Below are 57,671 nucleotides of genomic sequence, written 5' to 3'. Positions count from 1 at the left end.
GGAAAAAGTTGTTTTGATGCCATCACCGCTGCCCGACGAACCGATCGGTAAGGGGAGCCTAATGCAGAGAAGAGATCCCCTTTGATCTCCTCTCTTTTGCCCTCTGATTCAAGACCGATCATCATCATCGCATTGATCGCCTGTGTCTTGACGATAAGGTACTCCCCTCCCGGCGGCGGGCCTTCCTGTTCCGGACCTTTCATCAGCTCGTCCGGAATCGGCTCTTCAATCACCTCTTTCAAGGCAGGGAGGGCCAAGTCGGAACCGATCTCACCCAACAGAAATGTGAGCTGGTACCTCGGATAACTCCTTTCGATCGGGATTGCACGAAGTGCCTCGGCAATCTTAGGAACGAGTTGATTTGCCTTCATGCGAAGGACTTGAAGTCGATGTTGCCACTCCGTCTGTCTGGTCTCATCCCAATCCTCTGAATCGATCAGCCTTAAGCCGTCCCGTAGCTCCTTTGGGAGTTCCGAAATAATCGAGGTGACGGGATCCTCTTTTCCCTGCCCCCATTGCCCAGTTGTCCCCTCTTCTATTATTGAGGTAGCCCCTTCTGGATGATCACCTTTCTTTCCACCGAGAGGCAGCCTGTTGTGCCCCTCCTGTAACGCCTTCCGGAGGGTCAAAACTCCTGTCCCCTTCTCCATTCTCCACAGGAGCAGGACGCCACCTCCCAGAAGGAGGAGGATCAACAAAAAGATAAGCCTCTTTTGCGTCATAATCGGAACCCCGGGTCGATATAGAATTGCCAATCCAGGCTTACGTTTCCCTGATCTTGGGCCATCTCCCGGATTAAAGGGGAGCAGTTTGCACATTCCCCGTAGATCCATGAGTCGAAGATAACCCCGGCCCGATAGGCCCCATTGGAATCCCACGAATAGTCACAATTATCGTCTCCTCCGTTGCAGTCATAATGAGAGGCCCCGTCACGATAGGCATGCCACCCTTCATGAACAATAACCTCGGCCCTTACAAACGGATGTGACTCAAAAATAAGTCTTTTTGAAAGGGTTACATCCTCATCCCCCCAACCGGTCGAAGTCCAGCCGGCCCATATTGATTCACACGATGACATCGGTCTCAAGGAATCAATCGGTCGCCCGGCCAGCTCATAAAACGAATCATCCCGAATCCTCTCTCCTTCAAACAACTCCTGATTGTAGTTCTCCCAACGCCTGTTCTTTAGAAAGTGGATCGCGGTCAAGAGCCTCTTGAACGGGTTTCTGTTCTGATAAAAGAGGTAATCGGGGGTGAGATTCCTCCAACGGTCCAGGCCGATCCCAAATTTACTGATGTAGTTGTTCATCGTGACGGTCGAAAGAGAGGTCCCGTACTGTTCATCGTAGCCATGCAGCGTATAGGGACAGCCGGCACTATCTACAATCTCCACAGGACCACGATATTCAATGGGGGCCTCACATCGGTAGGTGTAATCGGTATTTCTGTAGAAAACACCCACACGCCGTGAATTGGCAGCAATATCAGGGCAACTCCAACGCGTATCAATCCAGAACGGAAAACCGCTAACCACGGGACATTCTGCCTCTCCCTGCATCGGGAGATCAACATCGAGATTAAGAGGATTATTAACGCCTGTGAAACAGTTTGCGTATCTTATTGTGTCATTAACGGAGGTCGGTCTTCCCGAGATCCTCCAGGAGAGTTGGATCTCACCTCCTTGGTAGACCCTCTCCGGCTCCGCCTCGATCGTACAGTGAGAGACATTAGAACAAGGGAGCTGGTACCCGGCGTTGTACGAAAGCGTAAACCTCTCCCCATTCTCCTTCTCAAATTGCATCTCGACCTCATCAATATAAACCGGATCGATCTCTTCATTATTATTCCAGCCGTACCAACCGGAATAATCGATGCTGACTTGAATTTTAAGGTCCTCCACCTCAATGCTATCGGACCGGGGAGGGGGATAATATCGACAGGTCGAATCGTAAGAGTTCTCACAATAGATCTCAAACCAAAGGCTTGGAAGCCCCTCACGGTTTGGTCGGAAACGAGGGATATCTTCGGCACACCGTTCTACGCCCCTTGAGGACCACTGATAATTGGCCCGACAACCGAGCTCTGCCCTTACCCAAAAGGAAGAGTCCGGCCTGGCAGCCAACCAATCCCGGTAGGCCTGATAACTCTCGAGGAACTCATACGTGAGACTTCCGAGGAGGGTCCCCGATGATGTCTGGGTCGCCAGCGGGATAAAGACCCCATTTCCAAGCTCTATCTTCCCCTTAATCCTTTGTCCAAGAGAGCTCCTCTCGGTACTCCCATTATTAAGAATCACCTTGAGCTTTTTGATCCTTTCGCCCCCTGATGCCGAGGAAGGAAACTCAACACAGGGGATCCAAAGGTTGTTCAGAGTTGTCCTCCGGATACTCCCATTGTTCAAGACGTAGGATATCGTGGCCTCTTCAACCCCGATCGCATCCGTCGCCCCACAGCCAGGTCTCTCCGTATGGATCTCTACCGGTTCCATATCCTCAATAGGGATCGAAGGGAGGTCGCATCGGGTCAAGACACATGAATCACTCCCCGGAGGCCCTTGAAGCCGCCAATCAAATGTCTGACGGCTCTGCCCTCCCACCGAGTGAAACCGGAGTCTTAGGCCTTGATCCTGCCCTCTGGTCAGATACCGATACTGGTGCCTTCTATCTAAAGTAGGAAATCCAAGATAAAAATCCCCCTCTGAAGCCGCCTCACTCGCATTCATCGTCCGAAGATCGAGAAAGACCTGTCTTACATACCTCCCTTCCTCCTGAGAGATCTGGGCAACAGTAGACCAGTCGACACCACCCAATCCGTTGAAGTTGTTACTATTGATCTGGTTTGGACCAGAAGAAGGTCCACCGGACTGGTTGAGGGGGCCTGAATTCATCTGCGCACTGAGCGGAGACGTGAGAAGCAGAAGGAGCAAAAGGGAGATACGGGAGAGCGATCTCACAGGAGTCCATCCTATCATAGTTGATTGAGGGGGAGAATAGACAAAAGCTTACTCTTGAAATTTCATCTTGATGACGTTTGGGCACGTCATATATCCTTCAAGGCACCTCATGAATGATCAGAAAAAACTCATCAACACCAATATTGAAAGTTCGTACCTCCTTCCAACCCCGGTGGAGATTCAGCGTCAACTGCCGTTGACAAAAACCGCGCAAAAAACGGTTTCGGAAGGAAGAGGAATCATTCGGAATATCCTCGATGGGAAGGAACGCCGTCTTTTTGTTGTTGTGGGCCCCTGCTCTATTCACGATCCGAAGGCAGCCCTGGAGTATGCCGGCAAATTGAAAAAATTGTCGGACGAAGTTTCAAAAAATATTTTTTTGGTTATGCGGGTCTACTTTGAAAAACCCCGGACGACGGTCGGCTGGAAGGGGCTTATTAACGATCCGTTCATGAATGACTCCTTTCATATTGAAGAGGGACTCAAGAGGGGGAGAAAACTTCTTTTACAGTTGAACGAGATCGGTCTTCCCGTTGCATCAGAGGCGTTGGACCCCGTGGTCCCTCAGTACTTATCGGATCTGATCGCCTGGTCAGCGATCGGCGCACGAACGATTGAATCACAGACCCATCGCGAGATGGCCTCCGGTCTCTCGATGCCGATCGGATTCAAGAATGGAACCGATGGCAATATTGAAGTTGCCGTGAACGCGATGAAATCGTCCCTTGCACCACATCACTTTTTGGGCGTCGATTCGGAGGGCCGACCGGCGGTCTTCAAGACGAGGGGGAATTCCTACAGTCATATCGTTCTGCGGGGCGGCAAGAGACCCAATTTTGATCCGGAGAGTATCGCCGCTTGCGAAAAAATACTCGAAAAAGAACGGCTTCGTAAAAAGATCATGGTCGACTGCAGTCACGGCAACTCTAACAAAGACCACCGCAATCAACCGGCTGTCTTTGAAAACTGTCTTGGACAATTCAAAAAGGACGGTTCGTCCATTATCGGCATGATGCTGGAGAGCAATCTCTTTGAGGGAAACCAGCCGATTCCACCCGACCTCAAAGATATTTCAGGGCTTCGTTACGGCGTCTCCGTCACAGATAAATGTATCGACTGGGAGATGACGGAAAAATTGATTCAAAATGCTTATGCGGAGCTTTAATCTTAAGAGATCATAAGGCTGGCGTACCCCACGACTGAATTGTAGTCCCCCGTTACATCTCCACTCGTCGCATGTTTGATGAGCTCTGCTTTTTTAGCCCCTAGCTCCTTGGCCGCAATGAGCATCACTGTGGTCGGGATAATCCCGCACATCGAGACCGAGCTTTGATGGACCTTGTCAAAGAGGCGTTTGGGATCAAGCTTCAAGATTTGTTGAATGGCGATCTGGTCCTTTTTCTCGGCAATCCCCTGGCTTTCATAGTGATTCATATCCGAGCTCGCAATAATAAGGATCTCCTCACCCGATTTTCGGATCGTCGCTGCGAGCCCCTGTCCAACCGTCTCGCAATCCTCGAAGGGGATGTGTCCCAGTGTCACCGGGACAAAAGAGAACGCTTTTTTGAGATGCTGTAGAAACGGGATCTGAACCTCCAGCGAATGCTCTCGCCGATGCGCCTCCTGATCAATCTCCAAGAGGGGACAGTTTTTCATGAAAAGGGAGGCAAGTGGCTGATCAATCTTGGCACGGCCGAGTGGCGTCTCCCACTCACCCTCAGGCATGATCGAGAAGGGGGAACCGAGGCCGGTGTGATTGGGAGAGAGGATGATCAATTTGTCCGGGATCTCTATTTTGCTAAAAACGGCCCCCGCTACTACACCGCTATAAATGTAGCCGGCATGGGGAGAGACAACACCGATGACTTTTTCTTTTGACGTCGGATGAGTTGAGAGACAGCGCTTCAGTTCGGACTCAAGTTCTTGGACTTGAGCCGGATAGAAGGTTCCTGCAACTGCCGGTTTTCTGAGAGGCATAGCTCGTTTCTAATATCCCCATGACAGGACCCGCACCAATGGTCATTCTCTTACTTCTGCTCTTTCTTTTGAACCGATCCCTGCAGCCACGGCATCATACCACGGAGCTCCTCACCCACTTTTTCCACGAGAGATTTGGCACACTCCTCACGCCTCTTCTTAAGGGTGGGGTTTCCTTTCTCACATTCTTCAATATATTCTTTGGCAAATTTCCCGCTCTGGATCTCTTTCAAGATCTCCTGCATCGCCTTGCGGGTACCCTCACCGATGATGCGGGGCCCTCGTGAGTAGTCGCCATACTCGGCGGTATTCGAGATGGAATAACGCATATTGGCGAGTCCACCGTTATAGACCAGATCGACAATGAGCTTCATCTCATGAAGACATTCAAAGTAGGCAACCTCCGGCTGATAACCGGCCTTCACGAGCGTATCAAAGCCGGCCTGCATAAGCTCCGTCACCCCTCCACAAAGAACCGATTGTTCACCAAACAGGTCGGTCTCTGTCTCTTCCTTAAAGGTCGTTTCAATAACGCCGGCACGAGCCCCGCCGATCCCGGCGGCATACGCAAGACCGATCTGTTTCGCCTTGCCCGTCGCATCCTGACCAATCGCAATAAGGCAAGGGACACCAACCCCTTCCTGAAACTGGGAGCGAACCAGATGCCCCGGTCCCTTTGGGGCAATGAGGATACAATCGAGGTCCGGCCGAGGGACAATCCGCTTAAAATGGATGTTAAAACCATGCGCAAAGAAGAGCGCAGCCCCCTTTTTTAAATTCTTTTGGAGATGATCATCCCAAAGCTTTTTCTGGTCTTCATCCGGGATGACGATCATCGCAACGTCGGCCATCTTTGCTGCCTCGTCAGCATTGGTCATCACCTTGAGCCCAGCCTGTTCCGCACGGCGGATGCCCTTGCTCTCTGGCCGGAGGGAGACGGTGACATCCATGCCACTCTCTTTGAGGTTCAACGCATGGGCATGCCCCTGAGAGCCGTAACCGAAGATGATGATCTTCTTGCCTTTGAGCAATTTTGAATCGGTATCGTTTGCGTAGTAGATTTTTGCCATGAGGCCTCCTTGATCACCCTCACCCAAAGCGATTTCTTTTAGTCTTATGTCCCCTCTCCCGTCAACGGGAGAGGGACAGGGTGAGGGCAGAAAGCCCTACAATAGGAGTTCTCTGCAGTCTAGGGCTTTGCGGGGACTGTTTGTGGGGTTTCAGAAAAGACAAAGGTCCAACTGTTGAGCAGGCGCCGAACGAAGGGAGCTTGCTTATCGGGGAGTGTTTCCAAAAGAAGCCGGGTGTACTCTGTCTGTGAATTTTCAGGAACAAAGAGCTCAAGTTCTGCCACCGTCATCACCTCTGAAAAATCATCTCCCAGACTCCAGGGGGCCCTTTCACGCACGGAGACCGTGTCACTGTGAAGGGCACCTGAATAAATAACGACCTTGGTCCCTTTGCGGGTCTCCCGCTGAACCGCCGACTGAAGATAGGCATTGACGCTTGTAATAACTCCATTGTTGAGGTTTGTCTCGAGACTCTCCTGATAGGGAGGATCCATGATCTTCCCCTGAGCGATCGCCCCCAAGACGACATGGCTGGCCAACATCTCCTTCAGCGGAATACCTCCCCCAACGATCTTAATACCAAGACGTCTCGCCGCCTGCATCATAATCTCAAAACTGGCACGGGCGCGGTCGCTCGTCTGACTGAAGCAGGCATCAAGGTAGGGTGTATTTTCAGAATCGATTTTGCCCGTCTTGATAAAAAGATCCCGCTCCTCATCCGGCCAATCATAGGAAACCATCTCGGTAACAAATGTCTTATAACCCTCACTCGCCATCCTGGGTAGGACCTCCTCAGCGAATCGCTGGGCGGTTGGGTTGATCTCCGGGGGCAGGGTATCGGACAAATGCTCTTCTCCGACAGCAATCACCTGGGGATTCAGAGAGAAGATCTCTGATAGAACATCGGTCAGCTTTCTCCGTAGAAATGGAGCACTCACAAAAAGATCCGGCCTTTGTTCAAAGAGGGCATTGAGAACCCGACGTGATGTCACCGAATCATAGGTAACAAGTTTTTTGTACTCATCAAAATCGATCTGGGTTGGAGATCTATCGTCAAAAAAAGAGCGGGCCAATGATCGGGCAAAGGCAGGGGGAAGACCCTCCCTGAGTCCCTTTTGCCTGAGACCTTCTTGAATTTCTGCAGATTTTCTGGAGTCGCGATCGGCTACCCCGCTCCCAATCGCCCTTACGAAAGAGTCAATCGACATTGCCTTTTCCCTCCCGTGACCGCTTTGGATGTCACAAGCGGTCTATCGGGAGGGAGGGCAAATAGGTTGCCGATTTCTTTTACTGTACGATACCTCCGATTACCGCAGGGGCATCCGTCACAGTAGGCATAGTGCCAACCTCGGGATCGGTGAACTGATTCTCGGGCGCACCCACCCCACTAATGCTTAAGGCGCTGCAGGCACTCGCATCAACCTCGGCCATGCTCTGCTCAATCGCCATCGCCTTGGTGTAATACGGAGTCCCATCGCAATCGAGCTCTGTCCCATCATCGATAATAAACTGGGCAACCCACATCTCAAACTCGCTGTCATCACTCTCCACCTTCTCGTAGGGAATCCCAAAGAGGCGTCCCTCACCATGGTAATCAAGATAGTAGGTGCCATTAACGGCATCCTGATACAGACATTTAAGCGGTGCCTCAAACGAAACCGCCTCTCCGTTAGAATCGAGAAGGGCGGTGTAGAAGTTCCAGTTGTTCGGCCCGGCCTCGTAGGTGTACTGGGTCTCCTTCGACCAGACATCCCACGGGTTATCAACGGTCGTGCTCGTTGTTACCATCGCACCACTCCTAAAGCCCCAAAAATTAGGGCTTGAAGGGTCAATCGGCGTTCCCAGTGCAATGGTGACCGATTCCCCATTTCGCTTCAGGGTCATGTCAGTCGCACTAATGGTATAGATGTAGGGGTCAGTTTCGCTATCCGTAATATCTGTCTCAAAGAGATCGCCTGAGTTAAAGTCTGCAGCAGTAAGAGGGGCCTTTGGACACATGCTATAGCATTTAATTGTCAAATCCCCGGAGGCGAAGATAGAATCACTCGGCGTGACAAACTCCTCCTTATAGAGAGGGACCGCGAGGCTGTTCGAAAGCTGTCCACTCTCCGGTACCACGATATCGAGATTGCCCAACCCCTGCTTCCAGAGTCCAATGAACCCGTTCGGCTCTAAGGTCACATTCTCCTCGGGAATCGTCGTCTGTGAACAACCGTTCTGGTTGCACTGATCGATACCGAATTTCACAATATTCGTCCCATCCCAACGGACGAGGAACGTCTGGGAAGCGTTCTGATCCCACATGTAGAAGGTGTCACCCAGAAAATCCCCCAGGGTCAAATCCTGCCGGGTCCTGCGAATCAAATGGCCCCCACCCTGAAAGACGGTGTAGGTCGCAGTTCCGTCCTCATTGGTGACCTGATCACCCGCCGCAATGGTTCCCAGGTGCTCCGGGATCCAAACACCATAGTAGTCGGCCCATCCATAGTTGTGATCGTTGTCTCCCACCTTGATGCTCATACCGGAGTTCCTCTCGAGCCGGTCACCGGCTGCATTATAGAGGTTATACTCCCAGACATTTTTGCGGAAGTTCTGGCGGTCGAGGCACTTCGTGCGCTCCTCGAAATCGGCCAGATAGTGGCCCTCATCAAACGCAACGTTGGCGGTCTCGTTGTAACTATCCATTCCAAAATTTCCACTCCGGCTCACATAGGCCTGACCGGATAACCCGTCAGCCGTGATGATCGCATGGGTCTGCTCCTGCAGCGCCGATCCGGCCTCAAGAATCATCTGAAACTCAACAAGGCCACTGCTCGTTGTAGAGGAGGAGAGACTGCCCGTCATCGTCTGTGTCCCTTCAGTATAGCCGATAAAATTCATCGAAAACTCTCCGTACGGGTTGCTGTCACTCTTGGCCGCTGTAATTGTGAGTTTGGCCCGAATCTCATCGAACGGATCCTGGGCACCCGGCGCGACCTGGAGCCAGAAGGTAACGACCTGAGGACTTGAATCATCTACGCGAGATGAGTTGACAACCCAGGTCTCAAACTCCCTCGACTCAGAGGAAGACTGGTTGGAACCCTCCGAGGAGCGATCCTGCCGACGTCCCTCACAGGCCGTAACATCGATCAACGCAATGTAGTCCCCGGCATTCAATTTACTGGCGTAGGCGGTCTGCTCTACCGAGCAAAGAATCTCGTTAATGAGATCGAGGGCCTGCATCGATTCATCATAGACCCAAATCTCAGGTTGATCGGTCAGGTAGTCACCGGAGGCCGGGACAGCCAGTTTTACGAGGGCGGAGAGGCTTGAACTCGTCCCACTCTCCGAGGCGGTAACAAGCGCCATCTGATCGGCAATCTCCAAGGCGGTCACACCACTTCCCCCGGTTCCGCCGGTTTCACCACTAGCCGCACGAGTACTCCCGGCGGTGCCACACCCCCCAAATCCCGTTATACCGTTCAAGGCCCATACAAAAGCGATCGCCATGAGCCCCGTAGCGATCTTTTTGAGATAAAACATATTGTCCCCCTTCTTGATTTTCTTCTGTTTCACTCCAACTGACGAGGATTGCAACTGAAATGCCAAACCCGGTTTTTTTTAAGTGGACAATATAAGAAGAGTTTTTCCGATCTGCCAATCGACAAATGGGTTAGAAAGAACCCAATGGCTTTTGGGGACTGTTCAAAAATGCCCAGCTGCAAGGCACCCCGAGGAGCCGGCGACGAGGGGAACGCAGCAGATGGCATTTTTCAACAGTCCCATCTCCTAAATTCTGATTGCCCTGGCCACGGTGCCCCGATAGACTTCCCCCTAATGTTGGAGAGTTCGCTCCTTTTGACACCGGAACATGACTCGTGTGGCACCGGCTTTGTTGCGAACATCCTCGGCTACAAGAGCCACTCCATCCTGGAGAAAGGGATTGAGGCGGTCATCAATCTGACCCATCGTGGTGCCGTTTCAGCCGACGGAAAAACTGGGGACGGGGCCGGCCTTCTGACACAGGTCCCCCACAAAATCTTTCATGCGGAAATCCTCTCCTCCGGTCGAAGGATTCCCGAATCAGGAGACCTGGCCGTAGCAATGGTCTTCTTCCCACAAAATGACTTTTCCCGTCAGAAGTGCCGGCACTTTTTTGAAGAGACGGCGTCAAGGTACGGCCTGGAACTGCTCGGATGGAGAAAGGTGCCGGTTCGAGACGAGGCGTTGGGAGAAAAGGCGTTTGAAACAAGGCCGGTCATTGAGCAGTTTCTCGTTGCCCGTAAGGGGAAGACCCCAAAAAAAGAGTTTGAACGTCTCCTGTTCATCGTACGGAAAGAAGTTGAAGCGATGGCGATGGAACATTCCTTCTTCGATCTCCATATCGCCTCATTCTCCTCACGAACGATTGTCTACAAAGGGTTCATGCTCGCTTCGCAACTCCCGGAATACTACCTGGACCTTAAAAATCCTGATTATGAAACATCACTCGTCATCTATCACCAGCGATTTTCAACCAACACCCAACCAAGCTGGCGTCTGGCCCAGCCGTTCCGCACGATCGCCCACAACGGCGAAATTAACACAATTGCCGGGAACCGAAACTGGATGAGGGCCCGTGAACCGGATCTCCTCGAACTACCGTGGGCCAAGAGGAACTCTTTTTTAAAACCGGTTATCATGCCGGAGGGGAGTGACTCCTTTTCGTTCGACAACGCTATTGAGGTCTCACTCGCCTCAGGGCGCGAAATTCTCCATACACTGGCAATGCTGATGCCGGAGGCTTGGGAAAAAGATCCACAGGTCTCCCCTGATCTTAAGGGATTTTACGAATTTCATAACTTGATTACCGAACCGTGGGATGGCCCAGCAGCCATTGCCTTTTCAGATGGCAAGATCGTTGGAGCGATTTTGGATCGGAATGGCCTCCGGCCGGCACGTTATATTGTAACCGATGATGACCTCATGATCATGGGCTCGGAAGTAGGGATCGTTGAAGTGGATGAATCCCACATCTTGAGAAAGGGACGTCTTGGCCCCGGGATGATGATTGCCGTCGATACCGAATCAGGACGCCTCCTGGAAAATGACGAGATCAAATCAATGTTGGCCGCCCGGCGACCCTATCGTCAATGGGTGGAACAAAATCGAAAGATACTCGCCTCCTACCCCAAAAAACTGGATGTCCCTTATTACCGGGAAACTCTGCCGGCCCGCCAAAGGGCGTTTGGACTCACGGAAGAGGAGATCCAGCTGGTCATCCGAACCATGGCGGTCGAGGGAAAAGATCCGGTCTTCTCGATGGGGGATGATACCCCTCTGGCCGTCCTCTCCAGAAAACCACGACGACTCTATCAATACTTCAAACAGCTCTTTGCCCAGGTTACAAACCCGCCGATCGACCCGATCCGTGAAGAGATGGTGATGTCACTCAAGGCTTGTGTGGGACCCCGACTCAACTATTTTCAGGAATCACCGGAGCATGCCCGACGCTTGATGTTGGCCTCTCCCATTCTCCTCCCGGAGGAATTCGAGGAGATTCGTAATTTTCACTATCCCGAACTGAAAACGATCACCCTCCCGGCAACCTTTGATGCCGCCGATGGAGCCGATGGGATTGAGGACACCCTTCTGATCCTTGGTGAAGCGGCTTGTAAAGCAGTCATGGACGGTTGTGGCATCATCATCCTTTCCGATGAGGAGATTGACTCGAAGCGGGCACCGATCCCGATGCTCGTCGCGGTTGCGGCTGTTCATCACCACTTGATGCGTGAGGGACTCCGAATGAAATGTTCGATTATTGCGGAGACGGGGGATGCCTTTGACATCCACCACTTTGCCTGTCTGGCCGGTTACGGGGCCGCCGCCTTTTATCCCTACCTCGTTTACGAAACGATTCAGGATCAGATTGAAAAAAAATATATCCAGAGCGACCCCCAGACCGCTTTTATTCGTTATCGGAATGCAGCAAACCACGGGCTTCTGAAGATCATGTCCAAGATGGGGATCTCAACCTATTCTTCGTACCAATCGGCCCAGATTTTTGAGGCGATCGGACTTAGGCGTTCCACGATCAACCGCTATTTTACGGGAACCCCTTGTCGCGTTGGAGGCATTGGTCTCTATGAAGTTGTTCATGATGTCTTGCAGTGGCACCGAGAGGCATTTCTTGAAGGAGAAAACCGTCTCCCGTTGGGAGGGTATTATCGGTTTCGGCGCGGGGAGGAGTTCCATGCCTTCAATCCTGATGTGGTGAAGGCGGTCCATGCCTACACAAAAAGCGGGGAGTACGACGATTACAAAAAATATGAGTCTTTGGTCAATCAGAGGCCGCCCACCTGTCTACGGGATCTTCTGGAATTCAAAAAAACAAAACCAATCCCCTTCGAAGAGGTGGAACCGGTTGAATCAATCCTGAAACGTCTCAATACCGCCTCAATCTCTTTCGGCGCCCTCTCCCAGGAGGCGCATGAGACGCTCGCGATCGCAATGAACCGAATGGGGGCCAAGAGTGGGAGTGGTGAGGGAGGGGAAGATCCAGTCCGTTACAGACCATTACCAAATGGAGATTCCAAAAATAGCCGGATCAAGCAGGTCGCCTCGGGCCGTTTTGGGGTCACGACGGAATATCTCGTCAGGGCCGATGAGCTGGAAATAAAGATGGCGCAGGGTTCGAAGCCGGGTGAGGGGGGACAGCTTCCCGGACATAAGGTAACATCGGAGATCGCCCGTGTCCGCCATGCCCAACCGGGTGTCACATTGATCTCTCCCCCACCGCATCATGACATCTATTCGATCGAGGATTTAAAACAGCTCATTTACGACCTGAAACAGGTGAATCCGGCCGCCAGGGTCTCGGTCAAGCTGGTTTCCGAATTTGGCGTCGGAACCATTGCCTCAGGGGTCGTCAAGGCACATGCCGATACGATCCTGATTTCAGGCCATGAGGGAGGAACGGGGGCCTCTCCGATGTCATCAATCAAAAATGCCGGGAGCGCCTGGGAACTAGGTCTTGCCGAGACGCAACAGACACTTGTCATGAATGGTCTTCGGAGTCGTGTTCTCATTCGGGTCGATGGGGGGATGAAGAGCGGCCGGGATGTTGTCATCGCCGCCCTCCTCGGGGCGGAAGAATACGGCTTTGGCACCGCCCCACTGATTGCCGAGGGATGCGTTATGGCGAGACAGTGCCATCTGAATACCTGTCCTGTCGGCATCACGACACACGATCCCACTTTGAGGGCAAAGTATTCTGGAACCCCGGAGCGGATCATCCGGTTTTTCTATGGCGTGGCGGGAGAAGTCCGTGAGATCCTGGGACAACTCGGGTTCCGATCGCTTGAAGAGATCGTTGGACGGGTTGATCTGCTTAAACCGAAGAACCTTTCTGATCACCCCAAGGCGCTCTACCTCGACCTGGCCCCGATCCTCCGAGAGATGGAGGCAGGACAAAAATTTCCCCAACACAGGCTTCTGCAAAGAAACGATCCACCGGTCGATTCACTCAGTTTGAGGGTTCTGGGCGATGCCGATGATGCTATTCAAGGGAAACACTCAATGAAACTTTCCTATCCGATCCGTAATATCCACCGCTCCATTGGGGCATGCGTAGCCGGTGAGATCGCACGACGTTATGGAGACAAAGGTCTTCCCTCTGGGATTGAGCTGGAATGCCTCTTTCAGGGGCATGCGGGACAGAGCTTTGGCGCCTTTTTGGTGCCGGGAATGCGCTGGATTCTGCAGGGCGACGCCAACGATTATGTTGGAAAGGGAATGACCGGCGGCGAAATTGCGATACGTTCCGATGAGAAGACAAAGTTCACTCCTCATGCGAATGTCATTGCGGGAAACACGCTCCTTTATGGGGCAACCGGCGGCTCCTTGTTTGCGGCAGGAAGAGTTGGCGAACGATTCTGTGTCCGTAATAGCGGGGCGAAGGCGGTAGTGGAGGGAATTGGGGACCATGGATGTGAATACATGACGGGAGGAGTGGTTATCGTCCTGGGACCTGTTGGAAGAAATTTTGGTGCCGGGATGAGTGGTGGCATCGCCTTCATTTTTGATGAAGAGAGACAGCTGGAGCTCCATCTTAATCAGGAACTGGTAACGATCGGGCCGTTCTCGCAGGAGTGGGAGACTATAGCGAGGGCGCTGATTCAAAGACATTTCCAGCTGACAGGCTCCCCCCTTGCCGATCGAATCCTCAAAAAGTGGTCTCGGACCGCGCAAGACTTCCGAGTCGTCCATCCCAAGGATCTAAAGGTTGTCCAACATTTGACCGCAGCGATCGGTTTGACCGATGAGCCGACGGAAGAGGTCCTCTCCGCCAGGGCTTGACATCCACTCTTCCCTTACCAATATACTAAGGAGTTCATATCCCGCTATACATTGGAAAAGAAAAATGAAGCATATTCTCCTTAGTACTGTCAGGTCTTATGAATAGAGATTAATGAACTGACTTGTAAAGGTGACCGTTGTCACCCCTCAAAAAAGATCACCAAGAGGCCAGAAGATTTCTTGAAAAAATATATGCCCAATATGATGGTCGTCTCCTGACGGAAGATCCCATCTCCTTTGTTCACCGATACTCGGATTCAGAAGATCAAGAGATCGTTGCCTTTCTCTCCTCCCTGCTCGCCTTTGGCAATGTAGGGGCGATTCAAAACAGTCTCGAAAAAATTCTCTCTCCCCTCGGACCTCAACCGGCCCGTTTTATTCGTACCGCTCAGGATTCCGAAATCCTGGCGATGAAACTTCCCCAACACCGTTGGGTTCGTGAATCGGACCTCCATTCTTTGCTCATTCTTCTAAGAGTCATTTTTCACAAGGAGGGTTCACTCAAAAGGCTCTTTCTCAAAGGGTATCGTCCCAAAGACCCGAATCTTTTGTCCACCCTGGAGACATTTTGTCAGACGCTCTCTTCCTTGAGTCCTCAGAAAAAGAATTCAAAGGGGTTTCAGTATTTTTTTCCGCTGCCAAGTCGCGGCTCTGCCTGCAAGAGGCTCCATATGTTTCTCCGATGGATGGTGCGACCCGATGATGGAATTGACCTGGGTCTCTGGAGGGAGATTCCTCCCTCAAAACTGATCGTTCCACTCGATACCCATCTCTATCAATTTGCCAGAAAATACCATTTAAGCCGACTCAAAACAGCCAATGGAAAAATGGCCCAAGAGGTGACATCCTTTTTAAGGGAACTTGACCCTCAAGACCCGGTCAAATACGACTTTGCAATTTGTCACTATGGAATGGAAAAGGGATATCGCTAACAACTAACCCAGTTTAATTGACTTCAGAAAGTTCTGAAAGGGACGATAGTAAATATCAAACTGTTCCGCAGGAAAACTCCCTGTCAGATTCACCGCTGTGGTGTCCTTCAGAATAGTCACCTGAACCTGCTTCACCATCTGACCCGGCTTGATTTCAGGAACCGGTCCACCACCTGTGCCGAGCATCTGGCGCATCGCCGAGACATCCCACGTACAGACCATCTGCATCGCCCGAGCCCCTCCGACGATGATTTCTCGTTCGTCGGAGATCTTAAAATCCCGAATGCCCCGCTTGACGATCGATTCCTTGATCTTCTGGAAATACTCCTTTAACCCGATCGCCTGGGGTAGGGTCTCTTTGGTCATGATGATGTTCGGTTTGACATTCTTATCAGGGGACGGGATGGTGAAGGTGATCATCCCTTGGTCTTGCCAGGTTGGGGGTGTTTCGGCCTCGAGGCCACCGAGATAAATTTTAGCCATAGGGGACGGCCTGTAGCATCGTTAAAGGAGCTTGTAAATGAATTGTTTCAAGGTGGGGCGGAGAGAAGAAGGTTCACGACTCGATCGCTTTCTTCAGGAAAAAACCAGTCTCTCCAGAAAAAAGGTCAAGGGGTTGCTTGATCAAGGCCAAATCTACCTCAACAACCGGAAGGTGGTTATCGCCTCGTGGCAGGTCAAGCAGGGAGCCCTCATTGAAATACGCAAAGAGACCGGCTTGCGACATCCAACGGCGGATAAATATTTCCTCAAGGTCGTTTATGAAGATTCGGATCTGCTGGTGGTGGAGAAAGATGCCGGGGTCCCTTGCGAGGAATCACCCCAAGCGACAGAACCAACGATACTCGAAATTATCAACGCCTACTTGAAGCGCAAATACCCGCACCTGAAGAGACATTATGTCGGCCCTGTTCACCGTCTGGATCGCGATACCTCCGGTCTCATGGTCTTCACGAAAAAAAGGGAGGCCAACAAGCTCACCGACCAATTCAAGAGACATGTCATTAAAAGAAGATACCTGGCGATTGTTGAGGGGGCTGTCGAAGGTGAACGGGGCAAGATTGAAGGCTTCTTGCAAAAAAATCAGATCCTTCCCGGAGGGAGAAAGGTCAAGCCATCGACTATCGCTTCAGGTAAGAGGGCCGTGACTTATTGGAGATTAAAGGAACGATACGCCGTTGCCTCCTTGTTGGAGATCACTCTCAACACCGGTCGTACCCATCAGATCCGGGTTCACATGGCATCGATCGGACATCCGGTGATGGGAGACAAGATATACGGCCATGGCGGGGGCCTCCAAAGACAGGCGCTTCATGCCTCTTTTCTGGGATTCTGGCATCCGCTGACGGGGCAGGAGATGGAATTTGAATCGGATCTGCCGCGTGATATGAGGAGACTGGTGGATCGGCTACGGTTTAAATCCTAATTTTGTTTCGGATTTAATCCGGTCTGTTTTGGACATGACAACCAGATCCCCCCTCTGTACCTCATCAAAAACCCGGTTAACCTTCGAGCAGTCCCGATCCAATCGCGTCGTTCTTAGAAGATCCGGCAGGCCACCGGGACCACACAAGAGAATCTCTGATTTTCCATTTGAGTTGAGATGTCCGGAGACAACACGCCACGTCTCCTTTGAATAGGTGGAAGCATATAGCAAGGAGCCCTTTCCTCCACCCAACAGAAGATACGAGCATTTCAAATAATCCTTCCGGATTCCGACCAAACGATCGAACCTCTCAATATAAAAAGGTCTCTTCCATTCCAGGTAGGTATGGCACCAATCACGCCTGTTTGCCTTGAGCATCGGGCAATCAGTCTGATGGAGGCAGGGGGCCAGGACGGTGCCAATTTTTGCCTTCAGAATAACGTCATGGAGTTCCATAAGCTCCCGGGTTGTCCGCTGGAGTGCCGGTTCCATGAGAAAGAGGACGGCACCTGGATTCTTGTAAAGGAGGCGATCGACGAGAGTCACCCTCTTTCCTCGTGGAAGTTCGCTAAAAACATTAAGGGCTAACATCAGGTCGGCAGCCGGGATCCTGGGCAAATAGCCTGACTCAAGGTCAGCCACGATTGTTTGGAGTTCTGATTGAATCGACAACCCCTGTTTCCGCAGATGGGCCACGATCTCATCGTGAAGAGACCGGGCATCCTGAAGTGCATGCCGGTTTTGATCGATGAGCATCCAGCGAAGAGGTGGAATTTTCCCCCTCTCTTTGAGGAGATTTTCTAACCATAGAAAGGTTCCGAGCATCCCGGTGCCGGGACCGGAACCGATGTCAAGAATGGTGTAGGGGGATGAGGGGTCATGTTCGGAGGTAATGAATTCGACCCCTCCATTTATACTTTGCAACAAGAGTGTCGCCACCTTCAGCGCATTGACCGGCAAGAAGTAGAGAAGGTATCCGGAACGATACTCCTTCTGATTAAAATAATTTTTGGGGAGTGATGAGCGCTCCCGCGTAAACGAGAGATTCAGCGCCTCAATCCCCTTGGCAAAAAAGCGATAATCTTTCTCTGTGAACTGGTCCCCCTCGGCATGTCCTTCATGGCGGGTTCCGGGATAGAAGGTTTGCTTGACGTATCTTTTCAGGAGTGATTCCCAAAATGGAGGAAATTCGAGTGCACGCATCTTGATTGGCCTACCACAATAATGTCTCTCATCCAAAAAATTGTTGAAAAATTACTTCGCGCTGTCAATAAAGATAAGAAAAGGGGGTGTCAATGACACGAGAGAGATTATTCTTATCAGGCGTTATCCTCATTTTTCTTATGGCCTCTCCTGTTTTTGGTGATAACTCGGCAACCCTTGAAGTGGAGGTGACAGGAATCAAAAATAAGAAAGGAGAGGTTGGCGTTGCCCTGTTTGAGAGCGTGAAAGGTTATCCGACCCACCTCGAATATGCCTATGAAACAGAGTGGATCCCCTATGAAAAAGGAGAAGGTAGTTTAACCTTCAACTTCGAAGGTCTCCCTCCGGACGACTATGCGGTCTCCGTCCTCCACGACGTCAATGCCAACAGAAAGGTTGACCGTACCGGCCTCGGATTTCCAAAAGAGGGAGTTGGTTTTTCAAATGATCAGAAGGTAACGTTGAAGGCTCCGAGTTTCAAGAAGTCAAAATTCGACCTCGTCGCTGGTGAGACTAAAAAAATCATTATTCGACTCGAGTATCGGAAGGATTAGCGGTTTGGGGGGTTTTGAAGGCCAACGTTGACAAGAAAACCCCTCTAACAGATAAAGTGAATCTAATTCTGGCCGGGGTGGTGGAATTGGCAGACACGTACGTTTGAGGGGCGTATGGAGCAATCCGTGCGGGTTCGAGTCCCGCCCCCGGCACAAAATCACCAACCGTAATTATTTCTTTTCATTGGAATCCGTCGGTTGAGGAACATTCGCCGAAGGAGCTTCCTGAGGGGCAGTCTGTGGAGTCTGAACCTCGGTCTTGGCCGGATACTTTTCCAGCACACTTCCACCCGGTCCCTGTCTTGCCATGCGAGCCAGTGTGATAGAGGTCAACAGAAAGAGGATGGCAACGGCCGCTGTCATCTTGCTTAGGAAAGTGGTCGCCCCGCGCGGACCAAAGACGGTTTGTGAACCACCAGCACCAAAGGCAGCCCCGATATCGGCCCCTTTGCCAGCCTGGAGAAGGATAACGCCGATCAAGATAAAACAGAGAATGAAGTGTAAAATCGTCAAGACAAGATGCATCAGTGAACCTCCCTCGATTCCGCGAGCCGGATCATTTTGACAAATTTTTCAAGTGAAAGACTCGCCCCTCCCACCAGAACACCGTCAACGTTCCGCGTCTCAACAATCTTCTTGATGTTGTCACTGTTCACACTTCCCCCGTAAAGAAGTGGGATCCTGTTCGCCGTCGGGGCATCGTAGGCCCGAGCAATAAGATTGCGGATGTAACTATGCTCTTTCTCAATCTGCTCCTGGGCTGCCGTCTCTCCGGTGCCAATCGCCCAAACCGGCTCATAAGCAATAATCAAATCTTTGATATCCCCCATCGGAAGACCCTGAAGCCCCTTTTTGATCTGTTGCTCCAGAACAGCCTCGGTCCTTCCACTGGATCGTTCCTCTTTTGTCTCACCAATACAAAAGATCGGGGTCAGTTCAGAGGCAAGCGCGGTCTGGATCTTTCGTCCCACCATCTCATCGGTCTCGCCAAAATAGCGTCTTCTCTCCGAATGTCCCACAATGACGTGACTGCACCCGATCTCTCTCAAGAAATCGGGTGAAACCTCTCCGGTGTAAGCCCCTTCATGCTCCCAGTGGCAATTTTGGGCCGCCAGCTTGAAGCTCGTCTCCTGCAGGACAATTTGCGCCGAATAAAGCGATGTGAACGGCGGGGCGATCACCACTTCGGCAATCGTTTGCTTCTCAAGACGGTGACTCAACTCGGTAATCATCTTGAGAGTCTCCGACACCGTCCCATTCATTTTCCAATTAGCAACAATAATCAAACGGTTCATGCCTAACTCTCCAATGCCTTGAGGCCGGGTAACAGCTTCCCCTCAACAAACTCCAGCATCGCTCCACCACCCGTTGAGAGATGGGTTATCTGCTCTCCGACGCCCGCTTGGCGACAGGCAGTGACACTCTCCCCCCCCCCCACGACAGACGTGATACCGGGCTTGGCGATCGACGCGGCGATTTGGCGTGTCCCTTCCGCAAAAAGAGGCTCCTCAAAGATCCCCATGGGGCCGTTCCAAAATATTGTACGCCCCTTTGCGAGTCTCTCCTGATATTTTTGGATCGTGGCTGGCCCAATATCGACTCCTATCTTGTCGGGAGGGATCAAACGGACAACCTGAAACTCTGATTGCCCTCCAACCTGGATTTCGGTCACCACCTTATGATCGATCGGCAGATAAACGGCAATCCCTTTTTCTTCGGCCAACTTGAGAACCTTCTTGGCAAAATAAAGCTTCTCCTCTTCAAATCGGGAGCGGCCAATCGATTCTCCCCGTGCCTTTAGAAAGGTGTAGGCAAGGGCCCCTCCCAAAAAGAGGCCATCAATGCGTCCCAGAAGATTTTCAATGACACCGATCTTGTCAGAAACCTTGGCCCCACCAAGGACCGCATAAAACGGACGCTCGGGTGACTTCAGTATTTTCTGAAGAATCTCCAACTCTTTTTGGACCAGAAGGCCGATTCCCTTCTCCTTGAAATAGGAGGTCATCCCGACCGTCGAGGCATGGGCCCGATGGAGGGAGCCAAAGGCATCGGTAATGTAAACCTCTGCGAGGGAGGCGAGTTTTTTGGAAAATTCAGGGTCATTTTGTTCCTCTTCGGGATGAAACCGGAGATTCTCCAGGAGAAGAATTTGACCCTCTCTTATGTCATGAATGAGCTTCTTGACGGCATCCCCAATACAATCCTCCGGAAAAATGACCTCCTGCTTTAAAATTTCAGAGAGGTGTTCGCCAACCGGAAGCAGGCTCTGCTGGGGATCATGCCTCCCCTTCGGGCGTCCTAGATGCGAAGCGAGAACCAGACGGGCCTGCTGCCCCAAAAGATAGCGGATCGTTGGCAACGCCTCCTGGATCCGCGTGTCATCCAGGATTTTGCCCTCTTGGGTGAGCGGGACATTGAAATCAACACGAAGAAAAACAGACCGTCCCCTAACATTCAAATCCTGTAAAATCTTGAGCCCCATCTAGGAAAGACGCTCTCCGATCATGATCGCCAAATCGAGCATCCGGTGGCTAAACCCGGTCTCGTTGTCATACCAAACCATTACCTTGACCATCCGTCCGCCGTTCACGTTGGTCAGCGGCAGGTCGACAATCGCCGAATCCCAAGAACCATTAAAATCGATCGAAACGAGCGGCGCCCTGGAGGTGGAGAGAATACCGCGGTAACGACCTATTTCCATCTCACGGAAGAGCCCGTTCACCTCCTCAACGGTTGTCTCTTTTTTGACATTGACCACGAGATCAACAATGGAAACATTGGCCGTCGGGACCCGAACCGCCAGACCATCAAATTTTCCGGAGAGCTCCGGAATCACCGCGCCGATCGCTTTGGCGGCCCCCGTCGTTGTTGGAATCATCGAAAGGTTACCAGCCCGAGCCCGACGCAGATCCTTGTGATATTTGTCTAAAATGTTCTGATCATTCGTATACGAATGGATCGTCGTCATGAAACCACGTTCAATCCCCAGAAAATCGTTGAGTATTTTGGCGACAGGGGCAAGACAGTTCGTCGTACAAGAGGCGTTGGAAACGACATGGTGCCTGGAAGGATCATACTCCTTTTCATTAACACCGATAACAAAGGTGGCATCAGGATTCTTGGCAGGCGCCGAAATAATCACCTTTTTAACGCCATTGTGCAGGTGTTTTTCTGCCTCACTCTTGTCGGTGAATTTTCCCGTACACTCCAGGACGACATCAACCCCCTGTTCTCCCCACGGGATTTCAGCCGGAGACTTGTGGGAACAGAGGAGAATCCTCTTCGAGCCACCAATCACAAGGACATTTCCATCCGCACGAAGGTCGGCGTGAAGGTGGCCGTGAACGGAATCGTACTTCAGAAGATGGGCAAAATGGGCCGCCTCCGTCTTGTCATTGATCATGACAATCTCGGCCCCCTCAAAATTTCTCTCCACCCAGGCGCTGACAATCCCCTTACCGATCCGTCCAAGTCCGTTGATACCGACCCTGACTGTCATACTGAATCTCCTTGAGGAGACGCTTTATACAGCCTCCTCCTGCACCGTCAATCCCAATGCTCCCTCATCCCCGCCCCCTCTTGGCCAATTCCTCCTCGAAATACTTCCGGTAGAGAACCTCCCACTCGCGGCTCCCGGGTAAAACCTCCCTCTTCAGCGAGGCGATCTTTTCCTGTGCCGCCTGATCCGCCTCTTCATCGACCTGAAAAAAATGAATAAGGGTCTTTTTGATCTCCCGAAGGGCCTTATCTTCATCGGGGTAATCAACAAAATCCTCGTGGTAGAGCCGGTCGTGGATCAAATGGGCAACGTGGTTGATGCGATCATCAGACGGCTTCATAAAATGAATTTTCTGTCCTTTGCGACCTGCTTCTTGATCATCATATAAACCTTTTGAGGGTCAACCGAACCCGTGGCAATCTGGGCACGATACTGCTCCATGAGCTTTTTGACCTCGTCTTCAATCCGGTGTTCGTCATCAACATTCTTTTGAATCACCGTCTCGACCTTTTCAACGATCCGTCTCTCCTCCACCTTGAAGACAACCCCGCTTTTTTTGAGATTTTCGCCAATCTGATGCGCCAGCCGGGCGATCTCTTCTTTTTTGAGGTGCATGAGGGGGTGCTTACTCCAAGCAAATCCTGGTGGCAACTTTAGAAATGAAGCCATTTTTCAACACACCCTTAATAGGACGGTGATCACTAGCACCTTTTATGACAAATAAACGATCTAGCCGGTAACACAGTTGGGGGATTCGTTGCGCGTCAGCTACAAAAGCCACATCTTAAAGCCGCTTTCCTTCTCCCCATGGGGGAAGGTCGTGGCGGTCGGTTATTTGGGGACAGTCCTTGCCGTTTCCAAATATAAACTGCTTAGTTCTCCGGACGAATTGGTGAATGGCGGCCATAAACTGGCCAACTACTTCAAAACCGGCGACACAAATCAGTTTAAAAACGAGGTTTACCACGCCCGCTGTGTCGCGGAGCCCGGCTTTGGAACGATCGGCGGGTATCGTGACTTTCTTAATAAGGGGGCGGCCTTGGCGATGATCGTTCCGGGGTTTGCGATCACTGCATATTATGGAAGAAGAATGCTTGAGGATGTCCCGGGTTTTGCAAAAATTCTTTCCAAAAAGGCAACGCTCGGTTGGATGGCGCTCTACTCTTTATCTTACTGCCTCGGAAGATTTTTGCCGGATTGGCTTGGACATTCCCGACTGAGGGGAAGCTACCAGGTGGAGCCTGAGGATTTCTCTTTTAATCTATTCTCTTCCGAGTGGGGGATGCGGGCCTTGCTAACGCCGATGGCCTTCTCCGGAATGGCCGTCATGGGTCAGTTGGCGGAAGTACTCTTTGATAAAATCGGAAGGAGCGCACGCTCCAATTGGATAAAATCGTTTTTCCCCGTTATTGACGATCTGGATCGTATTCGAACCGCGGTCATGTATGTCAACCGCGGCGGGCAGAAGATAACCGTCGGGAAAATTGTTCGAACGATCTTCGAAAAACCGCGCATCGGTTATATGTCTTCTCTCTTCGTCGCCGGCGCGTCGGTCGCCTTTTTAACGTCGGTACTCTGCCGATGGGCGCAAGCATTTACCAGCCCGGCCTATATTATCAGTTCAGCGTCCGTTGATACAGTGAAGCCGATTCCCAAACTGCTCGGTTACGGCGCCTGGTCGATGATCACAACAAAACCGATGCCGATTTTTTTCTACAGTATCGTCACGCATCCGATAACGATTATCAGCGAAACATTGCTTCAGAATAATCAGGTCGTTTATCAAAAATACAAGGAGCTGGCTCAGGGCTATCGTTACAGCCCGGATGAGTGGAAGAGGGAACAAGCGAAGAGACGAATGCAGAAGATAGAAAATTTATTGAATGAGGCGATCTTAAGGGATGAAAAAAAGGCATGGTGGAAATCGGATTTTTCCTGGCAGCTCCAGGAGGTCCGCAAGATCAAGGCCGAGTTCCTCCTTGATTTTTAGGTAGACACTTTTCACTAAACGCTACAAACTGCCGCCCATGATTGTGGTCATGAAGGTCGGCGCGGCCAAGAGACAAGTCGACGCCGTCACGCAAGGGGTCACAAAGCTCGGGTTCAAACCTCACGTTATTCATGGCGAGGATCGGATCGTCATCGCCTGTATCGGGCATGAGAAGAAAAAATCGGACCTTTACGACCTTCAGAGTCTGGATGGGGTCGATTCCGTTGTCCCGATTTCAAAGCCGTACAAGCTCGCCAGCCGGGAGACCCGCAAAGAGCCATCCGTCATTAAGGTGACTGACACCATTTCAGTCGGTGGAAAGCAGATTTGTGTCATGGCGGGTCCCTGCTCTGTGGAGAGTGAGACGCAACTCATGGAGACAGCCCGGGCCGTCAAAAAGGCGGGGGCCCAGCTCCTTCGAGGCGGCGCCTTTAAGCCGCGGACCTCTCCGTACGAGTTTCAGGGATTAGAGGAGGAGGGTCTGAAGATACTGGCCAAGGCGAGAAAAGAGACCGGGCTTCCGATCATCACCGAGGTGATGGGACCGGAAGATGTTGAGTTGGTCGATCGCTATGCCGATGTCCTTCAAGTAGGGGCACGAAACGTCCAAAACTTTTCGCTCCTCAAGGAACTCGGAAAGCTGAAAAAACCGGTTTTTCTGAAGCGGGGGATGTCAACGACGATCCGCGAGTGGCTTCTCTCGGCCGAGTATATCCTGACCGGTGGCAACTCCAGGGTGATCCTTTGCGAGCGTGGCATACGGACCTTCGAAACCTCGACCCGCAATACACTCGATCTCAACGCGATCCCGGTTGTGAAGGGACAAACCCACCTGCCGATTGTTGTTGATCCCTCCCATGGCACAGGGAACTGGTCTTATGTCATCCCGATGGCGTTGGCCGGAATTGCGGCGGGGGCCGATGGCATCATGGTGGAGGTCCACCCCAATCCGGAGGTTGCCCTCTCCGACGGCGGTCAGTCCCTCACCTTCAAACGATTTGAGGAGTTGATGGAAAAACTGAGCAAAATCGCCCAAGCAGTTGGGAGGACACTTTGAGGAACTTCTTCCGTTTGTAGAGACAATCGAAACCGGATCTCCAAAAAATATTTCACCTCTGAAAGATTTAAGCGATCAAAAGTTTCAGCTCGTAACTGCCTTGAGCACCCTTAGAACGTTTTCCCCAAGAACCCCTCGAATATCCTGCTCGGACCATTTCGCATCGAGGAGCATTTGGGTAACCGCCGGCAGGTGTGAGGCATCTTCCAGTCCACGAACGGGAACGATCGCCCCATCAAAATCGCTTCCCAAGGCGAGATGGCGAGCCCCACCGAGTAATCTTCGTACATGTTCAAAATGGGGGAGAAGATCGGCAAGATCTCCCTTCCTCCCCATGCAGATGTAGCGCCAGGCAAAGATGATCCCGATCACCCCATCAGTCTCCGCAACCGCCCTGATCTGTTCATCATCGAGGTTGCGCCAGAGGGGGCGCGCCCCAGAGATACCGGTGTGACTCACAATAACCGGTTTAGTCGAGAAACGAGCCGCCTGTAAAAAGGCCTGCCGTCCGACATGGGCAAGGTCCACCATCATCCCCAATCGGTTCATTTCTGTGATCAGATCACGACCAAAGTCGGTGAGTGGGGCCTCCCGACTTGCCCCATATCCACCCGAAGGGGGGCCTACCCGATTTTTAGAGAAGTGGGTGAGGCCGATGTAACGGACCCCCGCCTCGTGGAATCGTCTCACGTTGTGAGCATCCGCCTCAAGGTTGTGTCCCCCCTCCACCCCCATGAGGATCGCTACCCTTCCATCCCGGGCAGCCATTCGCAGCTCTTCGGCGGAAGTCACGTGAACAAGATCCTCCGGGTGCCTGAGACACGCCTCCCGGATCATCTCCGCCTGTCTGAGACAGGAGTTGGTACACCCCTTTTCCGGATAGGGAAAAGTCCCAAGCCCCAAAAACTGCCCCTTGTATCCCCCCTCCCTCCAGCGAGGGATATCACAGTGAAAGAAACCAAACTTGCCCGGGAGGCCCGGTCGATGCCGTTTGCCGACTTGATACCGCACCCATTTCATCGGGATCGTGGTATCGGCATGGAGATCGATTACAACAGAGGCACGATGAAGTTGTCTCGCAATGGCCGAAATATTCATGGAACTATGATCTCCTCAATCACCTTGTCGGGGTGAGACGGTTGATACCCCTTGACCATCGTAACAAGTCGGGCAAATTTTTCCTTGATGTTCCAGCGTTCGGAAGAGGTTGTTGCCTTGTCAAAAAAATCTCTCATCTGACTCACGATTTTGTGATCGGACAACAGCTTCGGAAGTTGTGCCACAAACTCCTCCACGGTATGCATGCGTGCAAACAGGATGAGGCGATTCGCCTGTTCGTGGGAGAGTTTCAGGGAATGGTTGTCAGAGTTAGAGAGAATTAATTCCCCTGAGCCGTAATTTTTGATCGTTAGCTTGTCCATGGTTGGTTCACTCCGCACCGAATTCATCCGGCTTTTCAAGTTGACGCCAGTAAAAGCCGGTTGGTATCTCTCCCTCGTGCCAAAAATCACGGTCGATGGCAAGGAGATCAATGCCCCCGATGGCGTGAACGTCATTGAGGCGGCAAAGCTTGCCGGCTCATCGGTCCCCCATTACTGTTACCATCGGAAGCTGTCCGTTGCCGGCAATTGCCGGATCTGCATGGTTGAGATCGAAAAGATGCCAAAGCTCCAGATCGCTTGCAACACCAAGGTGCAGGAGGGGATGGTTGTCAAGACCAAGAGTCCCAAGGTCCTCGAGGCGAGGCAGGCAGTGCTTGAATTTATCCTCGTCAATCACCCGATCGATTGCCCCGTCTGTGATCAGGCGGGGGAATGCAAGCTCCAGAAATACTACATGAGTCATGACCTCAAACCTTCCCGTATGACAGAGGAGAAGGTCCATAAGGAGAAGGCAGTCCCGCTCGGGCCGTATGTCAAACTCGATATGGAACGATGCATCCTCTGTTCACGTTGCATTCGTTTCTGCGATGAGATCAGCAAAACCAACGAGCTTTGCTTTACAGAACGCGGAAATCACACCGAATTGACCACTTATCCCGGCCGCGAACTGGACAATCCTTATTCTGTGAATACCGTTGATCTCTGTCCCGTGGGGGCACTCACGAGTACCGATTTTCGTTTCAAGCAACGGGTCTGGTTCCTCAAGTCAACCGATTCGATCTGCCCCGGCTGTTCCACCGGTTGTAACATCAAGATCGATCACAACAAGGGGGTCATTTACCGTCTCAAGCCACGTGAGAAGGAGGCGGTCAATCAGCTCTGGATGTGTGATGAGGGGAGACTGACCTACAAGCCTATTAACGAGGAAAGCCGGTTGCGGAGTCCCTATTTCCGATCAGAAAAGGGTCTTCAGATCATCCGCATGAAGGAGGCGGTAAGGCGATTCAAGGAATTACTGAGCGGCTTGTCGCCGGCATCGGTTGTCGGTATCGGTTCGGCGGAATTCACGAATGAAGAGAACAAGGCGTTAATCGATTGTCTTATGGCGATCGGTGTAAAAGATTTTTATTTTCACGCGAAAGAGGTTTCAAATCCCAGCCAGGATGACTTCCTCATCTCGGCCGATAAAAATCCGAACCGTGCCGGTGTCACCGCCTTGGGGATGAAACCGATCACCGCCGATCGTAAATACCAGGGATTTGTTATTCTGGGTGGATTGCCGGAATCGTCCATCCGGGCGCTCTCGTTAGAACGTAACAGGAAGGTAATCCTGCTCACGAGCCATCAGCGGCCGGAGTACGAATATGCCGACTTGATCCTGCCGGTCGCAACCTGGGCGGAGTCCGAGGGGACTTTTACAAATCGGCAAGGAATGGTTCAAAAAATTAACCCCGCCTTTCCGCCTCCGGGAGAGGCGAAGCAGGCGAGTGAGATTTTTGCCGAGGTACAGAAGCTGTGGAAATCGTAGCCAACATCGCCAAGGTTGTTTTCATCCCCGTCATCGTTCTTAATTTCATCCCCCTGTTGATCTGGTTTGAGAGAAAGGGGGCTGCTTATATCCAGGATCGCCGTGGACCCAATCGAGCACAGATCTTTGGGATCCGTCTTGGTGGGATTATCCACAACCTTGCGGATGTGATCAAGCTGCTGTGTAAGGAGGAGTTCATCCCGGCCGGTGCCAACCGGTTTTACTTTGTCTTATCCCCCCTGATCATCATGTTTGTCTACATTGTCACAACGGCGGTCATTCCTTTTGGGGACCTTGTCCGGATCGGTGAAACCGCCTTTTCTCTCCAGATTGCCGATTTGAACGTCGGGATCCTCTACCTCTTTGCGTTCTCGTCACTCGCGGTCTACGGCATCATGCTCGCCGGCTGGTCCTCCAACAACAAGTATTCCTTTTTGGGGGGACTCCGGGCCTCTTCCCAGATGGTTAGTTATGAGATCTCGATGGGGCTCTCCATTATGAGTCTCTTCATGGTGGCGGAGTCGCTCAGCCTTCAGCAGATTGTTCAGGAACAGGGAAATTTGCCTTGGCACTGGTTTGTTGTTCGGCAACCGCTCGCCTTCCTCCTCTTCACAGTAGCAATCTTTGCCGAGACAAACCGGACCCCGTTTGATCTCCCCGAGGGAGAATCGGAACTCGTAGCCGGTTTTCATGTCGAATATTCAAGCATGAAGTTCGCCCTCTTCTTTATGGCCGAGTATGCGGCGATGGTGGTCGGGTCGGCCGTGATTGTCTCCCTCTTCTTTGGAGGGTGGCAGGTCCCATTTCTTTCAACGGCCGATTTAATCGAGGGGGCCCCTTTCCTGACCCGAGTTCTTCTTTTGGGCCTTGGTGTTTTATCTGTTTTAGGAGGTTTGCTGCTCGTGATTCAGTTTCGTCCTCATAAATACGGCGATCTTCGAGATTTTGAGGTGCTGACCTTTGGGGTCCCTGCCTTATTGGTGGGGGCAGCGGTGATCGCCTTTCTCTTTCTCGTGGGGTTACCGGTTCTGCCCAACTGGTATCCCCCGGTCTTTGCAGCAATCTGCCAGGTGATCACCTTTTTGATCAAAGTCGCCCTCTTCTGTTTCTTTTTCGTCTGGGTCCGCTGGACCGTCCCAAGATTCCGCTATGACCAACTCATGGGATTTGGGTGGAAGGGGATGTTGCCGCTCTCGCTCGTCAACCTGTTCGTGACAGGACTTTATCTTCTCTTCAGAGGTACCGGGTTTTAAACGCAACAATGCCAGGCGATTGGCGATCCACGCTGTGTGATCCGTTCCCGCTATCCCCTTTTGATCGTTTTGGCAGGTTCCATGAGTCTTCTCTCCTGCAGAGAGAAGGGGGAGATTCCAGAGAATCCAAAAAAAGAGGGGGCCCCCGAAACTGATCCACCCGAAAAGAAGACCGAGATTCCCCCTTTCATCAGGGATTTTAAGGAAGAATCCGAGCGTCTCGTAGAGCAGGCACGGAAACGGTTTGGCTCCATCATTTCACTTGAGGCAGAGGCGGTTGTTGACGACACCCTTTATACCAACCACCTCGATATCCAACTTGAAGGGATCCTCCCCAACCCATTGTCCCAAGAGGTATTTCTCACCGGCCTGGGTCCGTTTCGAGGTTGGGAACAGGGCGGAATCTATTTATTCTTCGGTTTTTATTCCATCCCTTATGAGAGGATGACCTTTCTCATTGCCGATGTTTCTGATGCCTCTCGTCTCATATTTCCCTTGAGTGAAGAAGGGGGTGAAATGCTGCTCCTTGAGGAACAGGGCCGGTTTTTGCGCCTTTCTCTTACAGACGAGATGCCAACAGCACTCCATTGCGACCCGGCAACCAATCCCCCCTGCGAGCCCCCGATTGATTCGTTAGTTTGGAGATTGTCGCCACCAACCGATGGAAGATAATTGCCTCGGTATGCGCCGTACCCGTAAAAGGTACATTAATTGAATTTTGGTCGGAAATTAGGACAACAGTTTCCGGATCGTAGCGAACAGGTGGCCGAGAGACGATACCATGATGGAAATATCAGCCTCAAGCCTTGTCACCGCACTTCTCCAGGAGCTCCATTTACCAACCCCCGACTCTCTGACGAACGAAGGGGGAAAGGTGATCTGTGTAGCCCCTTTAAGACTGGCTGACGGTAGGTTAGAGGCGGTTCGCGTCACTGCCGAAGTGAAACCGGGTGTGGCCGCTCGCCTCATGATGGAGCATCTGCCGCAACTCCCTTCAGACCGACGGTATCTCTATCCCGAGATGCACGTTGCAAGAACTGTCTACCATCAAACCGCCGGAACGATGATCGCCAAAAAGGAGCTGCGGCATTTTGCGTCCTGCGTCGCCTTTAGCCGGTCTCCGCTGGAGCTTCCTGTCGGTGAGATTGATGATCTGGTTGAACGAATGGTTCGCGGTGTCTTTTATGCGGCGGATCATCTGGGGCAGGACGACCCGCGTCTTCAATGGACAAGCTCTGTTTTTACCTCCTTGAGAGGTCGCCCGGGTAGTGCCACCGTTCTGGCCTCTTTTGTCGGGGTTCTTTTTACGAGTGGCCTTTTAATCGGGGTCCACTCCAAATAGGACTTAAGGGCTTTATTTTCCGATGCAAAATTTTGAGAAGATCTCGTTCAACAGATCGTCATTTGTGATTTCGCCTGTGATCTCGGCCAACTGATTTGTTGCAATCAGAAGATCGGCGGCAAGAAACTCCAGAGACATCTTATTGGCCGCTGATTTCTTAACATGATTCATCGCCTCCAAGGCCAATTCTAAGGCGATCTTATGCCGTGTGTTTGTCAGAATCAGCCCTTCATTTTCAAGAGATGATCCCTCTTTGTTTTTGACAAAGTGGGAAAAAATCTGTCTCTTCAGCGCCGGAACTCCCTCTCCCGTTTTGGCGGAAATTTTGATGCCCGGTCGATCGACCTCCGGGGATAAATCGAGCTTGTTAAAAATAGTTAGATATTCTCGCCCTGATACGGCCTCCAGCACCTCGTCATCCTCTTTTGTCCATGGTTCACTCACGTCAAACAACGCCAAGACCAGATCCACCTTAAAGATTTTCTCTCGCGTCCTTCTGATCCCTTCCTCTTCAACCGACTCACAACCTTTTCGAATCCCTGCCGTGTCAACAAATCGAACAGGAAGTCCTGCAATATAACAAATCTCCTCAATGGTATCTCGTGTTGTCCCAGGAAGATTATGAACAATAGAGCGATCTTCTCCCAGCAGGCGATTTAACAAGGAAGACTTGCCAACATTTGGTCTGCCAACAATAGCAACAGAAAACCCCTTCGTGTACGCCTGCCCTTCATTATAGGTTTCCAGGAGTTGTATAATCTCCCGGGACAATAATTCTATTCTCTCTCCAATCTCATCGTGCTGAAGCACCTGAACATCCTCATCCTCCGGAAAATCGATCATCGCCTCCATCTGGGCCCTCAAAACCGTCAAATTGTTTTTTAGAAGTTGGATTTTTTCTGAAAGCGCCCCGGATAATTGCCGTTCGGCAATCTTTATCGCCTTATGACTCAGGCCGTGGATCAGATCACTAACCGCCTCCGCCTGTACAAGGTCCATCTTGCCGTTTTGAAAGGCGCGACGGGTAAATTCCCCCGGCATCGCAAGCCTTGCCCCAGATTGAACCACAATTCTCAGTATCTCTTCTAAAATCAAATAATTACCGTGGGCATGGATCTCCACAAGCTCTTCTCCCGTAAATGAATTAGGGGCCTTCATCCATACCATCATTACTTGATCAAGGGGGGCTTGCTTTGTGGGGTCAACAATCTTTCCAAGGTAGAATTTTGCCGGTTCAATCGATTGATAGTCCATCTGAGTAATCGATATTTTCTCAAGTATTTCCAGGGCCTTATCCCCTGATATTCTAACAACGCCAATCGCCCCATTTCCCGGTGGGGTCGATATGGCGGCGATCGTTTCATCACTGATGATCTCCATGGGCGAGCCGATATAGTTTGAAACTTCTATTTTCTCCAGCCCCATTTTGCCTGTGACCCGTACATTTTCGGTCTTCCACTTGACAACCATTCACCAATGACTATATTCCCGACGCCCTTGAGAGATAAGTTATTTAACCGTTTGGAATAAAAGGAAAAAATAAAAAGAAGGAGGATAGAAAAACATGTCAGCAAAAACTGTCAAAAACATTCGCCCTCTCCAGGACCGGATCTTGGTGAAGAGGATCAATGAAGAAGAGATGACCAAAGGGGGGATTATCATTCCCGATACAGCCAAGGAGAAGCCGCAGGAGGGGAAGGTTGTTGCCGTTGGTAAAGGAAAAGTCCTTGATAACGGAAAGCTTGCGACCCCGGACGTGAAGGTTGGAGAGAAGATTCTCTTCAGCAAGTATTCAGGAACCGAAGTTAAGATCGATGGTGAAGAACATCTGATTATGCGTGAGGAAGATATTTTAGGCGTGGTGGAGTAACCATTCAACAAACACTTAAGGAGGAATGAATTATGTCAGCAAAAGATATTATCTATGATCAGAAGGCCCGTGAGGCGATCCTCAAGGGCGTCAATGCCTTGGCGAATGCCGTCAAGGTAACGTTAGGCCCAAAGGGCCGGAATGTCATTTTGGAGAAATCGTTCGGATCTCCAACCATCACAAAAGATGGTGTGACAGTCGCCAAAGAGATTGAGCTCGCCGATAAGTTTGAAAACATGGGAGCCCAGATGGTAAAAGAGGTTGCTTCCAAGACCTCTGATGTCGCTGGTGATGGAACGACGACTGCTACCGTTCTTTCTCAGGTTATCTATCGTGAAGGAGCCAAGATGGTGGCCGCAGGTCATAACCCGATGGCGATCAAGCGTGGTGTCGATAAAGCCGTTGCCTCGGCGGTTGAAGAGCTAAAAAAGCTTTCCAAGCCGACGAAGGACCACAAAGAGATTGCCCAGGTTGGTACCATTTCTGCCAACAACGACCAGACGATCGGCAAGATTATTGCCGAGGCGATGGAGAAAGTGGGCAAAGAGGGTGTCATCACGGTGGAAGAGGCGAAGTCGATGGATACAACGCTCGACGTCGTTGAAGGAATGCAGTTTGATCGTGGTTACCTCTCCCCTTATTTTGTCACTGATCCAGAGAGAATGGAATGTGTCTTGGAGAATCCCTACATCCTGATCAATGAGAAGAAGATCAGCAACATGAAGGAGCTTCTCCCGCTACTCGAGAACATTGCCCGAGCGGGACGTCCCCTCCTGATTATTGCGGAAGATGTGGAAGGGGAGGCGTTAGCAACGTTGGTTGTCAACAAACTCCGTGGAACTTTGCAGTGCTGTGCCGTCAAGGCCCCCGGCTTTGGTGATCGTCGTAAGGCGATGTTGGAGGATATCGGCATCCTGACCGGCGGAACCTGCATTGCCGAGGAGCTTGGACGCAAACTGGAAGATGTCAAACTCGAAGACCTCGGTCGCGCCAAAAGAGTGACGATCGATAAAGACAATACAACGATCGTCGATGGTTCCGGCAAAAAGACCGCCATCGAGGGTCGTGTCAAACAGATCAGGGCGCAAGTTGAAGAGACGACTTCCGACTATGACCGCGAGAAGCTTCAGGAAAGATTGGCCAAGCTGGTTGGTGGTGTTGCCGTCATTAATGTCGGCGCCGCCACAGAAACCGAGATGAAAGAGAAGAAGGCCCGCGTAGAAGATGCCCTCCATGCCACACGTGCCGCGGTGGAGGAAGGGATTGTCCCCGGTGGTGGTGTTGCCCTTATCCGCTGCCTGCCAGCGTTGGAGAAGTTGAAGGGGAATTCGGACGATGAGAAATCCGGAATCGATATCGTTCGACGTGCCCTTGAAGAGCCAGCCCGTTGGATCGCCAACAATGGTGGTTATGAGGGAGCGGTGATTGTTGAAGAGGTCAAGAAGAACACCGGTTCATTCGGGTTCAATGCCGAAGAGGGGCGGTTTGAAGACCTCCTGAAGGCAGGAATCATCGACCCAACGAAGGTCGCCCGTTGCGCCCTTCAAAATGCCGCAAGTGTTGCCTCTCTGCTTCTTACGACAGAGGCGATGGTTGCTGAGCGCCCGGAGGAGAAGGAAAAAACCCCTTCGATGCCTCCCCCAGGCGGCATGATGTAAGTCTACTTAAGACTTAAGGTTAGTTACAAAGGCGCCTGGTTACCCAACCAGGCGCCTTTTTCTTTCGTTTGACTCCCTCTTCAAAATCAATAAGATGCCGCAAACTTGGGGGGACTGGAGTTGTCTTGTTGCGTCAAATTATCATACTCTTTCTTCTAGTATCGCTGTTGCCGTGCCACCTTTTTGCCTTTGATCTTTCCATCCCGGGCTATTACCGCAACCGAGTCGTTTCCTACGTCGACCTCGACACTCAAAAGCCCTCCCAAGTCGACCAAGGAGGTCTAGGAGACAATGACCGTTTCGGCACGATGCTCTTTACACAACAGCGATTTCGTCTCGAACCAACGCTTAAGGTTAATGACAACATCTCCATCCACACCCAGTTCGATATCCTTGACAACGTCATCGCCGGTACAGAGAGCGTAAAGCAGGTCGAATTCTTGTCACCTATTGTTGGAACGATCCAGCTTCCAGGGGCCGGTGGGGCCCTTGGTGTAACAGGAGGGGAGGCGGGTGAAAACAAGGCGCTGAATGTACGCCGGGTCTACATGGATATCATGACACCCGGTGGCAAATTTCGGATTGGACGACAGGCGTCCCACTGGGGTCTTGGTGTCTTTCAAAACAGTGGAAATTCACTCGACTCCGATTTTGGAGACTCCTTTGACCGGTTCATGTGGCTTGGCCGAATCGAGAAGGATGGCCCCGGCGCGGTCAATATTGGGGCCGCCGCTGATTTCGTCTTTACCCGCCAAACCGATCCAAGGATCAGCGGGTTAGGAGGGGCTATTACCACACCACCTGAAGATATGCGTCAGTTTGCGGGTCTCCTCCTTTATGAGGGAGACAGCTTCCAGATCGGAACTTTCTCGGGGCTACGCTATCGGAATGGTGTGGAGGGAAATACTACGACAACCGCCCGTTCCGTCCTTCTGGACGGAAATGGCAACCCGGTCCTCGACTCAAAAGGTAATTACCAGCTTGGAGAATTGCAGGCAGCAGGTCGTGATGGCGACACGCTCGTAAGCTTTGCCGATCTCTATCTCATGTTTGAAAGAGGGACCTGGAAATGGCAGGGGGAGTATATCTTCATGACCGGCAAGATTGCGAGTGGGTTGGCCCTGGATGCGATCCCGTTCAACAATCTACCGACAGGGGCCCGAGGCCCCGTTGTTCTCCCGGCTAGCGGGACTCAAAACACACTTCAGGTCCACATGGGAGCTACTGAACTTGAGGGAAATTTCGATTTTGGTGAGATCAAGTTCCAGGGAGGGTATGCCTCGGGCGATTCACAACCGCTCTCTTCAAAAATCACCCAATTTGGTTTCCGACCTGACTATCAGATAGCCCTCCTTCTGTTCCATGCCCCGCTTGGTTCTTCCCCAAGAGTCACACAAGCCAATGCGGATGGGACGCCCGGACGCGTTCTGGTTGGTGCGGTCCCGGTAACGGGTAATTTTATCAATAATGCCATCTATTCAACGGCGGGCTATTGGCACCACCTGAACCTGGCACCCTTTGTCCCAAAGGCAGGCCCTGCAAAGATTGGATTTAAGGTGATCAGCGCCTGGGCTCCTGCTAACAACTTTGACCTCAATTTCTCGGAGATGATCGGCATCAGCGACCTCCCGCATGTCAGGAATGAACAAAAGTGGTATGGTCTCGAGGTCGACGGCAATTTTCAGGCACGGTTCTTCGACAGTCTTTTGTTTGATCTGACCGCCGGTTATCTCCTGCCAGGACAGACCTATGATGTCCGCTCCGACAATCCGATCAACCCCACCAATGCGGCACAGGTGAACACGATTGTGAATGACGAGGCCAATTCCGTTTGGGGAATCCGAACAAGCCTGACTGCGGAGTTCTGATTATTTCTTTTTTGGTTCGTTGCTATTCCCCGAATAGGGATTGAACATTGTGTACAGATCCTGATGGGGACGAATGAACTGCTCTAACTCTTTTCCCTTTATTCCTTTGTCCTGGGCTTCCTGCTGGGCATTCTGGAGACCGTAACTCGCCGCAAGGAATTTGAATCCATCGTCGGAGTTCGGTTTCTGATCCAGATCGACCCAAAACATCGCATCATCAAAAAGCTGGATAACGAACTCCTGCTTCTCCCTCGGGAGGGCATTGAAGCCGGCAGAGTTTTTCAGAAATTTAAGTTGTGGGTACTTTAAGAGTAGTTCACTTAATGTCATAATCTCTCCTAACGGCTGTTACGAATCGATTCCTCCAAGGCATTACCGGCTAATGTTGAAAGAGAGGCGTATTCATCGCCACCATTCTGATGCATCGCCCGTAAGGCATCTGCCGGGTACCCTCCCACCTTTTCATATAGTTTTCTCAAGGCTGGAGAATCGGTAACCCCTCCGAAAAATGCCGCCCTTTTGGCGACAGCCCCCGATGCATTTGTGCCCCCAAGCAGCCCCCTGTAAGTCCCTAAAGGATTTAGCTGGTACTGGCTGGCCAGTTGGTTCGCCTCTTCCGTACGACCTGAGGCTCGTAATCGGCCAATCTCGGCCTGAACCCTCTCGGCAATCCTCGGGTCAACCGCTGGTGCTTGCCTAATTTCTCGTGTACCTGGCGTTGCTGCCATAACCCCTCCTACTCTCTTATAGATGTAGCAATTTCCCTGCCATCCAGTTCATTGTTTTTAAGAAAATAACCCATTGATATTGCTTATGATAATTCATTCCTCACTCTACTGCCCCCCCTCCCGTGGGGGCTTTGTCCCTCATCCTGAGGAGCTACCTCCTCCATCCCCCGTCCTTATTTTCGAATAAATCGACGCAAAGTTGTGACAACATTTCGAGGCCTAATGACGAGATAAGGGTTGTTGGGAAAGCGATGAGGTCAGATTTACCGATCAAGCAGGAGACTGGTCAGCGCATTTCGAATCTTGTCTCATTGGGGGCAGGGGCGATATCGGCTATTCATCTCTCCAGAACGCTTTCACTCGACTCTTTTGTTGGATCACCTCCCTCAACCGGGGGCTGGCTTACAAAACTGCCAGCAACAAAAAGGTTTTGGTTCGGCTCCTTGGCCGGAATGCTCACCGGAGCTGCCGTGGGTGGATTCGGAAGTGCCGCTCTAACCTTGTTGGCAGAGGCAGGTGCGGCTGGACTCGCTGATGACTATCAAGTTGACTACGACCAGATTAAAATAACCGCTATCCAGGGGATGATCCTGGGGGGAGGTGGTGGTCTGCTGGGGGGAGTTTTTTTCTTTAGTGATGTCCGAAAAGGCGTTTTGAATAAATTTAGAGAGCTTACCCTAAATGCCGTTCATGCCGTTCGTTCTCCACAATACTGGCAAAATTACCTGCAAATTGGTCTCTATAGCGGTGCCACAAGGCTCGGATATGACCTTTGCGACATGTCCCTCAAAAAAAAGGAAAAACAAAACAATGAGATCGTTGAAAATGCGCTACTCGCCTTTTTTCTGGGTGGATTCTGTGGAGGGCTCCCAACGTCTCACCTGGCAGGGAAAAGTGGATTATCCAAATCTGTTTTAACCAAGGTTGCACGTTATCACTACATTGGCTTGGACATTTTGGGGGATTTTAGCCATGAATACCTGGCAAATATCCGTGAAAGCCTCGGGGATCAAAAAGGGATCGGTGCCTCTTTGGCAATGATTCTGGTGGTCAATGTCGTCGGAATCCGACTCCTCTACGGATTTGAAAAAAATCTTTCTGTTATTAGACGAGCAGCCGTTCTCATGCTTTTCTTTGATGTTATATTGGAAGGTTATTACCAAAATCGTAGCGGTCGTAAGTGGACGGGGATTGACACCGGCCGAGTCGTCGGGGCCAATGTCTGGGGCTATATGGGGCTCATTATGCCATGGATCATACTGGGTGACCTCCCGAGAAAGCCCGGAGTCGCCAATATTGCCGCACGCACCGTTGAACTGGTCTTGAAGTACGGGATCTTTATCGGTCCCGCCATGAACAATTTAAGCTCCAGAATGAACGGCCAAAACTGGGAGAACTGCCAAAAGGCACACGAGCTCCGATACCTCACCCTGATGTGGCCATCACAGGCGGTTCAATCCGCCCTGGGCTCAACCCACTGGGCAAGCGTCGTGGCCGATTATATCTTCAGTGTTGGTGGCTCTGCCATGGTCAATGAGCTCTTCCCGGTTTACGAAGGGGTTCCGGAAATCTGGCAGAAGAAACTTTCTGTGAAGATTGAGGCGATCGATCACGCCCCTCCCGACGACAAGGAGAAGGCGTTTCAAGGTTTAACGCGATTTCTGACTAGGGATATCGGACGGTTTAATCCTGAGGCCTGGGAGTATGTTCCATCCCCTTTGAACATCGAAAAAATCAAACAGATGTGGGCAAAGAATGATCGGCATCATGCGGCACTCATCGAGTATCGAGCTTATCTCCGAAGGAAGGAGGAGAGGACCGGACAGGAAGAAAAGATTCTAGAGCTCCTTAAGGACTCCGCTCAATAGGCCCCTTTTCCAAAAGTTGAATCTCTCGATCATCCAATTTTCGATATCTCCCCTTTGAAAGATCTCCTAAGTTGAGCGGGCCGATCGCCACACGAATCAGTCTTAAGGTCTGAAAACCTATCTTGTCCCACATCCGTCGAATCTGGCGTTGTTTCCCCTCCGTGAGTGTCATTTCAACCCAGGTGCTCTTGGACCCTTGACTCAAAATTCTGATCTCACAGGGGGCCGTGACATAATCACCGATGTTGATACCTGAGGCTAATTGACAAATCGCGTCTTTGAGGGATGTCCCCATACAAGAAACCTCCACCTGATACTTTTTTGTCACCTTGGACCCAGGATGCGTCAGGCGGTGATGAAGCGTACCGTCGTTTGTGAGAAGAATGAGCCCCTCCGAATCAAAATCAAGACGACCCACATAATTAACCCGCTCCGGAATCCCTTTCAGATAATCATAAATCGTCGGACGATTCTCCGGATCCTTTCGTGTCACCATGACATTCTTTGGCTTGTGAAAGAGGTAGTAGACATGTTTTTGGGTTTCCCGAATTTTTACTCCATCAACAAATACCCCGTCCTCGTCCGGATCAACGACCTCGCCAATTTGTGCGGAGATCCTCCTGGCCAAGCCTTTACGATGAATCTCAACCCTCCCTTCCCGAATCCAGCCTTCCGCCTCTCGTCGCGATGCCATCCCGGCCTGCGAAAGAAATTTTTGTACCCTCAGATTTCTTTTGCCTTTGTCCATAGGCCTGTTATATCAGTCCACCTCAAGCAAAGAAAGGAGCCTTTCATGAGTGATCTTCTCGTTGTTGCTTCAAAAATAAAACAGTATATCCGCGATAAATCCCAAATGAGTACCTCCGCCAGCACCCTCGGCGTGCTTTCCGAGGCGATCAAGAAGTTGTGCGATGAGGCGATTGTCAAGGCCCAGGCCGACGGCCGTAAGACGGTCATGGATCGGGACTTCCCCTCCGACTCATCAACCCCAACTGTTTAGGGCACCTCTAAAAAACCACCCATCTGCTGCGTTGCCCGCTTCGTCCGCGTCCTCACGTACCACGAAAGTACGCTCCGGTCGCGTCCTTGCGGGCGCCTTGCATCTGGGTCTTTTTTCGAGGTGCCCAAAAAAGGATCTTTGTCCCGCCCACCCCATGAAAACAAGACAAACCACTCGACAAGGTGCGTCGATTGTCTTAAAAAAGTACCGTGACCCCATCAGAAATTGAAAGAAAAATACAGCAGAGCTTCCCCGGTTCTACCATCCAGATCCGGGATCTCACAGGAACAAAAGACCATTGGCAGGTGATTGTGGTTTCTCCGGCCTTTGAGGGGAAAAGGATGCTGGAGCAACACCGGATGATCAAAGGCGTTTTCGAATCGGAGATCGCCTCCGGCGACCTTCATGCCTTCTCGTTAAAAACCTACACCCCGGAAGAATGGGCAAAATTCGCTTAAGTGGGTACCGAACAACAACGTCAATCGATCATCAAAAAAACAGGCCGGGTGGTGATCAAGATAGGGTCGAGCGTCCTTAAAGACCAAGCAGGTCGCCTTTCTCTCAAGAGACTCTCCGAACTGGTCCGTGGTGTTTCGTGTCTCCATAAAAAGGGATTTCAACTGGTTTTGGTCTCATCCGGTGCTATCGCCTCGGGAATGCAAAGGTGGGGCTTTCAGAAACGTCCCTCTAAAATTTCTGAGCTCCAGGCCTGTGCCTCGCTTGGGCAGCCTTTTCTGATCAGTTGTTATCAAAAACTTCTGGCCCGATCAAAAATCGACGTTGCCCAGCTCCTTCTCACACGAAGCGATCTGGAGGATCGCACCCGGTTTTTGAATGCCAAGCATACCCTTTTTGAACTTTTAAGGCGGAAGGCACTACCGATCATTAACGAAAATGATACGGTGGCGGTCGAAGAGATCCGGTTTGGTGACAATGACAACCTGGCAGCATTAACAACCAACGTGGTTGATGCCGACCTACTCATCCTCCTGACAGATCAGGACGGCCTCTTCACCGCTAACCCAACGAGAGAGGCGGGGGCCACTCAAATTCCACTGGTCCGATCCGTAGACACCGCACTTGTTGAAAAAACAGGCCAGGAGACCTCCCACACGACGGTTGGAGGAATGAGGTCCAAGCTGGAGGCCTGTCGCAAGGCGGCCGAGTATGGAATCCCGACAATTATTGCCAATGGTCAGGATCCGAAAATTCTCCAAAAGATTTTTGCAGCGGAGGCCGTAGGAACGTTATTCCTTCCGGAACGTGACAGTCTGACCGCACGAAAACATTGGATTGCCCATACACTTCAATCAAGGGGAACTCTCTTGCTCGACGAAGGGGCCTGCCACGCCCTGATTGACAAGAAAAAGAGCCTCCTTCCCTCCGGTATCGAGGAGATTAAAGGAAGTTTCGTTCAAGGGGATGCCGTTGATATTTGCAACCCTCAAGGAATCGTTATCGGCCGGGGACTCTCCTCTTATAGCTCGCAAGAGATTCAAAAGATTAAAGGAGAGAAGACATCTGAGATCGAGAAGAGGTTGGGTTACAAAGGACCGGATGAGGTAGTCCATCGGGACGACCTGGTGTTAACATGATACTCGCCAAAAAAATTCAACGGATGGCGGAAAGGGCACGAGAGGCGGCACGGGAGGTCGCCATTATGCCGACGGAAGCGAAAAATTATCTCCTTCTCCAGATGGCGGATGCACTTTTGGCCCAGAAGGAAACGATCCATAAACAGAATCAAAAGGATTTAAAAGAGGCTTGGCAAAAAAAACTCTCTCCTGCCCTGACGGATCGCCTGACCTTAACCGATAAAAGAATTGAGGAGATGGCCCATAGACTTCAGGAGGTGAGTGGGCTCCCGGATCCTGTGGGACAAATAGTAAAGTCCTGGGTACGCCCGAATCGATTGGAGGTCAGCCGGATCAGGATTCCCCTCGGTGTCATCGGAATGATTTACGAGTCACGACCGAACGTGACGGTCGATGCGGCAGGTCTCTGCCTTAAATCGGGCAATGCGATCCTCTTGAGAGGAGGATCGGAGGCGTTCTTCTCGAATCGGATTTTGGGCAGGATTCTCCAGGGAGTTCTCAAGAAGGATAACAAAAATCCCGATATGATTCAGGTTGTGGAGACGACTGCAAGACAAGGGATGGAGAGTCTTGTGCGACAGAGCGGCACTATTGATCTGATCATCCCTCGCGGGGGAGAAGGTTTGATGCGGTGGATTGAAAGACACTCCAAAATTCCTGTCCTCAAGCATGATAAAGGGGTCTGCCATATCTTTGTCGATGAAGAGGCCAACCTGGAGATGGCCGAAAAAATCGCCTTTAATGCCAAGGTCCAACGTCCCGGCGTCTGCAATGCGATGGAAACATTGCTGGTTCATGAAAAGATCGCCCCCCATTTCCTCCCGCGTATCGTGAAAAAGATGGAAGAGGCCGGTGTGGAGATCCGCGGAGATGCCGGGGTGCGGAAGATCGTCCCTCACGTCAATAAGGCAACCAAAAAGGATTGGTCGGCGGAATACCTGGATCTTATTTTGGCGGTTCGTGTTGTACCAGGCCTTGAAGAGGTTATCAGGCATATTCAGAAATATGGATCATCCCATACCGAGTCGATTGTGACAGAGAACCGGAAGACGGCAGCGGAGTTTTTAAGACGCCTTGATTCCTCCGTTGTTCTTTGGAACGCCTCGACCCGCTTCAACGACGGCGGCCAGCTTGGATTGGGTGCGGAAATGGGGATTAGCACCACGAAACTGCACGCCTTCGGACCGATGGGTCTTGAGGAATTGACAACAACCAAATTCGTTGTGAAAGGAAACGGCCAGATCCGTGAATAAAAAAATCAACTCAAGCAAAAAAAGAAATCCATCGAGAGAGACGGCAAAATGGATCGCTCAGGCGGCGAGCGATGTTCATGCGATCGACCTCAAGGTCTTAGATTTAAGAGAACTAACCGCATTGACCGATTATTTTGTCATCGCCAGCGGCCGGTCTGACCGGCAGGTCCAGGCGATCTGTCAACGAATCGAGGAGACGATGAAGCATCGTCACCGTCATCCGATCGGGATTGAGGGGTATACAAAAGGTCACTGGATCTTGATCGATTATGGGGAGGTCGTCGCACATGTCTTCTACGAAGAGGTACGGAATTTCTACGCCCTGGAGAAACTCTGGAGCGATGCCCCTGTCGCTCGTTTTAAACTAAAGTAAAAATGAATCCCCTTCTTTTGATCATTCTCGACGGTTTTGGTGTTCGGAATGTACGTGAAGGAAACGCAACCGTCCTGGCGCAGATGCCGAACTGGAACCGGTTTCTCAAGCAGTACCCTCACACCGAACTGGAGGCCTCGGGAGAGGCGGTCGGTTTGCCATCGGGAGTCATGGGAAATTCCGAGGTAGGACACCTCACGATCGGTTCGGGGAGGATCAACAATCAGGACTTAAGCCGGATCAACCAGTCGATCAAAGATCGTTCCTTTTTTGAGAATCCAATCCTTCAAAACGCCTTTCGAATGGCAAAAGAGACCGGCAAGCGAGTTCACCTGATGGGACTTCTCTCCGATGGTGGCGTGCATAGCCACGAACGTCACCTGTTTGCCCTTTTCCAGATGGCAAAAATGCAAAAGATGGAAAAGGTCTCGGTCCACTGTTTTCTGGATGGCCGTGATACCCCGCCCAAGAGCAGTCAGGAATACCTGAGGCGACTCCAGGGAGAGATGAAAACCTCCGGCATTGGTGAGATTGCCACGTTGATCGGCCGCTATTACGCGATGGATCGAGACAAGAGATGGGAGAGGGTCCAGATCGCCTATGAGGCGTTAACAGAAAAGAAAGGCTCTGCGCACAACGATCCGCTCAAGGCGGTCGAAGAGGTTTATCAAAAACATCTCACGGATGAATTCATCCAGCCGATCGTCTTTGGAAAAGGGAATGCGATTCAAGAAGGGGATGTCGTCCTCTTCTTTAATTTCCGTCCTGACCGGGCACGGGAGCTAACGCAGGCACTGACAGATCCGCAGTTTGACGGATTCTCCAGAAACCGATTTCCACCACTGGGGGTGTTCGTCTGTATGACCCAGTACGACAAGTTATTTGACCTACCGATCGCCTTTCCTCCGAACAGGCCAAAGAGGATCCTCGCAGAGATCCTCGGTGAGCATAAAATTTCACAGTTCCATACGGCCGAGACGGAGAAGTATGCCCATGTGACTTATTTCTTAAATGGCGGGGTCGAGAAACCATTTCCACTGGAGGAGAGGCTTTTGATCCCATCACCTAAGGATGTCCCGACCTATGACAAAAAACCGGAGATGAGTGCCTATCAGCTAACAGAGGCGGCCCTAAAAAAGATTCGGGAGGGGTGCCCCGTTATTATCATGAACTATGCAAATCCGGATATGGTCGGACACTCGGGGGACCTCAGGGCGACGATTCGGGCGGTTGAGGTGGTTGATGAATGCCTAGGGAGACTGGTCCATGAAATCCTCAATCGTCAGGGGACCGTGATGATCACGGCCGATCATGGAAACTGTGAGGAGATGGTCGATACCAAGGGCGGACCTCACACGGCCCATACCACGAACCCGGTTCCGTTTCTGCTCATCAATGAATCACTGCGCCAAGCCCACCTGAAGAGAACAGGGGGGCTCAAAGACGTCACACCAACGATCCTCAAAATTCTTGGCCTCTCGAAACCAAGGGAGATGACGGGGGAGTCGTTAATTTTTTAAGCCGATTTTGGAGAAACCGCCGAATAGACGGCCACTCCAGCGACAATGGTTAGCAGGCCGACCGCCCTTGGGTCTTTCGCCAGCCTTATGAGAAAGCTGAGACCGTCCGCAAGCTGATCCGCGGCCGGTGGTTTTAAGGAACAGGCGGGGTCTTGTCCTAAAATCCTCAAGAGCAATCTACAAGAAGGCTGATTTCGGAGGAAGCTTGCATTCATTTTAGGGTTTGACTCGGCCAAAACAACAACCATCGACATCGCCCTTCGATATTGCCAAATAGCCTCACCAACATCATGACCACTGACTCCGGCAGGAACCGAGAGGGTTCGGCCAAGCGCTTCCAATGCCTCCCTTTCCCGAGCCGCCGCCTCTCGAATGGCACCGACCGACGATTCAACAGTTGCCATCTCATCGGCCTCCTGAGGAATCGAAGCCAAGAACCGCTGTACCGACTCGACGATCGATGAATAGGCAGAAGCCTCTACATTCATAATCCTCTTCCTTCTCCATAGATCCGCAGTGATTCCAGGATGCCTGGCCCAAAACAGGACGGATCCAAGAATTTGGGAGAACCATCAAGCATAGAAAACGTTCGGAAGGAGGATAAATCAAAAGGGTTATATCTCTCAATTCGGAAACCGACGGGCCTTGAACATCGATCGAATGCCCTCACGGAACGATATTGGTCCTTTCCCAAGAGGGGCGCACTTGAATCCAACAAACCAAATTTTCCTGAGACCAATGAAGGTTTTGCATGAAGTGAGGGTTGCGCATGTCTATATTCTAATACCGCAGCACATACGCGCGCCGCATTTTCTAACTGGTAGACCGTTTCTGTATGACAACCTTTTGCCCCAATTTCAATCTGAACCGCCTGAATCCGTGCCGTTTGTGCCTCGATTTTTAACCGCTCGGTCTGGAGGGCCGATTGGGCCCCACAGCTATAATCATCCCCTTGTTTACATTTTGCCCCTCTCCGCGCGTAGGCGGTCTCAAGGTCAGTGACCCTCCATTCGGCAATAGCGCGTGAGGCGTCTTGAAGCCACGCAACGTAGGCCTTGGAATCTTTTATAGCAATATCGCCCATATTTCCCTCCTTAAAAAAACTTTAGTTTGGAGACGCGATGATTATCGGTCCCGGTCCCCATTGGTTGCGGTCTATTTTTGAGTGCTAGAAGGCGGGAGCTTCTCCGTTGTTGGAGGCGGAGGGGGGGAGTCGACCGGAGGGACCTTTACGGGCCCTTTTTCCGGAAGTGTCGCCGGCGGTCCATAAGGGGGAATCAGATCGGGGAGTTGCATCCCGTCAACATCCTCGAAGACAAACTCGACACGACGGTTAAGCCTCCAGGCCTTGGCGCTGTGTTTGGGATCAACCGGTTTTGTCTCACCAAATCCGATCGACTCGAGACGACCCTCCGAAACACCTTGTTGGACGAGATATTTCTTGACCGTCAACGCCCGTTCCTCTGAGAGCCACTGATTAAAGACGGTCCGCCCAATCTCATCCGTATGTCCCTGAATTGAGAGTTTCTTGATCTCAGGCTTTGTCTTGATCGCCTCCGCAAGCACCTGAAGGATCGGCAATGCATCGGCCTTAAGCGTTGCCTTTTCAAAGGCGAAGTGGATCGGCCGCGTCAAGATCCGGTATTCCTCAGGCGTCATCACGATTTTGGCTTCGAGGGGACATCCCCCGTTTTCCGGAGGGCCTGCCTCGGTAGGACAACGATCCTTCTTATTTTTAATCCCATCTCCATCGGCATCTTTTGATTTCCGCTCTCGCCGCGGAACTCCGTCACGCGTCGGTACATAGGCCAAACCACCCATCGCACGGAAGACAGGATTGCCGATCCCGCTGATCAGGCTGCTCCCCCCACCGAGCGTAATCGCCCAGTTCGGAGCTGTGTAGAACCTTGCCCCCACGCCGTAATCGACGGGACGGGGGACCTCAAAAAAATTGCTGGCAACGGTAAAACCACGAATCTCACCAATGAGATCGAGGCGCGGATGGAGAGAGAGATTGGCCCCAACGCCATAAAGAAAGAGATCATTAATGACGGTTTGGGGAGCGCCAGCAGCTGTCGTCGTCAGCACAGCCCTTTCGCGAATCTCATATCCCGCATTCATCGCCACCGAAAAGTGATCATTAAATCCCCTTTTTTCAAGAACAAGCAGACCACCACCCGTAAATTGATTATTGCCCACGAAGCTGTTGCCGTTCCCTGTCGGAATAGTGACCATCGGCACAAAAGAGAGGCCAAGGGGAGAACTCTTGGGATCCAGGAGACGGAGGCGGGCATTGAGACGGATGTCCCCCATCCGGAGACGCGTCTGCTCGATAACCGTGTCTGCCGCCTGAAAAACGAGATAGGGAGCCGTCTGTATAAGTAGGCCAACGTCCATCCAGTCCGTGATACCAACGGCACCGGTCAGGTTGGCCGATAACTCCTTCGCCACGAGGTTTTGAAACTTGGTGCCGGCAGGTCTCTCCAGAATGACCGGTTCATGGGCATAGTCCGCCATGAGACCGAAGGAGAAGCTGCTTTTAGGCAGGGTTCCACTCTCTAAAAGCTGAAAATAGCGACCGGTATAAGGCGAAGGTCTAAAAACCTGCGCCGAAAAACTGGGGTCACGTCCTAAAACAGCCCTTGAGGAGAAAAAAATAAGGGGAAAAATAGCGAAACAGAGCCAACGCTTCATTGATCCCTTAGGTATCATTCAAAGCGCCATGAGTCAAAAACTTAATTTGTCCCGTTTGACTTGAAACGCCTTTTCATCGATTATAAAAAGACAGTTATGAAGTTAACGACCCTCGTTATTGTCAGTCTCATTTTTTTCACATCGTTTCATTCGAAACTGTTTGCGGGACCTGGTGGACCGTCTGAAAATTCAGAAGACCTTGAATGGCAAACGATGGAATCCGAGAAGAAGAAGGTCGCCCCGAAGATCAAGACCACCACGCCCCCCAAAAAGCCGGAGCCAGCCCCCCCACCGCCCCCGACATCTCCTGAACAGCAACAGAAAATTGAGGCGGTCCTCCAGTCTCCGCCCTCCGCCGTCAAGCCGGTCCCTCTCCCTTTAACACGCGACATTCCACCGGCTCCCCCAAAGGAGGAGGAAAAACCCGCCCTGCCTCCCGAACCTGTCGATCCAGCAAATCCCCCGCCCGTCATCATGCCCTTAGAGGCTCCCAAACCAACTCAGGTCCAACCGTAATATCGTTCTTGCCATTAGGGACAATTTTTAGGAGATGTTTTGTCATGCAGAGAACCCACCACTGTGCCGCGCTCCGCAAAGGTGACGTCGGAAAAGAGGTCGTCTTGACCGGTTGGGTTGCAACCCGTCGGGACCACGGGGGGTTGATCTTTGTTGACCTCCGGGATCGTGAGGGGATTACCCAGGTCGTCTTTAATCCGCAGATCGATGCGAAGGCCCATGAACTCAGCCAGAATCTCCGCAGTGAGTGGGTGCTGGCGATACGGGGCAAGGTGGAACCACGACCCGAAGGGATGGCCAACGCAAAACTCCCGACCGGTGAGATCGAAATCAAGGTGTCTGATTTTGAAATTCTGAACCGCTCCAAGACACCCCCATTCTCCATTGAAGATAAGCTGGAGACGAGTGAGGATCTGAGACTCAAGTTTCGCTACCTCGACCTCCGCAGAACACCGCTCCAGAAAAACATCCGCCTTCGACATCAGGTCCTTCAAGAGACACGTCGTTATCTCTCGGAAAATGGTTTTTTGGAGATCGAGACACCCTTTCTGACCAAGAGCACACCCGAGGGGGCTCGTGATTATCTCGTCCCCGCCCGTCTTTCACCGGGAAAATTTTACGCCCTTCCGCAATCACCCCAGCTTTTCAAACAGCTCCTCATGGTCTCCGGATTTGAGCGGTATTTTCAGGTCGTCCGTTGTTTTCGGGATGAAGACCTTCGCGCCGATCGCCAGCCGGAATTCACCCAGATTGATATTGAGACCAGTTTCCTTGCCCGGGACGAATTTCTGCCTATCATGGAGGGACTTGTTGTGGCGCTCTGGAGAGCGGCAGGAGTCACGCTCAAGACGCCGTTCCCCCGAATCAGCTATCAGGAGGCGATGAATCGTTATGGACTGGATGCCCCCGATACCCGATTCGGCCTCGAGCTCGTCGATCTGACTGAATTGTTTCAGAAGACACAGTTTAAGGTCTTCGGGGAGGTCGTCGCCAGGAAGGGAATTATCAAGGGGATCAACGTAAAGAAGGGGGCTGACCTCTCCCGAAAAGAGCTCGATGCAATGACCGAGTTTGTGAAGATCTACGGCGCCAAGGGAATGGCCTGGATCAAGGTCTTGCCGAATGAATGGCAATCCCCGATCCTCAAATTTTTCTCCGAGGATGAGAAGAACGGATTACAAGAAAGATTAAATCTGGAAGTTGGCGACCTTGTTCTCTTTGCGGCCGATCAACCGAAGATCGTGAACGATTCGTTGGGAAATCTCCGTGAGCATCTTGGAGAAAAATTGGGATTGATCAACAGGTCTCTCTGGAACTTCGTCTGGGTGATCGACTTCCCGATGTTTCAATACAATGAAGAGGAGAAGAGGCTCGATGCGGTTCATCATCCATTCACGTCCCCCAAAAAAGAAGATGTCGCCCTTTTAGAGACTTCTCCCGAAAAGGCGCGGGCCGAGGCGTATGATCTGGTGCTGAATGGTCACGAGATCGGCGGTGGTTCAGTCCGTATCCACACCAAAGAGGTCCAACAAAAGGTTTTTGATATCCTCAAGATCAGCCGAGAAGAGGCGGTCGATCGCTTCGGGTTCCTGTTGGAGGCGTTGGAATACGGCGCCCCACCGCACGGTGGGATCGCCTTCGGGCTCGACCGGATCATCATGCTCTTGGCGGGCGCCAGTTCGATCCGCGATGTGATCGCCTTTCCCAAGACCCAGAAAGGAACCGACCTCATGGTCGATGCACCATCTCATGTCAGCGAGAAGCAGCTAAAGGAGTTGGGGTTGGAAATCCCCCCTCCACGATTGTAAATATGGCTGATCAGCTTTTGGTTAGTATATTTTTGTTGATAAACCATAAGTATTTCTAACTTTTAGCGGGTACAGTCGTATCCGCTAAAAGTTGAAATGCTATAGAATCACTGCCCCACTTTAGCAAAGGGGGGAATTTGTAATCCTTGAATTACCTATGGGGGGATTTGTGCTTCCCTACAACAAATCGTTAAAATACGCGTCTCGCAAACTAAGAAGTAACATGACAGATGCAGAACTAGCGTTATGGTCACGAATCCGTGATGGACAAATTCTAAACATTCAATTCTATCGCCAAAAGCCAATTGCTGATTTCATTGTCGATTTCTACGCCCCCAAAGCACAGGTGGTTATTGAGCTAGATGGTGGACAGCATCAGGAGGAAAACCAAAAGGAAGTTGATAAACAAAGGGATGCCGATCTCTCAGGGCTAGGACTAAAAGCTTTGAGGTTTAATAATTGGCAAGTACTAAAAGAGACAGAGGCCGTTGTTGAAAAGATTTATCAAATAGTGGAACGACAGTTAAAATCCCCCCTTCACTATCGTAAATAGAATCACTGCCCCCCTTTTTCAAAGTGGGGCATCGCGGAACCCCACTTTAGCAAAGGGGGGAATTTGTAATCCTTGAATTACCTACGGGGGGATCTGAAAATCAGTTAATCTTTTTCTGGTATGAGCTTTTTGAGAGCTGCAATCGATCGTCGTAATCGATCCTCAGATTGGAGCGTACTTGGCAAAATACATTCATAGGCCCCCGGAACGACAAAGCTGTCGGGGCGGAAGGCAACGACGTTAGTATAAGACCCGCACTGACCTTCTGAGTCTGCTACGACCACTCCTCGGTTATAGGCTTCGGATGTATAGAGACCATTTCGGTTCTCTCGGATTGCCCGATCACCCGGTCTCAATCTTGATGCATCGGTCACTGCCTCGTGTCGGGCTGTTAATTCTACTTTAAGGGCTGATTTTGCCCCACAGCTGTACGAATCACCGGAATCACACCGGGCCGTTCGGTAAGCGATCCTTTCCTTGTAATCAACGACTCTATCCCGTTTGATTGCCCTTTGAGCATCGCAGGAGCCTGTTTGAGCTCCCGTTCCATGATGCCCTTGAGGGGTACATTTGACTTTACTCATAAAATTTTCCTCCAATTTAAAAACAACACCTCTGCACTCTGTTACTGTTATCGCCCCCCCCCGGTACTTAGTTGCGAAATTTCGGCGTGTGACCTTAAAATTCCCCTCCGTGGGTGGGGAGGCCCGCTGCCCCCTTTTTCAAAGTGGGGCATCGCGGAACCCCACTTTAGCAAAGGGGGAATTTGTAATCCTTGAATTACCTACGGGGGGATTTGAAAATCGGAGTTTAAATATCAAACTTGATCCCTTGGGCGAGCGGGAGCTCTTTCCCCCAATTGATCGTGTTGGTCTGGCGTCGCATGTAGAGCTTCCAGGAGTCTGAGCCCGATTCACGGCCCCCACCCGTCTCTTTCTCTCCACCAAACGCCCCACCGATCTCGGCACCACTCGTCCCGATATTCACATTGGCGATCCCGCAGTCAGAACCGCGATGACAGAGGAAGGTCTCGGCATTCATAAGACTGTTTGTAAAAATGGCCGACGATAACCCTTGTGGAACATCATTCTGAATCTGGATCGCCTCCTCAATATCACTCGCTGTCATGAGGTAGAGGATCGGTGCGAACGTCTCCTCCTTCACGATCGCCATATCCGCCTTTGCCTTGGCGAGGGTCGGTTCCACATAACAGCCACCGGGGTACTCTCTCCCCTCGAGCCTCTTGCCACCCGCAATAATCTCCCCCCCTTGTTGTCCAATCGCCTGAAGCGCCGACATCATCTGATCAACCGCGCCGTTATCAACAAGAGGTCCCATGTGGACGCTTGTATCAAGCGGGTTTCCGATCTTGATCTGTCGATAAGCCGTTACGAGCCGTTTGGTCAGCTCCCCCTCGATCCCCTTTTCCATAATAATACGACGTGTACTCGTACAACGCTGGCCAGCCGTTCCCACGGCACCAAAAAGGATCGCCCGGGTCGCCATAGTAAGGTTCGCATCCTTCATGACAATGATCGCATTGTTGCCACCGAGTTCAAGGAGGCTCCGGCCAAATCGCCTGGCCACCGTCTCTCCAACAACCTTCCCCATCCGGCAGGAACCGGTCGCGGAGATTAACGGGACACGCCGATCCTCCAATAATCTCTGACCGACTTCATGTGTCTCTCCAATAATGAGATTGAAGACCCCGATAAAGTTATGCCCTGCCATCACTTCATTCACGATGTTTTGAACCGCAACCGCACAGAGTGGCGTTTTGTGGGATGGCTTCCAGAGGACCACATCACCGCAAACAGCCGCAAGAAAGGCGTTCCAGGCCCATACGGCAACGGGAAAATTAAATGCGGTGATCACACCAACGGGACCAAGCGGGTGCCACTGCTCATACATCCGGTGTTCCGGCCTTTCACTTTGCATCGTCATGCCATAGAGCTGACGGGAGAGACCGACGGCAAAGTCAGCCATGTCGATCATCTCCTGGACCTCTCCCTCCCCCTCGACGAGCGGCTTTCCCATCTCGAGAGAGACGAGACGCCCCAAAAGCGACTTTTTTTCACGCAGTTTATTTCCAATCTGTCGCACAATCTCACCACGTTGCGGGGCCGGTAGCATCCGCCATCGATTAAAAACCTCGACGCCTTCCTGAACAATCCTGTCGTACTCCTTCCGGGAGGCCTGCAGGACCGAGGCGATAGTCGTCCCATCAATCGGCGTCGTGGAGATGACTTTTGCACCACCCGGATTTTTGAGCCAGCCGTTGGGGCCGCAGGCACCGGAGTTTGATTCCTTGATCCCGAGTTTTTCGATGAATTGTTTCATGGGCCTCTTTCTGCCTTCGCACTTTGTAGGGGCGCTGCTTGCTGCGCCCCCACCTTACCTTCCTCAACTCTTTAAAATAGACTCTCGCAAAATCGAAACCGCCTGATCAATCTCGTTTTTTGTAACGGTAAGCGCCGGTCGAAACCGGATTGAATGTGTACCGGACGGGAGGATAATCATCCCTTGCCGATAACACTCCTTTTTGACCTCATCTCGCCGCGCCGGTGTCGGTAGATCAATGGCACACATGAGCCCCAAACCACGGGCGTTGCTCACCTCATCCAGATCCCCTTCCAGTTCCTGAAGCCGTTTCAAGAGGTGCAGGCCAACCACCTTGGCGTTGTCGAGCAGTTTTTCCTCATGCATCACCTCGAGGATCTTGCCCAATCGGACGAGATCGACAAGGCTCCCACCAAAAGTGGAATTGATCCGGGAAGGTTCCACAAAGACATTCCGTTCCACCTCATCGAGTCGCCCCCCCCCCATCACCCCACAAATCTGTGATTTTTTTCCAAAGACCATGAGGTCCGGTCGTACGTCCCAATGCTCATGGGCCCACATCTTCCCGGTGATTCCCATTCCGGTCTGGACCTCATCAAAGATTAAGAGAAACTCGTGTTGATCCGCAAGTCTTCTCAAGCTCTTTAAGAATTCCGGACGGAAATGCTTGTCGCCCCCCTCCCCCAGGATCGGCTCTAGGATCAGGCAGGCGACATCATCGGGATCGTTCAAGGCCGCCTTTTGAATCTGGGCCAAGGCGCGTTCTTCAGCCTCCTTCACCGACTTCAGATTTTGTTCGTTCTGTGGAAACCTCATCTCGGGAGGATCAATGCGAGGCCAATCAAATTTCGGAAAATACTGATACTTCCTGGGATCCGCCGTATTGGTCAGCGACAGGGTATATCCGGATCTCCCATGAAAGGCATGACGGAAATGGATGACCTGATGCCCTTTATCCCTCTTATGGCCCTTCCTGAAATTCTTCTGAACCTTCCAGTCAAACGCCGCCTTGAGTCCGTTTTCAACGGCCAACGCCCCGCCGGAGATCAAAAAGAGGTGGGGAAGATAGTCCGGGATCGCATACCGGTCAAACGCCTGAAGCGCCTCGGCCATCTCAACGGTGTAGAGATCGGAATTGGAGATCTTGTTGACGGCAATACGACCAAGCCTCTTTTGAAAATCAGGATCGGCCAGCGACGGATGATTGAACCCCAGGGGGAGGATCGCGAAGCAGGTGAACATGTCGAGGAACTTTTGGCCGCTCCTGGCATCATGGATCCAGGAGCCGCGGCTTTTCTCAAGATCACAGACGATCTCAAGCCCGTCTGCAAGGAGGTGTTTCGATAAGATCTTGTGGACATCCCCTGGTGAAACGTAGGCCCCCATAAACGAGGGCGAGGATAATCAAACCGGGCCCGTGGCGCAACTAAAAGAAGCCTCGAACCGATAATATCGGGTGATGGGCAAAGCCAATGAAGTTGAATATTATCTGGATCCTACGGCGGTCCGGATCTACCAGGAACTCACCTATCTCCATCCGGACGAGGTCAATAACGATGGCGTCCTGACATCCAAGGAGGTAACCGACCTCTTTGACCGGAACGGGGATCGCCAGATCACAGGTCAGGAAATCTTTACAACATTGAGACCTCTCTCAGGACTCACCCTGTGGAACTATAATGACGTCGTTGGAAAACAGCTCGAGGCACTCCTTGGGAAAAATTGGGATGCCGATTTCAAGAATACACTAAGCGCCTCAGGACAAGAAACTTGGACAGAAACTTGGCAGATCGGTACTGAGCTTTTTGTACGACCCTCCCAAGATCGCCTACCCCTCTTCCATCCTATTTCGGAACTGGAGAGCACCGATATCCAAAGGGAGTGGGATGCAGAGGGGGCCCGCCAAAAAATTGAGGAGGTCCTCAAGTCAAGGGGGGTCGATCTTCGATCGGTTGAAGGCACCCGTCTCTCGGAGGAGGCAAGTAATCTCTACGTCGACTGGTTTCTGTCATCGGTTCCGATCGTTCATTCAGGCGGGATCGGTATGGCACTCCTGAAACGATTTCCCAATATGGGGAGTGATCGTAAAAATCTCCTGCTCGATCCTGTCTCATTGTTCCTCAATGAGAGCCCCTTTGAAGCGCTACCATTGTTGGATACACCGCTGACTCCGCATCAACGGGAGATGATAGGGCACCTCATTCTCGCCCACGGGACCGATGCGGATGGTGCCTGTCTTGAACAGAAAGATCCTGATCTTGTGAGCAGGCTGCGGGCACGATTTTATTACTCAACCGAAGGATATGTGCGGGATCTGGGGCGACATCATTTTGTCGATCGGATTCCATCAGAGGCCAAAAGTGTCGCTGTCCATGTCCACCCCTTCTTCTCAATCATCGAGAGTCACCCCCCAAGCTCGAGGGCCGAGCTCATCAAGGTGATTGAGAAATTGGCCCGTGAGGGAAAATTCCTCCAGGCGCTCGATCTTTACCAGGAGCTAAAGCGACTTGAGGCAATGAAGAAGAGCGGAACCCCTGTCCTTTTTGTCCTTGGCCGCTATCTTAAAGGGACCGGAGAGACGATGAGACGATACACGGCCCTCTTAAGGGATATTTTTGGCACGAACCAGAACTACTATTTTATCGAGTCTGAGCAGTTCGCCGACGGGACCCTGATCGAGGCGTATCGGGAGGAGGTGTCCAAACGGCTCAAAGGAAAACAGCTCACCTTCTCAGGCGGCTATGTGGGGCGTTGTCTTGAACGTGCCGTGGAATCACTCAAAAAATGGGGACTTCGCGGAACTTACGACGTCGCCGGCTCCTCCGTGCAGGAGGGAGATTACGCCTCGGAATCCTCCTCCATCACCGCCCTCCCGCGCTTTGATGACTCTTATGCCTCTCTTGAGGAATTCTTTGAGGCCCACAACGAGATGGTCTGGGAGTATGACGACTCTGTCGACCGGATGCTTCATGTTGAGACCGATTGTGTTCCGGCTGACCGTTAGTCAACTGAATGAAAAATTTTAGAACCGCGTACCAAGTTCAAAAATTCCTTGGCCAGTTCAGAATATTCCTGCTCTGAGATCCCAAAATAATCATGAACGCTGTTATTCCGTGCCTCAATCGCTTCGAGCCATTTTTCAGGATCCGAAATCAGATGAAGTTTGGCCGCCTGCTTGATAGCCATTTTGGGCGAGGGAGCTTCCAATCCCTCATCCTCCACAATCCGTTTCAATAAACGCCAAACGTATTCCACAAGCGTCTCAAATGCCTTTGAAACTGTGAGAAAATTAAGTTCTGTTTTTTTGTTACGGTACTGTAACAACGCCTCTTCCAGATGCTGAATGGCTTTAAGCAACTTTTCGTTTTTTGATTCCATCAAGAATCCCCAAAAAATAGGCAGCAGCCTCTGTATTTCCTGCAAGAAACACCGGTTGAGACCGCATCTCTCCCAAAAACCATTCGGGAGCCACATTCAAATTGACCAAGTCCACTGTACGAATGAGTGAGTCGCTCCACTCTTCGACCTTTACCTTGAGCCGTAAAAACTCCCGGCCTGAAATCGGCTCGGGGTAGCGAATGACACCTAAATCCCAATCAGAGTACTTCTTGGCCTTACCCAAGGCCCGGGAGCCCAGAAGAAAAACCGCCATCTTTTTATCTTCTTTCATGATCTGCCCAACAAGCCCCTTGACCTCATCTCCCCCCTTAATCGAACGGGGCAAATCCGCCTTGGCCTGAATCAATTCTAGCGGATCGGCCCTAAGAGTCGACGCCACCTTAAAAAAAGAGGAGGAGATAACACTTTGCCCCGCCAAAAGATTTTGAACGGTATTCCGATGAAGGCCCGTTTTATTGGAAAAATCAGACACCCCACGAAAACCGAGCTCAACCAGCCGTCTTTTGAAAATAGTCTTATTAATGCAATAATCCATTCTATTTATATATTAATAGGTTATATTATATTAGTCAATAATATAGGCAAATTGACTATTTTATTGTCTTTTATCAATCCAGATAAAAATTCCTCGGCCAGGCGTGTTGTTTGAGGGCTTGCAATCTCTTGTCGGATAACGGTTTCCCGTCCGAGACGGCAGAATTGGAACGCAGATGCTCAGGATGTCTCATGCCGGGTATCACTGTTGAAACGGCCGGGTGGGCCAGGGTGAATTTCAACGCAAGGTCGGAAATTGTCTTCTCCTCATCACCAAGAAATTCTTTTAATTTTTCTACCCGATCACAGGTTTCTCCAAGGCGGTCTCCACGAAAATAATTCCTCCTCCAGTCCCCTTCCGCAAATTGAGTTGTTGGTGTCAGCTTGCCAGAAAGCCCCCCTTCGTCCAACGGCACTCGGACAATAACACCCACCTTATATTCCCGGCAGAGCGGAAGGAGGTTTTTTTCAGGTGATTGATCAAAGATGTTGTAAATGACCTGGACCGACTGAATCAGTCCGGAGCGAACGAGCTCAAGCGCTGAATCGGGTTGATGGTCGTTGATCGAAATCCCAAACCACCGAACCTTCCCCTCTTGTTGAAGTTTCTGGAGCGTTTCAAGCCAATCACCGGACCTAAGCCAGTTCGGGGCCCAGACATGGAGCTGCTGAAGGTCAACATAATCAGTATGGAGCTTTTTCAGACTTCGTTCGGTACATTGGCGGATCCAGGAGCCGGGGAAAATTTTTGTGACATCGCTTCCCTCAACCGCCGGCCATCCCCAATTTTTAGGGGGAACCTTGGTTGCAAGATAGACCTGGGATCGGACCTTTTTCTCCTTCACGACCTTTCCAATCAACTCTTCGCTATGGCCATCCCCATAAACGTAGGCGGTATCAAAAAAATTGACCCCCAAATCGAGTGACTCCCGTAACGCGGCCAATGCCCCCTGATCTTGGGGTCCCCCCCACCACGTGCCACCGATTCCCCAGGTACCAAAACCAATTTCTGAGATGTTGAGGCCGGTCCGGCCGAACGGTCGGTATTTCATAAGCCCCCATTAATACCCCCTCATCTAAACTGCAAACCTTTGTTGCCAATCCCTTCTGGGACTGTTGAAAAATGCCATCTGCTGCGTTCCCCTCATGTCCTTGGAGGTTTAACGGGGGCTTGGACAAAAAATAGTGATTTTTAGAATTTCGGGGTTGACAGCCTTGGTCAACTCTACTTAAGGGCCAGATCGTCGGTTCAAGGGAAGTTCGTGTAAATCGAACACGGTCCCGCCACTGTGAGTGGGCGGCTTTTAGACAGCCGCGGGAATCAGGCCACTGTCCACCGGCGCCTCTGGCGAAGATGGATGGGAAGGCCCCTCTAAGGAATTAGCCACAAGTCAGGAGACCTACCGGCAAATGAATAGTTTCGTAATGACTCCCCGAGGAGGGAGAGAGGATGAGACGACAGTCTTTCGTTTCCGTGCTGTTTTTTGTTTGTCTATCGGCGTCCGCCCAGGGGTATAAAACCTCGCTGGGTGAGATCGTCGTTCAGAAGCCGACCTCAACAACACCCTCTTCGCCCATCGACTCTTCGGTCTCAACGACCATTATTGAGGGA

At 51.5% G+C, this 57,671-nt stretch carries 55 protein-coding genes, 1 tRNA gene and 1 riboswitch (2 of these 57 running past the window's edge); of the genes, 27 read left to right on the top strand and 29 right to left on the bottom strand.

The genetic code is table 11. From position 1 onward, the window contains the following. Positions 1–722: the 5' portion of a hypothetical protein gene (locus tag HYT77_02090; GenBank protein ID MBI2066791.1), read on the bottom strand. It extends 118 nt beyond the left edge of the window; 722 of the gene's 840 nt are visible here — the first part of the coding sequence; its start codon is at positions 720–722; the stop codon falls past the left edge of the window. Continuing rightward, a complete protein-coding gene (locus HYT77_02085; protein ID MBI2066790.1) occupies positions 719–2,953 on the bottom strand; it encodes a hypothetical protein in 2,235 nt (744 codons plus the stop codon). Before HYT77_02085 ends, HYT77_02090 begins: the two co-directional genes overlap by 4 nt. A 109-nt stretch (positions 2,954–3,062) precedes the next feature. Between HYT77_02085 and HYT77_02080 the strand changes: the two genes are divergently transcribed. Then, entirely contained in the window at positions 3,063–4,118 is a 1,056-nt protein-coding gene (locus HYT77_02080) for a 3-deoxy-7-phosphoheptulonate synthase (protein MBI2066789.1), read from the top strand. A 2-nt stretch (positions 4,119–4,120) separates the two neighbouring features. Here the strand turns inward: HYT77_02080 and amrB are convergent, their stop codons facing one another. The 4 genes from amrB to HYT77_02060 all read right to left on the bottom strand — a co-directional run bounded on the left by amrB (position 4,121) and on the right by HYT77_02060 (position 9,555). After that, positions 4,121–4,930: an AmmeMemoRadiSam system protein B gene (gene amrB, locus HYT77_02075; protein MBI2066788.1), complete on the bottom strand. Its 810-nt coding sequence runs from the start codon at positions 4,928–4,930 to the stop codon at positions 4,121–4,123. 50 nt (positions 4,931–4,980) lie between these two features. Continuing rightward, positions 4,981–6,000 carry a ketol-acid reductoisomerase gene (gene ilvC, locus HYT77_02070; GenBank protein ID MBI2066787.1) on the bottom strand — a complete coding sequence of 340 codons (1,020 nt, stop codon included), beginning with the start codon at positions 5,998–6,000 and terminating at the stop codon, positions 4,981–4,983. A 119-nt stretch (positions 6,001–6,119) separates the two neighbouring features. Next, positions 6,120–7,208, bottom strand: coding sequence for a hypothetical protein (locus HYT77_02065; protein ID MBI2066786.1), 1,089 nt, complete (start codon positions 7,206–7,208; stop codon positions 6,120–6,122). A gap of 79 nt (positions 7,209–7,287) precedes the next feature. Next, positions 7,288–9,555 (bottom strand): hypothetical protein, encoded by a 2,268-nt coding sequence (locus tag HYT77_02060; GenBank protein ID MBI2066785.1) that lies wholly within the window; start codon positions 9,553–9,555, stop codon positions 7,288–7,290. A 261-nt stretch (positions 9,556–9,816) separates the two neighbouring features. Between HYT77_02060 and gltB the strand changes: the two genes are divergently transcribed. Both gltB and HYT77_02050 read left to right on the top strand, forming a co-directional pair. Beyond that, positions 9,817–14,316, top strand: coding sequence for a glutamate synthase large subunit (gene gltB / locus HYT77_02055; protein ID MBI2066784.1), 4,500 nt, complete (start codon positions 9,817–9,819; stop codon positions 14,314–14,316). A gap of 137 nt (positions 14,317–14,453) precedes the next feature. Further along, on the top strand, positions 14,454–15,248 hold the full coding sequence (locus tag HYT77_02050; protein ID MBI2066783.1) for a TIGR02757 family protein: 795 nt from the start codon (positions 14,454–14,456) through the stop codon (positions 15,246–15,248). Between the two features lie 3 nt (positions 15,249–15,251). On the opposite strand, the gene HYT77_02045 is transcribed toward HYT77_02050, so the two are convergent. Continuing rightward, entirely contained in the window at positions 15,252–15,731 is a 480-nt protein-coding gene (locus HYT77_02045; protein MBI2066782.1) for a DcrB-related protein, read from the bottom strand. A gap of 37 nt (positions 15,732–15,768) precedes the next feature. On the opposite strand from HYT77_02045, the gene HYT77_02040 reads away from it, so the two are divergent. Further along, entirely contained in the window at positions 15,769–16,674 is a 906-nt protein-coding gene (locus HYT77_02040) for an RluA family pseudouridine synthase (GenBank protein ID MBI2066781.1), read from the top strand. Here the strand turns inward: HYT77_02040 and HYT77_02035 are convergent. Then, positions 16,657–17,877, bottom strand: a complete 1,221-nt coding sequence (locus HYT77_02035; GenBank protein ID MBI2066780.1) for a hypothetical protein — start codon at positions 17,875–17,877, stop codon at positions 16,657–16,659. The two genes, HYT77_02040 and HYT77_02035, sit on opposite strands and share 18 nt — an antisense overlap. A 92-nt stretch (positions 17,878–17,969) precedes the next feature. Between HYT77_02035 and HYT77_02030 the strand changes: the two genes are divergently transcribed. Both HYT77_02030 and HYT77_02025 read left to right on the top strand, forming a co-directional pair. Next, positions 17,970–18,431 carry a DUF2141 domain-containing protein gene (locus HYT77_02030; protein MBI2066779.1) on the top strand — a complete coding sequence of 154 codons (462 nt, stop codon included), beginning with the start codon at positions 17,970–17,972 and terminating at the stop codon, positions 18,429–18,431. 71 nt (positions 18,432–18,502) lie between these two features. Then, positions 18,503–18,584 (top strand) — tRNA-Leu (locus tag HYT77_02025). Between the two features lie 18 nt (positions 18,585–18,602). Here HYT77_02025 and secG read toward each other — a convergent pair. From secG to HYT77_01995, 6 genes are all read right to left on the bottom strand, one after another. Then, positions 18,603–18,956: a preprotein translocase subunit SecG gene (gene secG / locus HYT77_02020; GenBank protein MBI2066778.1), complete on the bottom strand. Its 354-nt coding sequence runs from the start codon at positions 18,954–18,956 to the stop codon at positions 18,603–18,605. Next, on the bottom strand, positions 18,956–19,726 hold the full coding sequence (locus tag HYT77_02015) for a triose-phosphate isomerase (protein MBI2066777.1): 771 nt from the start codon (positions 19,724–19,726) through the stop codon (positions 18,956–18,958). Before HYT77_02015 ends, secG begins: the two co-directional genes overlap by 1 nt. Before the next feature lie 2 nt (positions 19,727–19,728). After that, positions 19,729–20,913 carry a phosphoglycerate kinase gene (locus tag HYT77_02010; protein ID MBI2066776.1) on the bottom strand — a complete coding sequence of 395 codons (1,185 nt, stop codon included), beginning with the start codon at positions 20,911–20,913 and terminating at the stop codon, positions 19,729–19,731. Then, positions 20,914–21,930 carry a type I glyceraldehyde-3-phosphate dehydrogenase gene (gap, locus tag HYT77_02005; GenBank protein MBI2066775.1) on the bottom strand — a complete coding sequence of 339 codons (1,017 nt, stop codon included), beginning with the start codon at positions 21,928–21,930 and terminating at the stop codon, positions 20,914–20,916. It lies immediately after the preceding gene. A gap of 64 nt (positions 21,931–21,994) precedes the next feature. Beyond that, positions 21,995–22,270, bottom strand: coding sequence for a DUF507 family protein (locus tag HYT77_02000; GenBank protein ID MBI2066774.1), 276 nt, complete (start codon positions 22,268–22,270; stop codon positions 21,995–21,997). Continuing rightward, positions 22,267–22,545 (bottom strand): DUF507 family protein, encoded by a 279-nt coding sequence (locus tag HYT77_01995; protein ID MBI2066773.1) that lies wholly within the window; start codon positions 22,543–22,545, stop codon positions 22,267–22,269. Before HYT77_01995 ends, HYT77_02000 begins: the two co-directional genes overlap by 4 nt. Before the next feature lie 130 nt (positions 22,546–22,675). Here HYT77_01995 and HYT77_01990 point away from each other — a divergent pair, with 130 nt between their 5' ends. Together HYT77_01990 and aroF are read left to right on the top strand one after the other, a co-directional pair. Beyond that, entirely contained in the window at positions 22,676–23,920 is a 1,245-nt protein-coding gene (locus tag HYT77_01990) for a hypothetical protein (protein ID MBI2066772.1), read from the top strand. Positions 23,921–23,957: 37 nt separating this feature from the next. Further along, complete coding sequence (aroF, locus tag HYT77_01985) at positions 23,958–24,977, top strand: 3-deoxy-7-phosphoheptulonate synthase (protein MBI2066771.1); 1,020 nt, start codon at positions 23,958–23,960, stop codon at positions 24,975–24,977. Between the two features lie 84 nt (positions 24,978–25,061). On the opposite strand, the gene HYT77_01980 is transcribed toward aroF, so the two are convergent. Next, the gene (locus tag HYT77_01980; protein ID MBI2066770.1) at positions 25,062–26,075 is read right to left on the bottom strand and encodes a dipeptidase; all 1,014 of its coding nucleotides are present in this window, start codon (positions 26,073–26,075) and stop codon (positions 25,062–25,064) included. Next, a complete protein-coding gene (locus HYT77_01975; protein MBI2066769.1) occupies positions 26,072–26,398 on the bottom strand; it encodes a hypothetical protein in 327 nt (108 codons plus the stop codon). Before HYT77_01975 ends, HYT77_01980 begins: the two co-directional genes overlap by 4 nt. A 76-nt stretch (positions 26,399–26,474) precedes the next feature. Here HYT77_01975 and HYT77_01970 point away from each other — a divergent pair, with 76 nt between their 5' ends. From HYT77_01970 to HYT77_01955, 4 genes are all read left to right on the top strand, one after another. Next, positions 26,475–27,887 carry a (2Fe-2S)-binding protein gene (locus tag HYT77_01970; protein ID MBI2066768.1) on the top strand — a complete coding sequence of 471 codons (1,413 nt, stop codon included), beginning with the start codon at positions 26,475–26,477 and terminating at the stop codon, positions 27,885–27,887. Next, the gene (locus HYT77_01965) at positions 27,875–29,140 is read left to right on the top strand and encodes an NADH-quinone oxidoreductase subunit H (protein ID MBI2066767.1); all 1,266 of its coding nucleotides are present in this window, start codon (positions 27,875–27,877) and stop codon (positions 29,138–29,140) included. Before HYT77_01970 ends, HYT77_01965 begins: the two co-directional genes overlap by 13 nt. A gap of 36 nt (positions 29,141–29,176) precedes the next feature. Further along, positions 29,177–29,812: a hypothetical protein gene (locus HYT77_01960; GenBank protein ID MBI2066766.1), complete on the top strand. Its 636-nt coding sequence runs from the start codon at positions 29,177–29,179 to the stop codon at positions 29,810–29,812. 109 nt (positions 29,813–29,921) lie between these two features. Continuing rightward, positions 29,922–30,482, top strand: coding sequence for a hypothetical protein (locus HYT77_01955; GenBank protein ID MBI2066765.1), 561 nt, complete (start codon positions 29,922–29,924; stop codon positions 30,480–30,482). A 12-nt stretch (positions 30,483–30,494) separates the two neighbouring features. On the opposite strand, the gene mnmE is transcribed toward HYT77_01955, so the two are convergent. Further along, entirely contained in the window at positions 30,495–31,952 is a 1,458-nt protein-coding gene (mnmE, locus tag HYT77_01950; protein MBI2066764.1) for a tRNA uridine-5-carboxymethylaminomethyl(34) synthesis GTPase MnmE, read from the bottom strand. Between the two features lie 94 nt (positions 31,953–32,046). On the opposite strand from mnmE, the gene groES reads away from it, so the two are divergent. The 3 genes from groES to HYT77_01935 all read left to right on the top strand — a co-directional run bounded on the left by groES (position 32,047) and on the right by HYT77_01935 (position 35,878). Next, positions 32,047–32,352 carry a co-chaperone GroES gene (gene groES, locus HYT77_01945; protein ID MBI2066763.1) on the top strand — a complete coding sequence of 102 codons (306 nt, stop codon included), beginning with the start codon at positions 32,047–32,049 and terminating at the stop codon, positions 32,350–32,352. Positions 32,353–32,384: 32 nt separating this feature from the next. Next, positions 32,385–34,010: a chaperonin GroEL gene (groL, locus tag HYT77_01940; protein MBI2066762.1), complete on the top strand. Its 1,626-nt coding sequence runs from the start codon at positions 32,385–32,387 to the stop codon at positions 34,008–34,010. A 167-nt stretch (positions 34,011–34,177) separates the two neighbouring features. Continuing rightward, on the top strand, positions 34,178–35,878 hold the full coding sequence (locus tag HYT77_01935; protein ID MBI2066761.1) for a hypothetical protein: 1,701 nt from the start codon (positions 34,178–34,180) through the stop codon (positions 35,876–35,878). Here HYT77_01935 and HYT77_01930 read toward each other — a convergent pair whose 3' ends face one another. Continuing rightward, on the bottom strand, positions 35,879–36,208 hold the full coding sequence (locus tag HYT77_01930) for a hypothetical protein (protein MBI2066760.1): 330 nt from the start codon (positions 36,206–36,208) through the stop codon (positions 35,879–35,881). Positions 36,209–36,216: 8 nt separating this feature from the next. Further along, positions 36,217–36,606: a hypothetical protein gene (locus HYT77_01925; protein MBI2066759.1), complete on the bottom strand. Its 390-nt coding sequence runs from the start codon at positions 36,604–36,606 to the stop codon at positions 36,217–36,219. 251 nt (positions 36,607–36,857) lie between these two features. Here HYT77_01925 and HYT77_01920 point away from each other — a divergent pair, with 251 nt between their 5' ends. Beyond that, the gene (locus HYT77_01920) at positions 36,858–38,474 is read left to right on the top strand and encodes a hypothetical protein (protein MBI2066758.1); all 1,617 of its coding nucleotides are present in this window, start codon (positions 36,858–36,860) and stop codon (positions 38,472–38,474) included. On the opposite strand, the gene HYT77_01915 is transcribed toward HYT77_01920, so the two are convergent. Continuing rightward, positions 38,455–39,168 (bottom strand): rRNA pseudouridine synthase, encoded by a 714-nt coding sequence (locus HYT77_01915; GenBank protein MBI2066757.1) that lies wholly within the window; start codon positions 39,166–39,168, stop codon positions 38,455–38,457. The genes HYT77_01920 and HYT77_01915 overlap by 20 nt on opposite strands. A gap of 99 nt (positions 39,169–39,267) precedes the next feature. On the opposite strand from HYT77_01915, the gene HYT77_01910 reads away from it, so the two are divergent. From HYT77_01910 to HYT77_01885, 6 genes are all read left to right on the top strand, one after another. After that, the gene (locus HYT77_01910) at positions 39,268–39,474 is read left to right on the top strand and encodes a hypothetical protein (GenBank protein ID MBI2066756.1); all 207 of its coding nucleotides are present in this window, start codon (positions 39,268–39,270) and stop codon (positions 39,472–39,474) included. A 209-nt stretch (positions 39,475–39,683) separates the two neighbouring features. Beyond that, positions 39,684–39,932, top strand: coding sequence for a BolA family transcriptional regulator (locus HYT77_01905; GenBank protein MBI2066755.1), 249 nt, complete (start codon positions 39,684–39,686; stop codon positions 39,930–39,932). Then, positions 39,933–41,069, top strand: coding sequence for a glutamate 5-kinase (gene proB, locus HYT77_01900; protein ID MBI2066754.1), 1,137 nt, complete (start codon positions 39,933–39,935; stop codon positions 41,067–41,069). Next, the gene (locus HYT77_01895) at positions 41,066–42,322 is read left to right on the top strand and encodes a glutamate-5-semialdehyde dehydrogenase (protein ID MBI2066753.1); all 1,257 of its coding nucleotides are present in this window, start codon (positions 41,066–41,068) and stop codon (positions 42,320–42,322) included. The genes proB and HYT77_01895 overlap by 4 nt, the downstream gene beginning before the upstream one ends. A gap of 4 nt (positions 42,323–42,326) precedes the next feature. After that, positions 42,327–42,695, top strand: a complete 369-nt coding sequence (gene rsfS, locus HYT77_01890; protein MBI2066752.1) for a ribosome silencing factor — start codon at positions 42,327–42,329, stop codon at positions 42,693–42,695. A gap of 2 nt (positions 42,696–42,697) precedes the next feature. After that, on the top strand, positions 42,698–44,215 hold the full coding sequence (locus HYT77_01885; GenBank protein MBI2066751.1) for a 2,3-bisphosphoglycerate-independent phosphoglycerate mutase: 1,518 nt from the start codon (positions 42,698–42,700) through the stop codon (positions 44,213–44,215). Here HYT77_01885 and HYT77_01880 read toward each other — a convergent pair. The 3 genes from HYT77_01880 to HYT77_01870 form a co-directional block, all read right to left on the bottom strand. Then, positions 44,212–44,703, bottom strand: a complete 492-nt coding sequence (locus HYT77_01880; GenBank protein ID MBI2066750.1) for a hypothetical protein — start codon at positions 44,701–44,703, stop codon at positions 44,212–44,214. The genes HYT77_01885 and HYT77_01880 overlap by 4 nt on opposite strands. Continuing rightward, positions 44,700–45,299 (bottom strand): hypothetical protein, encoded by a 600-nt coding sequence (locus HYT77_01875; protein MBI2066749.1) that lies wholly within the window; start codon positions 45,297–45,299, stop codon positions 44,700–44,702. The genes HYT77_01880 and HYT77_01875 overlap by 4 nt, the downstream gene beginning before the upstream one ends. Positions 45,300–45,370: 71 nt before the next feature. Further along, positions 45,371–46,909, bottom strand: coding sequence for an OmpA family protein (locus tag HYT77_01870; GenBank protein ID MBI2066748.1), 1,539 nt, complete (start codon positions 46,907–46,909; stop codon positions 45,371–45,373). Between the two features lie 96 nt (positions 46,910–47,005). Here HYT77_01870 and HYT77_01865 point away from each other — a divergent pair, with 96 nt between their 5' ends. From HYT77_01865 to HYT77_01855, 3 genes are all read left to right on the top strand, one after another. Next, positions 47,006–47,425, top strand: coding sequence for a hypothetical protein (locus HYT77_01865; protein MBI2066747.1), 420 nt, complete (start codon positions 47,006–47,008; stop codon positions 47,423–47,425). Between the two features lie 44 nt (positions 47,426–47,469). Continuing rightward, complete coding sequence (aspS, locus tag HYT77_01860; GenBank protein MBI2066746.1) at positions 47,470–49,233, top strand: aspartate--tRNA ligase; 1,764 nt, start codon at positions 47,470–47,472, stop codon at positions 49,231–49,233. Positions 49,234–49,402: 169 nt separating this feature from the next. Next, positions 49,403–49,786 (top strand): DUF559 domain-containing protein, encoded by a 384-nt coding sequence (locus tag HYT77_01855; protein MBI2066745.1) that lies wholly within the window; start codon positions 49,403–49,405, stop codon positions 49,784–49,786. Positions 49,787–49,890: 104 nt separating this feature from the next. On the opposite strand, the gene HYT77_01850 is transcribed toward HYT77_01855, so the two are convergent. From HYT77_01850 to HYT77_01840, 3 genes are all read right to left on the bottom strand, one after another. After that, positions 49,891–50,370, bottom strand: a complete 480-nt coding sequence (locus HYT77_01850; protein MBI2066744.1) for a hypothetical protein — start codon at positions 50,368–50,370, stop codon at positions 49,891–49,893. A gap of 226 nt (positions 50,371–50,596) precedes the next feature. Continuing rightward, complete coding sequence (locus tag HYT77_01845; protein ID MBI2066743.1) at positions 50,597–52,126, bottom strand: aldehyde dehydrogenase family protein; 1,530 nt, start codon at positions 52,124–52,126, stop codon at positions 50,597–50,599. A 63-nt stretch (positions 52,127–52,189) separates the two neighbouring features. Continuing rightward, positions 52,190–53,512: an L-lysine 6-transaminase gene (locus HYT77_01840; GenBank protein MBI2066742.1), complete on the bottom strand. Its 1,323-nt coding sequence runs from the start codon at positions 53,510–53,512 to the stop codon at positions 52,190–52,192. 73 nt (positions 53,513–53,585) lie between these two features. On the opposite strand from HYT77_01840, the gene HYT77_01835 reads away from it, so the two are divergent. Then, positions 53,586–55,130, top strand: a complete 1,545-nt coding sequence (locus tag HYT77_01835; GenBank protein MBI2066741.1) for a hypothetical protein — start codon at positions 53,586–53,588, stop codon at positions 55,128–55,130. Here the strand turns inward: HYT77_01835 and HYT77_01830 are convergent. The 3 genes from HYT77_01830 to HYT77_01820 form a co-directional block, all read right to left on the bottom strand. Further along, a complete protein-coding gene (locus HYT77_01830) occupies positions 55,127–55,504 on the bottom strand; it encodes a nucleotidyltransferase substrate binding protein (protein ID MBI2066740.1) in 378 nt (125 codons plus the stop codon). The two genes, HYT77_01835 and HYT77_01830, sit on opposite strands and share 4 nt — an antisense overlap. After that, positions 55,476–56,060, bottom strand: coding sequence for a nucleotidyltransferase domain-containing protein (locus tag HYT77_01825; protein MBI2066739.1), 585 nt, complete (start codon positions 56,058–56,060; stop codon positions 55,476–55,478). The genes HYT77_01830 and HYT77_01825 overlap by 29 nt, the downstream gene beginning before the upstream one ends. A gap of 73 nt (positions 56,061–56,133) precedes the next feature. Next, complete coding sequence (locus HYT77_01820; GenBank protein ID MBI2066738.1) at positions 56,134–57,111, bottom strand: aldo/keto reductase; 978 nt, start codon at positions 57,109–57,111, stop codon at positions 56,134–56,136. A gap of 176 nt (positions 57,112–57,287) precedes the next feature. After that, positions 57,288–57,482: riboswitch (cobalamin riboswitch) on the top strand. A gap of 27 nt (positions 57,483–57,509) precedes the next feature. Between HYT77_01820 and HYT77_01815 the strand changes: the two genes are divergently transcribed. Then, on the top strand, positions 57,510–57,671 hold the 5' portion of the coding sequence (locus HYT77_01815) for a TonB-dependent receptor (GenBank protein ID MBI2066737.1). It continues 1,764 nt past the right edge of the window; 162 of the gene's 1,926 nt are visible here — the first part of the coding sequence; the start codon lies at positions 57,510–57,512; its stop codon lies off the right edge, out of view.

This window comes from Deltaproteobacteria bacterium (assembly GCA_016180855.1).
In the GTDB taxonomy this organism is placed as follows: Bacteria; UBA10199; UBA10199; order JACPAL01; family JACPAL01; genus JACPAL01.
This window is presented reverse-complemented; position numbering and strand designations above follow the sequence as displayed.

Bases quoted from the DNA above. Each gene is read 5' to 3' on its own strand.
- HYT77_01995 (MBI2066773.1), bottom strand. From the start codon at position 22,545: ATGCACCTCAAAAAAGAAGAGATCGCCCGGCTGGCGCATCAGATTGGC.
- HYT77_01835 (MBI2066741.1), top strand. From the start codon at position 53,586: ATGGGCAAAGCCAATGAAGTTGAATATTATCTGGATCCTACGGCGGTC.
- HYT77_02035 (MBI2066780.1), bottom strand. From the start codon at position 17,877: ATGCGTGCACTCGAATTTCCTCCATTTTGGGAATCACTCCTGAAAAGA.
- HYT77_02000 (MBI2066774.1), bottom strand. From the start codon at position 22,270: ATGAAGCCGTCTGATGATCGCATCAACCACGTTGCCCATTTGATCCAC.
- HYT77_01840 (MBI2066742.1), bottom strand. From the start codon at position 53,512: ATGGGGGCCTACGTTTCACCAGGGGATGTCCACAAGATCTTATCGAAA.
- HYT77_01915 (MBI2066757.1), bottom strand. From the start codon at position 39,168: ATGGCATCGCGACGAGAGGCGGAAGGCTGGATTCGGGAAGGGAGGGTT.
- HYT77_01850 (MBI2066744.1), bottom strand. From the start codon at position 50,370: ATGAGTAAAGTCAAATGTACCCCTCAAGGGCATCATGGAACGGGAGCT.
- HYT77_01955 (MBI2066765.1), top strand. From the start codon at position 29,922: ATGATGGAAATATCAGCCTCAAGCCTTGTCACCGCACTTCTCCAGGAG.
- groES (MBI2066763.1), top strand. From the start codon at position 32,047: ATGTCAGCAAAAACTGTCAAAAACATTCGCCCTCTCCAGGACCGGATC.
- HYT77_01920 (MBI2066758.1), top strand. From the start codon at position 36,858: ATGAGGTCAGATTTACCGATCAAGCAGGAGACTGGTCAGCGCATTTCG.
- HYT77_01930 (MBI2066760.1), bottom strand. From the start codon at position 36,208: ATGACATTAAGTGAACTACTCTTAAAGTACCCACAACTTAAATTTCTG.
- HYT77_02080 (MBI2066789.1), top strand. From the start codon at position 3,063: ATGAATGATCAGAAAAAACTCATCAACACCAATATTGAAAGTTCGTAC.
- aroF (MBI2066771.1), top strand. From the start codon at position 23,958: ATGATTGTGGTCATGAAGGTCGGCGCGGCCAAGAGACAAGTCGACGCC.
- secG (MBI2066778.1), bottom strand. From the start codon at position 18,956: ATGCATCTTGTCTTGACGATTTTACACTTCATTCTCTGTTTTATCTTG.
- HYT77_01825 (MBI2066739.1), bottom strand. From the start codon at position 56,060: ATGGATTATTGCATTAATAAGACTATTTTCAAAAGACGGCTGGTTGAG.
- HYT77_01980 (MBI2066770.1), bottom strand. From the start codon at position 26,075: ATGAATATTTCGGCCATTGCGAGACAACTTCATCGTGCCTCTGTTGTA.
- HYT77_02045 (MBI2066782.1), bottom strand. From the start codon at position 15,731: ATGGCTAAAATTTATCTCGGTGGCCTCGAGGCCGAAACACCCCCAACC.
- HYT77_02030 (MBI2066779.1), top strand. From the start codon at position 17,970: ATGACACGAGAGAGATTATTCTTATCAGGCGTTATCCTCATTTTTCTT.
- HYT77_01885 (MBI2066751.1), top strand. From the start codon at position 42,698: ATGAATCCCCTTCTTTTGATCATTCTCGACGGTTTTGGTGTTCGGAAT.
- HYT77_01975 (MBI2066769.1), bottom strand. From the start codon at position 26,398: ATGGACAAGCTAACGATCAAAAATTACGGCTCAGGGGAATTAATTCTC.
- gap (MBI2066775.1), bottom strand. From the start codon at position 21,930: ATGACAGTCAGGGTCGGTATCAACGGACTTGGACGGATCGGTAAGGGG.
- HYT77_01830 (MBI2066740.1), bottom strand. From the start codon at position 55,504: ATGGAATCAAAAAACGAAAAGTTGCTTAAAGCCATTCAGCATCTGGAA.
- HYT77_01875 (MBI2066749.1), bottom strand. From the start codon at position 45,299: ATGGGCGATATTGCTATAAAAGATTCCAAGGCCTACGTTGCGTGGCTT.
- HYT77_01845 (MBI2066743.1), bottom strand. From the start codon at position 52,126: ATGAAACAATTCATCGAAAAACTCGGGATCAAGGAATCAAACTCCGGT.
- HYT77_01895 (MBI2066753.1), top strand. From the start codon at position 41,066: ATGATACTCGCCAAAAAAATTCAACGGATGGCGGAAAGGGCACGAGAG.
- gltB (MBI2066784.1), top strand. From the start codon at position 9,817: ATGTTGGAGAGTTCGCTCCTTTTGACACCGGAACATGACTCGTGTGGC.
- HYT77_02040 (MBI2066781.1), top strand. From the start codon at position 15,769: ATGAATTGTTTCAAGGTGGGGCGGAGAGAAGAAGGTTCACGACTCGAT.
- ilvC (MBI2066787.1), bottom strand. From the start codon at position 6,000: ATGGCAAAAATCTACTACGCAAACGATACCGATTCAAAATTGCTCAAA.
- HYT77_01865 (MBI2066747.1), top strand. From the start codon at position 47,006: ATGAAGTTAACGACCCTCGTTATTGTCAGTCTCATTTTTTTCACATCG.
- HYT77_02010 (MBI2066776.1), bottom strand. From the start codon at position 20,913: ATGGGGCTCAAGATTTTACAGGATTTGAATGTTAGGGGACGGTCTGTT.
- HYT77_01870 (MBI2066748.1), bottom strand. From the start codon at position 46,909: ATGAAGCGTTGGCTCTGTTTCGCTATTTTTCCCCTTATTTTTTTCTCC.
- HYT77_01910 (MBI2066756.1), top strand. From the start codon at position 39,268: ATGAGTGATCTTCTCGTTGTTGCTTCAAAAATAAAACAGTATATCCGC.
- groL (MBI2066762.1), top strand. From the start codon at position 32,385: ATGTCAGCAAAAGATATTATCTATGATCAGAAGGCCCGTGAGGCGATC.
- mnmE (MBI2066764.1), bottom strand. From the start codon at position 31,952: ATGGTTGTCAAGTGGAAGACCGAAAATGTACGGGTCACAGGCAAAATG.
- HYT77_02065 (MBI2066786.1), bottom strand. From the start codon at position 7,208: ATGTCGATTGACTCTTTCGTAAGGGCGATTGGGAGCGGGGTAGCCGAT.
- HYT77_01880 (MBI2066750.1), bottom strand. From the start codon at position 44,703: ATGAATGTAGAGGCTTCTGCCTATTCATCGATCGTCGAGTCGGTACAG.
- amrB (MBI2066788.1), bottom strand. From the start codon at position 4,930: ATGCCTCTCAGAAAACCGGCAGTTGCAGGAACCTTCTATCCGGCTCAA.
- aspS (MBI2066746.1), top strand. From the start codon at position 47,470: ATGCAGAGAACCCACCACTGTGCCGCGCTCCGCAAAGGTGACGTCGGA.
- HYT77_02015 (MBI2066777.1), bottom strand. From the start codon at position 19,726: ATGAACCGTTTGATTATTGTTGCTAATTGGAAAATGAATGGGACGGTG.
- HYT77_01925 (MBI2066759.1), bottom strand. From the start codon at position 36,606: ATGGCAGCAACGCCAGGTACACGAGAAATTAGGCAAGCACCAGCGGTT.
- HYT77_01820 (MBI2066738.1), bottom strand. From the start codon at position 57,111: ATGAAATACCGACCGTTCGGCCGGACCGGCCTCAACATCTCAGAAATT.